The following is a 57671-nucleotide window of genomic DNA, read 5'->3' as shown; positions in this document are numbered from 1 at the left end:
GCGCGGGCCCGCCCGCCGCCACCGGTCCCCACAGGTCCGCGGCCAGCGCGGGCACCTGCGTGGCGGCGGCGCGGCCGTGCCCGCGCCCCTGCGCGGACGCCGTGAGGTAGAAGCCGCGCAGCAGGACGGCGCGCTCCGGCTCGTCGACGACCTGGGCGAGCAGGTCGCCGCGGTCCAGGACGCCGAAGCCGATGGGTTCCGCGTCCAGCAGGACGGCGAAGGGTGCCCGCCGCGGGTCGGCGTCGGCGGCCGGCAGCGTCTGCCGGGCGGAGGCCGAGGCGCCGAGCTGGTGCGGCGCCGGCTCCAGCTGCACCAGCGCGGCGCGCAGGGCGACGTCGTCGGGGGCCAGGGCCCGCAGGCGCACCCGCTGCGCCGGGGGGTCGTCGCGGCGTCGTCGCGTCGTCGGGTCCACCGACCCATCCTGCGCCCCTGGACCTGCGCGCCGTGGGCCGCGCTCGGAAAGCCGCCGGTCGGGTGGCCGCCCGGCAGCTCCGGCCGGAGGTGGGCCGGGTGGTCGCCCGGGGCCGTGGTCGGCGACCGCCCGGGGGGCGGGGGAGCATGGGGGAGTGAGCCCCGCCCTGCCCGTCGGAGACCCCGCGCCCGAGGACGGCGCCCTGCCGCCCTCCGCGGCCGTGGGCGCCGAGGAGCGCGCACTGGCCCTCTACCTGCACGTGCCCTTCTGCCGGGTCCGCTGCGGCTACTGCGACTTCACGACGTACACGGCCGAGGAGCTCGGCGGCGCCGGCAGCGGCTCGTCCCGCGCGGGCTACGCCGCCACGGCCGTCCGCGAGGTCGAGATGTCCGGCCGCGTCCTCGCGGCGGCCGGGCTGCCCGCGCGCCCCGTCTCGACGGTCTTCGTCGGCGGGGGGACGCCGACGCTGCTCCCTCCCGGGGACCTGCTGCGGATGCTCGAGGCCGTCCGCGACGTCCACGGCCTCGCGCCGGGGGCCGAGGTGACGACCGAGGCCAACCCCGACTCCGTGACGCCCGCGTCGCTCGCGGAGCTCGCCGCGGGCGGGGTGACCCGCGTGTCGTTCGGCATGCAGTCGGCCGTGCCCCACGTGCTCGCGACGCTCGACCGCACCCACGACCCGGCGCGGGTGCCCGACGTCGTCCGGTGGGCGCGCGAGGCCGGCCTGCAGGTGAGCCTGGACCTCATCTACGGCGCGCCCGGGGAGTCCCGCGACGACTGGCGGCGCAGCGTCGAGGCCGCGCTCGCCTGCCGCCCGGACCACGTGTCCGCCTACGCGCTCGTCGTCGAGGCCGGCACCAAGATGGCCGGGCAGGTGCGCCGGGGGGAGATCACGTCGCCCGACCCCGACGACCTCGCCGCCAAGTACGAGGACGCCGACGCGCTGCTCGGCGCGGCCGGCATGGCCTGGTACGAGGTGAGCAACTGGGCCGCGCGGCCCGAGGCCCGCTGCCGCCACAACCTGTCCTACTGGCGGGCCGACGACTGGTGGGGCGTCGGGCCCGGCGCCCACAGCCACGTCGGGGGCGTGCGCTGGTGGAACGTCAAGCACCCCGGCGCCTACAGCGCCCGCCTCCAGCGCGGTGCCTCGCCCGCCCACGGCCGGGAGGTGCTCGACGACGACGCGCGCCTCGTCGAGCGGGTCCTGCTCGGCGTCCGCCTGGCCGAGGGGCTGCCCGTCACGGCGCTCCCGCCGGAGGGCCGAGCGGAGGTGGCCGGCGTCGTCGCCGACGGCCTCGTCGAGCCCGGCTCGGGCGGGACCCCGCCGGAGCGCGTCGTGCTCACCGCCCGCGGGCGTCTGCTCGCCGACGGCGTCGTCCGCCGCCTGCTGGGCTGGTGACGGCGCCGCGGACGACCGTGGCCGGTGCCCCGGCCGTCCGCGGCGGGGGGTCAGCGCACGAAGCGGACCACGAGCGGGTAGCGGTAGCGCTCGCCCCGGTTGGACGCGACGGCGGCGAGGATGCCGAAGAGCACGAGCGGGAACCACAGCAGCGGCGGGAGCGCCAGAAGAGGCGAGAACAGCCCCAGAGTGATGAGGCTGAGGATGCCGAAGGCGATGTAGAGCCCCACGAAGTACAGCGCGAGGGAGATGTGCGCGTTGAGCGCCTCCTTCGTCTGGTCCTGCACGAACAAGCCCCGGTCCTTGAGGACGAGGTAGGCGACGAGCGGTCCGAGCACCGGCACGACGATGCCGGCGACGTGCGTGAGCGTCGCCCACATCCGCTGGTCGGCGGGACGCAGGTCGTCCGTCCCCGCCGGACGCGGGGCCTGCTGGCCGTAGCCGGAGCCGTAGGTGCCGGCGGTCCGCTGGTCGCCGCCGCCGTAGGGGCCCCCGGCGAAGGGGTCGCCCTGCGGTGCGCCGCCGCCGCGGGGGCCGGTGGAGGCGTCACCGCTCCCGGTGCCCGGTCCCTCGGACCCCGCCGGGGACGACGGCGGCTGCGGCGGGGGCGACCACCCGGTCGGGGGCTGCTCGGCGCGGGGCTCGTCGCCGCGGGGCTGCTGGTCGGACACCGGAGGCTCCTCACTCGGGCCGCGCGGGTCGCGCCCGGGTCCCCACGCTAGGGGTCGGGCGACCGCCGCGGCCCACCGGCGCGCGGTCGACCTCCCCCGGGAGGCGGCGTCGGCCGACCACCCGCGGGGCGGAGGCGCCCGGAGCACCGGCGGCTCAGGCGCCGGTGCCCCAGCCGTGGGGGGCTCAGCGCGCCGGGGGCCTCAGGCGCCGGGGGCGGTGACGAAGTCGATGAGCTCCTCGACGCGGCCCGACAGGGACGGCTCGAGGTCGGCGATCGTCGTCACCGCGCCGAGGATCCGCTTCCAGCCGTGGGCGACGTCGCGCTGGTCGGCGTGCGGCCACCCGAGCGCGGCGAGCACGCCGTGCTTCCACGAGGTGCCGCGCGGGACCTCGGGCCACGCGCGCAGCCCCAGCGACGCCGGCCGGACGGCGGCCCAGACGTCCACGTAGGGGTGCCCGACGACGTGCACGAGGCCCCGCCAGCGCGGGTCGGCGAGCGCCGCGTCCACGACGCGCGTCTCCTTGCTGCCCGCGACCAGGTGGTCGACGAGGACGCCGACGCGGCGGCCGGGCTCGGGGGCGAAGGCCGCGAGCGCGCCCGCGAGGTCGTCGACGCCGTCGAGCGGCTCGACGACGACCCCCTCCACGCGCAGGTCGTCGCCCCACACCTTCTCGACGAGCTCGGCGTCGTGGCGGCCCTCGACCCAGATGCGGCTGCCGCGGGCGACCCGGGCGCGCTGGCCGGTGACGGCTCTGGAGCCGCTGGCCGTGCGGCCCGGGCGCAGCCCCGTGGACGCCGACGACGAGCCCGGCCCGCCCGCTGCCGACGAGCCCGGTGCGCGGCGCGGCGGCACGAGGAGGACGGGGCGCCCCTCGACGAGGAAGCCCGGGCCCATGGGGAACCCGCGCGTGCGCCCGCGTCGGTCCTCGAGGTGGACGACGTGCGTGCCGCCGGCCTTCTCCACGCGGACCACGGCGCCCGTCCACCCCGTCTCGGCGTCCTCGACGACGAGGCCGCGCTCGGCCGCGAGCTCGGCGCTGCGCCCGCGGCGGGGGACCCTCCAGTCGCCGGACAGGACGTCGGAGCCGTACCGGTCGCCGGGGCGCGCGCCGGAGGTCGTGCTGCTCATGCGCACCGACGCTAGCCCGCGCGGGTGCGGCCGGGGCGACGCCGCGCCCGCGTGCGCCACCCCGGCGGCGCTCCTAGCGTGGAGGCGCGACCAGCCCCGCCGCCCCGCGACCGTGGGGGATCCGCACCGCGGGAGCCCACCGGACCAGCCCAGAGGACCACCGCGGAGGACCGCCATGCAGATCGGCTACAAGCTCGCGACCGAGGCCTTCGACCCGAAGGAGATCGTCCGGCAGGCCGTCGAGGCCGAGAAGGCCGGCTTCGACTTCGTCGAGATGAGCGACCACTTCCACCCCTGGCTCGACACCCAGGGGCACAGCGGCTTCACGTGGGCGCTGCTGGCCAACATCGCGGCGAGGACGTCGACGCTGCGCCTGGCGACGGGCGTGACGTGCCCGAGCGTCCGCTACCACCCGGCCGTCATCGCCCAGGCCGCGGCCACCATGCAGATCATCTCGGACGGGCGCTTCACGCTCGGCGTCGGCGCCGGCGAGCGCCTCAACGAGCACGTCGTCGGGGGCCAGCACTTCCCCAGCGTGCGCGGCCGCCACGCGCGCTTCCGCGAGGCCCTGGAGATCATCCGGTTGCTCTGGCAGGGCGGGTACCGCTCCTACGAGGGCAAGCACCTGCAGCTGGAGGACGCCCGCGTCTTCGACCTGCCCGACGAGCTGCCCGCCATCGCCGTCGCGGCCAGCGGCCCGGTGTCCGCGCGCATCGCCGCCGAGCTGGGCGACGGCCTGTTCGCCACGGAGCCGAAGGGCGACATGGTCGCCACGTGGAAGCGCCTCGGGGGCGAGGGGCCCGCCTACGCCGAGGTGCCGCTGGCCTGGGCGCCCGACGCGGAGAGCGCCGCCCAGGCGGTCTGGGAGAAGACGCGGTGGGCGCTGACGGGCTGGAAGGTCATGTCCGAGCTGCCGAACCCCGTCAACTTCGACGCCGCGACGCAGAGCGTGACCCTCGAGCAGATCCAGCAGCAGTTCGCGTGCGGGCCCGACGTCGCCCGCCACCTCGAGGTGGCCCAGCAGTTCGTCGACGCCGGCTTCGACCACGTCGTCACCATGAACGCGGGGCCGGACCCCGACGGCTTCATGGACTTCTTCCGGCGCGAGCTGGCCGAGCCGCTGCGCGCGCTCACGCCGAGCGAGGACGCGCAGGGCCCGGGGCTCGCCGACCGCGTGCTCGGCGCCGTCCGCGGCTGAGCCGGCTGCGCGGCCTCCGCCGTCCTCGTCGTCCGGCCCGGCGCGGCGCCTCCCGGGCGCCGTGCCGGGCCGCCCGCCGCGCGGGCGTAGGCTTGGCACTCACGACCGAGGAGTGCCAGGCGCGGGGCGAGCCGCGCCGGCCCGGCGGCGCGCAGCCGCGGCGGGCGGACGAGGGCGGAGGTGCACCGGTGAGCGACGAGCGGCGGCTGGCGGTCCTGCGGGCCATCGTCGAGGACTACGTCGCGACCCGGGAGCCGGTCGGCTCCAAGGTCCTCGTCGAGCGCCACAGCCTCGGGGTCTCGCCCGCCACCATCCGCAACGACATGGCCGTCCTCGAGGAGGAGGGCTACATCGCCCAGCCGCACACGAGCGCCGGCCGCGTCCCCACGGACAAGGGCTACCGCGCCTTCGTCGACCGGCTCTCCACGGTGAAGCCGCTGTCCCCGGCCGAGCGGCGGGCCATCTCGACCCTCCTCGACGACGCGACGGACCTCGACGACGTCCTCACGCGGACCGTGCGGGCGCTCGCCCAGCTCACGCGCCAGGTCGCCGTCGTCCAGTACCCGTCCCTCAGCCGGGCCACCGTCCGCCACGTGGAGCTCGTGCCGCTCGGCGGCCCGCGCCTGCTGCTCGTCCTCATCACCGACTCCGGGCGGGTCGAGCAGCGCACGGTCGAGGTCGGGCACGAGGTGCCCGAGACCCTCGTCGCCGAGATGCGCACGCGCCTCGGCGAGGCGTCCGCGGGCGCCCGGCTCTCCGACGTCGTCGCCCGCCTCCCGGCCCTGCCCGAGCGCTTCCGCCCGGAGGACCGCGACGTCGTGCGCGCCGTCCTGCGGGCGCTCGAGGACTCGCTGTCCGCCGAGCGGGAGGAGCGCGTCGTCCTCGCGGGCACGGCGAACCTCGCGCGCGCGGGCACCGACTTCCCCCAGTCGATCTCGCCGGTCCTCGAGGCCATCGAGGAGCAGGTCGTCCTCCTGCGGCTGCTCGGGGAGATGGCCGACGACGCGGCGGCGGCGGCGGGCGGCGTGTCCGTGCGCATCGGGCGCGAGCTCGAGCACGACCGCCTCCTCGACGCGTCGGTGGTGACGAGCGGCTACGGCTCGGGCGGCCAGGTGGTCGCCCACCTCGGCGTCCTCGGCCCCACGCGCATGGACTACCCGACGACCATGGCCGCCGTCCGCGCGGTGGCCCGCTACGTGTCCCGCATCATCGGCAGCTGACCCGGCGGGCGGGCGCCCGGTGGGCCCGCCGCCCGCGCGTCCCCGGCCCGACCCGGCGGCCGCCGTCCCGACCCACGGACCTGACCCCGACAGGAGCGAGCACCCCTGGTGAGCGACCACTACGAGGCCCTGGGCGTCCCGCGCGACGCCTCGACCGAGGACATCAAGAAGGCGTACCGGAAGCTGGCGCGCAAGCTCCACCCGGACGTCAACCCCGGCGAGGCCGACCGCTTCAAGGACGTGTCCGCGGCCTACGACGTGCTGTCCAACCCCGAGAAGCGCCGCGCCTACGACCGCGGCGAGAGCCTCGGCGGCTTCGGCGGCGGGGGAGCGGGCGGCGGCTTCGGCTTCAGCGACATCTTCGAGACCTTCTTCGGCGGCGCGGCCGGGGGCGGCGGGCGGGGCCCGGCCTCGCGCGCCCGCCGGGGCCAGGACGCGCTGGTGCGCGTCGAGGTCGACCTGCGCGACGCCGTCTTCGGCGCCGACCGCGAGCTGCAGGTGGACACGGCCGTCGTCTGCTCCACGTGCCAGGGCTCGTGCTGCCAGCCCGGCACCTCGCCGCGCACCTGCGAGGTCTGCGGCGGCCGCGGCCAGGTGCAGCGCCAGGTCCGCAGCTTCCTCGGCCAGGTCATGACGACCGCGCCGTGCCCGAACTGCGGCGGCTTCGGCACGACCATCCCCAACCCGTGCCCCGAGTGCGCGGGGGAGGGGCGCGTGCAGGAGCGCCGGACCCTCACGGTCCGCATCCCCCCGGGCGTCAGCACGGGCACCCGCATCCAGCTGGCGGGCCAGAGCGAGGTCGGCTTCGGCGGGGGCCCGCCCGGCGACCTCTTCGTCGAGGTCGTCGAGCGCGACCACGAGACCTTCACCCGCCGGGGCGACGACCTGCACTGCACGGTCCAGGTGCCCATGACCGCGGCGGCGCTGGGCACGACCCTGTCCGTCGACACCCTCGACGGCGCGCAGTCCGTCGACGTGCGCGCCGGCACCCAGTCCGGCGAGGTGCACACGCTGCGGGGCCTCGGCGTCGGGCACCTGCGCGGCGGTGGCCGCGGCGACCTGCTCGTCCACGTGGACGTGCAGACGCCGACCCGGCTCGACGAGCGCCAGGAGGAGCTGCTGCGCCAGCTCGCCGAGATGCGGGGCGAGGAGGCGGCCGAGGGCCGTCTGACGAGCGCCGGCGGCGGGGTGTTCGGACGGCTGCGGGACCTCATCTCGGGGCGCTGACCCGGCGCTCGACGCCGGTGCGAGCGCGGGGCCGCTCGGCGCGCGCTGTCGGACCGCGCGCCGGGCGGGCCTCCGGCCGTGGGGTCGGGGCGCCGTACGGCGGCCGCCTAGAGTCCCGGTGCATGACGGACAGCGATCAGGCCACGCCCCGGCGCGACGCTCCCGCCGGTGGCGCAGACCCCCGGCGGCAGGACGGCTGCGTCTTCTGCGGCATCGTCGCCGGGGAGGTGCCGGCCGAGCTGGTCGCGAGCACCGACGCCGTCGTCGCCTTCCGCGACCTCGCCCCGCAGGCCCCGCTGCACGTCCTCGTCGTGCCGCGCGACCACCACCCGGACGTCGTCGCGCTGGCGGCGGAGGCTCCCGGCGTCCTCGCGGACCTCGTCGCCACGGGCGCCCGGGTGGCCGCCGACGGGGGCGCCGCGGCGGGCGAGCACCGCCTCGTCTTCAACACGGGGGCGTCTGCGGGGCAGACCGTCCACCACGCGCACGGCCACGTCCTCGCAGCCCCGGGCGGGGAGCTCGCCGGGTCGCTCTGACCGGCTCGCCCCGCGGGGCGGCGCCACCCCGGTCGGCCCGGCGGCCGCGGGCTACCCTTCACCCGACGAGCGCGCCCGGCCCGGTGGTGCGCGAGCGCGAGGAGCCCTGGGCCCCGGCCCGCCCATGACGCAGCCCCACGAGACCTCCCCCCGCCGCCCCGGCGGCGCGCGCCCCGCGACCGGGCGGACCCGCCACACCGTCGTCGTGCCTCCCGAGGTGCCGATGCTGTCGCTGCTCGGCAGCGGGGACCAGCTGCTGCGCGTCGTCGAGCGCTCGTTCCCCGAGCTCGACGTGCACGTGCGCGGCGACGAGATCACCGCCTCCGGGCCGGCGCCCGAGGTGGCGCTGCTCGAGCGGCTCGTCGACGAGCTCTCCGCCGTCGTCGCCGCCGGCCAGGTGCTCACCCCCGACGCCGTCGAGCGGTCGGTCGCGATGCTGCGCCGGGCGACGAGCGAGCGGCCCGCCGACGTCCTCACGCTCGACGTCCTGTCCTCGCGCGGGCGCACCATCCGCCCCAAGACCCTGGGGCAGAAGCGGTACGTCGACGCCATCGAGGAGCAGACGGTCGTCTTCGGGATCGGCCCCGCCGGAACGGGCAAGACCTACCTCGCCATGGCCAAGGCCGTGCAGGCGCTGCAGGCCAAGCAGGTCACGCGCATCGTCCTCACGCGCCCGGCCGTCGAGGCGGGGGAGCGGCTCGGCTTCCTGCCGGGCACGCTCACCGAGAAGATCGACCCCTACCTGCGGCCGCTGTACGACGCCCTGGGCGACATGCTCGACCCGGAGCAGGTGCCGCGGCTGCTGGCCGCGGGGACGATCGAGGTGGCGCCGCTCGCCTACATGCGCGGACGCACCCTCAACGACGCCTTCATCATCCTCGACGAGGCGCAGAACACCTCGGCCGAGCAGATGAAGATGTTCCTCACGCGCCTGGGCTTCGGCTCGAAGATGGTCGTCACCGGCGACGTCACGCAGGTCGACCTCCCGAGCGGCACCGAGTCGGGCCTGCGCGTCGTCCAGGACATCCTCGACGGCGTCGACGGGGTCGCGTTCGCCCGCCTCGAGGCGGGCGACGTCGTCCGGCACAAGCTCGTCAGCGACATCGTCGAGGCCTACGGCCGGTGGGACGCGCGCCGGGGCGCCACCGCGCCCGACGGCCAGCGCCGCGACGTGAGGGGCCCGCGCCGGTCGGCGCCCGCCCGCAGCGGCGCGCACGAGGCGCCGGCCTCCGAGGACGCCGGCGCATGAGCGTCGAGGTCGCCAACGAGACGGCGCACGCCGTCGACGAGCGCGAGCTCGCCGACCTCGCCCGCCACGTCCTCGACGCCCTCCACGTCCACCCGCGCGCGGAGCTGTCGGTCCTCGTCGTCGACGAGGAGGCCATGGCGGCCCTGCACGTGCAGCACATGGGCGAGGAGGGGCCGACCGACGTCCTGTCCTTCCCCATGGACGAGCTCCGACCGGGCACCGACGCCGAGCCGAGCCCGCCGGGGCTGCTCGGCGACGTCGTCCTGTGCCCCGACGTCGCGGCCCGCCAGGCCCGGGCGGCCGGGCACTCCACGGCCGACGAGCTCCTGCTGCTGACGACGCACGGCGTCCTGCACCTGCTGGGCTACGACCACGCCGAGCCGGAGGAGGAGCGCGCCATGTTCGCCCTCCAGCGCCAGCTGCTCCTCGAGTTCCTCGGGCAGCGCCGGTGAGCCCGCGCCCGCCCGACGACCGCGCCGACGACCTCGACGACGACGACGTCCCCCCGCCCGGCGTCCCCGCCTCGGCCGTCGTCACCGGCACCTCGCTGCCGGCCGTCCCCGAGGGCTACCGCAGCGGCTTCGCCTGCTTCGTGGGGCGCCCGAACGCCGGCAAGTCGACGCTGACCAACGCGCTCGTCGGCACGAAGGTCGCCATCACCTCGAGCCGCCCGCAGACGACGCGGCACACCGTCCGCGGCATCCTCCACCGCCCGCAGGCGCAGCTGGTGCTCGTGGACACCCCCGGGCTGCACCGGCCCCGCACGCTGCTCGGCCAGCGGCTCAACGACCTCGTCCTGGCGACGCTCGCCGAGGTCGACGTCGTCGGCTTCTGCCTGCCCGCCGACCAGCCCGTGGGGCCGGGGGACCGCTGGATCGCCGCGCAGCTGCAGCCGCTGAGCGACGGCCGGCGCGGCACCCCCGTCGTCGCCGTCGTCACCAAGACCGACCTCGTGACCCGCGACCGGCTCGCCCAGCACCTCGTGGAGGTCGCCGAGCTCCTGCCGGGCGCCGACGTCGTGCCCGTCTCCGCCACCGGGGGCCAGCAGGTCGACGTCGTCGAGGAGGTCCTCCTCGGCCACCTGCCCGAGGGCCCGCCGATGTACCCCGACGGCGAGCTCACCGACGAGCCGGAGGCCGTCATGGTCGCCGAGCTCGTGCGCGAGGCCGCCCTCGAGGGCGTGCGCGACGAGCTGCCGCACAGCCTCGCCGTCGTCGTCGAGGAGATGGGCCCGCGGCCCGCGGCGGACGGCGGCGAGCGCGCCGACGGGATGCTCGACGTCCACGTGCAGCTCTTCGTCGAGCGCGACTCCCAGAAGGGCATCGTCATCGGCAAGGGCGGCTCCCGGCTGCGCGAGGTCGGCACGCAGGCGCGCGCCGGCATCGAGGCGCTGCTCGGCGTCCCGGTCTTCCTCGACCTGCGGGTCAAGGTCGCCAAGGACTGGCAGCGCGACCCGCGCAAGCTGCAGCGCCTGGGCTTCTAGGCCCCAGTGCCGGCGGGTGCCGGGGCGCCTCGGCACCCCGCCTACCGTGCTCGCATGGCGCAGCGTGCGGGGCGGGCCCCGCGGGGGACGGGTGGGGACGGCGCACCGCCCGAGCCGCGGGTGGGTCTGAGGACGCTCCTGCCGTACCTGCGCGACCACCGCCGGGTGCTCCTCGTCGTCGCGCTGGTGTCCCTCGTCGGCGCCGGGGCCTCGCTGGCGCAGCCGCTGCTCGTGGGCGGCCTCATCGCGGCGGTCGAGGCGGGGCGCCCGGTCGCCGTCTTCGCGGCGGCGCTCGTGGCCGTCCTGCTCGTGGCGTCCCTGCTCGGTGCCGTGCAGCAGTACCTGCTCCAGCGGACCGCCGAGGGCGTCGTCCTGTCGACGCGGCGCAGCCTCGTCGGACGGGTGCTGCGCCTGCCTCTCGCGGAGCTCGACCAGCGGCGCACGGGCGACCTCGTCTCCCGCGTCGGCTCAGACACGACGCTGCTGCGCGCGGTCGTCACGTCGGGGCTCGTCGAGGTCGTCAGCTCGGTCGTCGTCGTGGTCGGCGCCGTCGTGGCGATGGCGGTCGTGGACGTCGTCCTGCTCGCCGTCACGCTGACGGCCGTGGCCGTCGGCATGACGGCGGCGATCTCGGTCGCCCGGCGCCTGCGGGCGCTCGCGCTGGCCTCGCAGCAGCGCGTCGGGGAGATGAGCTCGGCCGTCGAGCGCGCCCTGTCCGCCGTGCGGACCATCCGCGCCAGCGGCGCGACCGACCGCGAGGTCGACGCCGTCGGCGCCAGCGCCCGCGCCGCCTACGACGCCGGGGTGCGCGCCGCGCGCACGGGCGCGGTCGTGTCGCCGGTGGTGGGGGTCGCGGTGCAGGGCTCCTTCATCGCCGTCCTCGGCGTGGGCGGCTACCGCGTGGCGAGCGGGGCCCTCACCGTCGCCGAGCTCGTCTCCTTCATCCTCTTCCTCTTCCTGCTCGTCATGCCGCTGGGACAGCTCGTCTCCGCCTTCGCCCAGCTCCAGCTGGGGCTCGGGGCGCTCACCCGCATCGAGGAGGTGCTGGGGCTGCCGGAGGAGGACCCGGGGCCGGCGACGGCGCCGCCCGGGCGGCCGGGCGCGCCCCTGCTCGAGCTGCGCGGCGCCTCCTTCGCCTACCCCGGCGGGGCGCCCGTCCTCCAGGGCGTCGACCTCGTCGTCCCCCGCGGCACGCGGACGGCGCTCGTCGGCCCGTCGGGCGCGGGCAAGTCCACGCTGCTGTCCCTCGTGGAGCGCTTCTCCGACGTCACGGGCGGGGCCGTGCTCGTCGACGGCGTCGACGTCCGCGAGCTGCCGCGGGCCGCCCTGCGCGCCCGGCTCGGCTACGTCGAGCAGGAGGCGCCGGTGCTCGCCGGGACGCTGCGCGAGAACCTCCTGCTCGCCGCGCCCGGCGCGACCGAGGACGAGCTCGCCGCCGTGCTCGCCGCCGTCGGCCTGTCCGGCGTCGCGCGCCGCGACGCCGCGGGCCTGGACGCCCAGGTCGGGGAGGGCGGGGTCCTCCTGTCCGGCGGGGAGCGCCAGCGGCTGGCCATCTGCCGATCGCTGCTCGCCCGGCCCGAGCTGCTCCTGCTCGACGAGCCGACGGCGAGCCTCGACGCCCGCAACGAGCGGGCCCTGCAGGACGCGCTCGACGCCGTCGCCGAGCGGACGACGCTGCTCGTCGTCGCCCACCGGCTCTCGACCGTCGTCGGCTCCGACCAGATCGTCGTCCTCGACGGCGGCCGCGTCGTCGGCGCCGGCACCCACGACGAGCTCCTCGCGACCACCCCGCTGTACCGGGAGCTGGCGGCGACGCAGCTGCTCGTCTGACCGGCGCGCGCCCGCGGGTGCCGGGGCGCGCTACCGTTCCCCCGTGCGCGCGAGCCTCCTCCTCGGCTGCCGCGGCGAGGGCCTCTAGTCATCGGCCCCCTCGTCGCGGAGTCCTGCGCACGCCGCAGCCGCCGCCGGTGACGACGCCCGGACCGCCCGGTCCGGCCCCAGCCACCGCCCCCAGACGAGGACGAGATGCGCGACACCCAGAAGCCCTCCGCCATGCCGGTCTCCCGGTACCGCCCCTTCCACGAGCAGATCCGCGTCGAGCTGCCCGACCGGACGTGGCCGACCAAGCGGCTCGAGCGGGCCCCGCAGTGGTGCGCCGTCGACCTGCGCGACGGCAACCAGGCGCTCATCGACCCCATGAGCCCGGCGCGCAAGCTGCGCATGTTCCAGCTGCTCGTGCGCATGGGCTACAAGGAGATCGAGGTCGGCTTCCCCTCGGCGAGCCAGGCCGACTTCGACTTCGTGCGCCAGCTCGTCGAGGGCGACCTCATCCCCGACGACGTGACGATCCAGGTGCTCACCCAGGCGCGCGACCACCTCGTCGAGCGCACCTACGAGGCCATCGCGGGCGCGCCGCGCGCCATCGTCCACCTCTACAACTCCACCTCCGTCCTCCAGCGCGAGGTCGTCTTCGGCCTCGACGAGGACGGCGTCCTCGACATCGCCCTGCAGGGCGCGCGGCTGTGCCGCAAGCTCGAGGACACCGTCCCGGAGACGCGGATCACCTACGAGTACTCGCCCGAGTCCTTCACCGGCACCGAGCTGGAGTACGCGGCGCGCGTCTGCAACGAGGTGCTCGCGGTCTTCGAGGCCTCCGCCGAGCGGCCGGTCATCATCAACCTGCCCGCCACCGTCGAGATGGCCTCGCCCAACGTCTACGCCGACGCGATCGAGTGGATGGGCCGCCACCTCGTGCCCCGCGAGGGCGTCATCCTCTCCCTGCACCCGCACAACGACCGCGGCACCGCCGTCGCGGCGGCCGAGCTGGGCCTGCTGGCCGGGGCGGACCGCGTCGAGGGCTGCCTCTTCGGCAACGGCGAGCGCACCGGCAACGTCTGCCTGGTCACCCTCGGGATGAACCTCGTCACGCAGGGTGTCGACGCGATGATCGACTTCTCGGACGTCGACGAGGTGCGGCGCACGGTCGAGTACTGCAACCAGCTGCCCGTGCCGGAGCGCCACCCGTACGGCGGCGACCTCGTCTACACGGCGTTCTCCGGCTCGCACCAGGACGCCATCAAGAAGGGGTTCGACGCCATGGCGCGCCGCGCCGCCGCCGAGGGCGTCGACGTCCGCGAGCTCACGTGGGCGGTGCCGTACCTGCCGGTCGACCCCAAGGACGTCGGCCGCTCCTACGAGGCGGTCGTCCGGGTCAACAGCCAGTCCGGCAAGGGCGGCGTGGCCTACCTCATGAAGACCGAGCACCAGCTCGACCTGCCCCGCCGCCTGCAGATCGAGCTCTCGGGCATCGTGCAGGCGCAGACCGACGCCTCCGGCGGGGAGGTGGACGCCGCCCGCCTCTGGGAGATCTTCGAGCACGCCTACCTCCCGGCCGGCGACCCCGGGCGGGCCTGGGGCCGCTACGCCCTGCGGGGGATGCGCCAGCAGAGCGAGGTCGACGGCGCCGCCCGCCTGTCGGTCGACGTCACCGACCGCGGCGAGCCGCGCGTCCTCGAGGGCCTGGGCAACGGCCCCATCGACGCCCTCGTCGAGGCGCTGCACGCGGACGGCGTCGACGTCCGCGTCCTCGACTACGCCGAGCACGCCCTGTCCGAGGGCGGCGACGCCCGCGCCGCCGCCTTCGTCGAGTGCGAGGTCGGCGACCGGGTGCTGTGGGGCGTCGGGATCGACGCCAACACCGTCGTCGCGTCCCTGCGCGCGGTGCTCTCGGCGGTCAACCGGGCGCTCTGAGCCCGCGGGCCCACGACGCCCGGCGAGGGCGTCGACCGGGGAGGCGGAGCCGTGCGGGCACGCCCCGCGCGCACGGCTCCGCGCCCCCGGTCCTCCCTCCGAGCCCGCTGCCGCCCGCCGTCGCCGCCGCCCCTCGTCGTCGGAGCACTGACCACGACGGGTGACGGCGCAACGGCCGTGTCGTCGGACCGCTCACCTAGTGTTGACGCGGCGTCGATGCAGGACGCGAGCGGTCGTGGGGCCGCGCCGGGGGCCTCGCGCCCCCGCGGCGGGCGGAGGAGGTGGCGTGGGCGAGCTGGTCGTGGCGGACGTCTTCGGCCCCTTCGACCTCATCAGCGACCGCGCCCACCAGCTCTACGTCGACGGCGACCCGGCCGCGGCGGTGAGGGCGTGCGACGAGGCCCTGCCGCTCGTGCGGGCGGCGGGCGACCTCGCCACCGAGCGCTTCCTCTGCTACTCGCGCGGCGTCAGCCTGCGCGAGCTCGGCCGGTACGCCGAGGTGGTCGCCCAGTCCCAGGAGCTGCTCGTCCTCGCGGCGGACGACCCGCTGTGGCGCGCCAAGGCCCTCGCCCTGCTCGCCGAGGCCAGCGCCGTGCTCGGCAGCACCTCGACCGCGCTCGACCACGTCGCTGAGGGCCTCGACCTCGTCGACGCCGGGCCGGGCGGCTACAACCGGCTGTCGGCCCGCATGGCCCTCGCCGTCACCCTGCAGGCCCTGAGCCTCCACGGCCCGGCCGAGGAGGTCGTCCTCGACCTCCTGGACCCCCGCGAGCCCTACCGCGACGCCGTCCTCGAGGAGGCCTGCGTGCTGCGCGCCGCGTGGGCCGAGGTGGCCTCCCTGCTCGGCGAGGACGCCGAGGCCGGCCGCCACCACCTCGCCGTCGCCGAGCGTGCCCTCGGCCTGCGCCGCGTCGCCGAGGCGGCGGGGGACGCCCACGCCGTCGTCCGTGCCGACGTCTACCTCGCGCTGGCGCTGCAGTCCTTCGGCGACGACGACGCCGCGTGGTCGCTCGTCGGCGACCCGGGTGTGCTCGAGGTCCTCAGCCCCGCGGGCACCGACCGGCTCGTCGCCCTCGTCGTCCGCGGCCGCGCCCTGCTCCAGCGGGGCGACACGGCCGGCGCCCGACCGCTGCTCGAGCGCGCCGTGGAGCTGGGGCGGCGCAGCCGGCGGGACGTGTGGCGGTGGGCGGCCGTCGAGGCGCTCGCGGACCTCGACGTGGTCGAGCACGGCGACCACCCGGCGGTGAGCCGCTACCGCGAGCACGTGCGGGGGCTGCTGCGCCGGCTGCGCCGCGACAGCGCCGGCCGCGCCGCCGAGCTCGTCTCGCGCCGCCGCGTCCGCCAGCTCGAGGACGAGCGCGACGGCGTCCACCGCGCCGCCCTCACCGACCCGCTCACCGGGCTGGGCAACCGCCGGGCGCTGCTCCAGGTGCTCGAGACGGCCCCAGAGCTCCTCGGCGCCGTCTTCGTCGACGTCGACCACTTCAAGGACGTCAACGACCGCTTCTCGCACGACGCCGGCGACCGGGTGCTCGTGCGCGTCGCGGAGATGCTCGTGACGGCGTGCCGCTCCTCCGAGCTCGTCGTCCGCTACGGCGGCGACGAGTTCGTCGTCCTCGTCGTCGACGAGCCGTCGGTGGCCGAGGCGATCGCCCACCGCGTCCTCGAGGCCGTGCGGGCCCACGACTGGGAGCAGGTGGCCCCGGGGCTGCGCGTCACGGTCTCGGTCGGCGTGGAGGCGGGCGCGGCCGTGGCCACCGCCCTGTCGTCGGCCGACTCCGCCCTCTACGCGGCCAAGCGCGGCGGCCGCGACCGCATCGTCGTGGCCGCCCCGGGCGGCGCACCGCCGCCCGACCGCGGCGAGGTGCCCGGGCCCCGCGGCGTCCGGCTGCCCGCGCCGACGGCGTCGACGGACGACGCGGCGCGCACGGGGCCCTGAGGGCCGCGGCAGCCGGACGGAGGGCGGGCGGCGGGCGGGGGACGCCGGTCGACGCCGGACCCGCGCTTCGCGCGGCGGGGCCGGACGGCGGGGCGCTGCGGGCGCACGGGCCGTCCGGGGGCACCATGGGGGTGTGGTGACCCGCCGGTGAAGCTGTACCGCGACGAGGCCGTCGTCCTGCGCACGCAGAAGATCGGCGAGGCCGACCGCGTCATCACCCTGCTCACGCGCACCTCGGGGCGGGTGCGGGCGGTGGCCAAGGGCGTGCGCCGCACGACCAGCCGCTTCGGCGCCCGGCTGGAGCCGTGCATGCTCGCCGACGTCCAGCTGCACCGCGGGCGCAGCCTCGACGTCGTCACCCAGGTGCTCACGCTCGCGCCCTACGCGCGCGCCGTCGCCGACGACTACCCCCGGTACACCGCCGCCGCGGCCATGCTCGAGACGGCGGAGCGGCTGACGCCGGAGGAGCGCGAGCCCGCCACGCAGCAGTTCCTCCTGCTCGTCGGCGGCCTGCGGGCGCTCGTGGGCCCGCCGCACGCGCCGGTCCGCCGCCCGCCGGGGCTCGTGCTCGACGCCTTCATCGTGCGGTCCATGGCCGTGGCCGGGTGGGGCGCCAGCTTCGACGCCTGCGCCCGGTGCGGCGAGCCCGGCCCGCACCGCGGCTTCGCCGTCGCCGCCGGGGGAGCGGTGTGCCGCTCCTGCCGCCCGCCGGGCGCCGCCGCGCCGGCCCCGGAGTCGCTGCAGCTGCTCGGGTCGCTGCTCGCCGGGGACTGGGACGGCGCCCTCGCGAGCACCGAGCGGGACCGCCGCGAGGCCAGCGGCCTGGCGGCGGCCTACCTGCAGTGGCACCTCGAGCGCGGGATCCGCTCGCTGCCCCTCGTGGACCGCACCCCCGAGGCGCCGCCCGCCCCCGACGGCCGTCAGCCCGACGGCGGCCACCACGACGGCGCTGCCCACCACGGTGCTCCCGAGGTGACGGAGCCCGAGGAGCTCGCGGCCGTCGCGCCCCTGCTCGACCGCCTGCCGCCGCAGCCGCCGCCCGCCCGGGCCGCCGAGGTCGTGCGGTCGGCGCAGGCCGCGGCCGCCGGGAGCGCCCCGTGAGGCGCCGTCGGTCCGAGGCCCCCGTGCTCGCCGCCCCCGTCGACCCGCCGCCGCACCCGAGCGGCGCGCAGCCGCCCGACCTGCCGCGCGAGGCCGTCCCGCGCCACGTCGCGGTCGTCATGGACGGCAACGGCCGCTGGGCCAACCAGCGCGGGCTGCCCCGCACGGCCGGCCACGAGGCCGGCGAGGCGGCGCTGCTCGACCTCGTCGCCGGGGCGCTGCAGATCGGCGTCGAGTACGTGTCCGTCTACGCCTTCTCCACCGAGAACTGGAAGCGCTCGCCCGAGGAGGTGCGCTTCCTCATGGGCTTCAACCGCGACGTCCTGCGCCGTCGCCGCGACCAGATGGCGTCCTGGGGGGTCCGCGTGCGCTGGGCCGGGCGCCGTCCGCGCCTGTGGCGGACCGTCGTCAGCGAGCTCGAGGAGGCCGAGCGCGTGACCGCGGGCTGCGACCGCCTGCAGCTGACGATGTGCGTCAACTACGGCGGGCGCGCCGAGATCGCCGACGCCGCCCGCGCCGTCGCCCGCGAGGTCGCGGCCGGCCGCCTCGACCCCGAGCGGGTCGACGAGCGCGTCCTCGCCCGCCACCTCGACGAGCCCGACCTGCCCGACGTCGACCTGTTCCTGCGGACCTCGGGGGAGCAGCGGACGTCGAACTTCCTGCTGTGGCAGTCGGCCTACGCCGAGATGGTCTTCCTCGACGTGCTCTGGCCCGACGTGGACCGCCGCACCCTCTGGGACGCCGTCCTGCTCTACTCCGGCCGCGAGCGCCGCTACGGCGGGGCCGTCGACAAGGCCGCCGGGAGCGCCTGAGCCGCCGGTCCTGACGGCACCACGCCGCCGGGCCGGTCCCGCACGGTGGGGCGGCCGCGGCGGTGCAGCACGCGGAGCCGCGCGACGACGCCGGAAGAGGCGAGGGCGGACGGGAGCGGGAGGTGCCGGGCGCGCGGAGAGCACATCAGGCCGGGCGCCCGGACCGCCGCTCGAGCCAGCCGCAGAGCGCCCGAGCCAGTGCCGGAGCGCGGCCGGCTCCTCCCGCGGGGGGTGCCCCCGGCGCCACCCCGGACCCGCTCGGTGCGCGTGGCCCGCGCGAGCGGGGTCAGGAGCGGCGCGCCGCCTCGGCGTCCTGCGCGGCGTGGCACTCGGCGCACGTGCCGAAGACCTCGACGACGTGGTCGGGGTCGGAGAAGCCGTGGGCGGCGGCGACGGAGGAGGCCCAGGCCTCGACGTCGGGGCCCTCGACCTCGACGGTGCGCCCGCAGCGGCGGCACACGAGGTGGTGGTGGTGGCTGGGGCTGCAGCGCCGGTAGACGGCCTCGCCGTCGTCGGTGCGCAGGACGTCGACCTCGGCGTCCTCGACCATGCCCTGCAGGGCTCGGTAGACGGTGGCGAGGCCGATGGGGTTGCCCTGCTCGCGCATCGACGCGTAGAGGTCCTGGGCGCTGACGAAGGCGTCGGTGCCGGCGAGCGAGGCCTGGACGGCGTCGCGCTGACGGCTCGAGCGGCGCACCCGCTGCTGCTGCGGCACGGCCACCACGCTCCTCCCGGTCCTGCGGGCGGGCACCGGACCGCCTCCCCGCGCAGGGACGATCATGCCTGCTCGCCGACGGGGGTCGCGAGGCGGTGGCGCCGCCGGTGGCCCCGGTGGCGGGCGGCGCGGACGAGGGCGGAGCCCGCGGCGGTGAGGACGAAGAGGGCGATGAGGTACAGCACGATCGTGCCGCCCGACGGCGTGTCGCCGTAGTAGGACGTGAGGACGCCGACGACCGCGGTGACGGTGCCGACGCCCATGGCCAGGAGCGTGGTGCTGCGGAAGCTCCGGCACACCTGCTGCGCCACGGCGACCGGCACGATCATCAGCGCGCTGATGAGGAGCAGGCCGACCACGCGCATCGAGAGCACGACGGTGACGGCGGTGAGGACGGCGAGCAGCAGGTTGAGGCCCATGACCGGCAGGCCGGAGGCGCGGGCGTGCTCCTCGTCGCTGCTGACGGCGGCCAGGCGCCGGCCGAGCCCGAAGGTGGCGACGAGCACGACGGCGGCCAGCACGGCGAAGACGCGGAGGTCCTCGGCGGTCGTCGTCGTGATGGCCCCGAAGAGGTAGGTGTTGAGGGTGGCGGCCGACCCGCCGGCCCGGGCGACGAGCACGACGCCGCCGGCGATGCCGCCGTAGAAGAGGACGGCGAGCACGACGTCGCCGCCCGTGCGCCCGTAGCGGCGCAGGAGCTCGACGGCGGCAGCCGCCACGACCGTGACGACGAGGGCGACGGGGACGGGGGCCGTGCCCGTGAGCAGGCCGAGGGCCACGCCCGTGAGCGCGACGTGGCCCATGCCGTCGCCGATGAGCGAGAGGCGGCGCTGGACGAGGAAGACGCCGACGGACGGCGCGGCGAGGCCGACGAGGAGGGCGGCGACGAGCGCGCGGACCATGAAGCCGTAGGTGAGGACCTCAGGCACGGTGGGTCTCCGGGTGGTGGGTGCCCGGGTGGTGGCACTCCGGGTGGTCGGCGGTCGGCTGCGGGCGGTGCTCGCGGTGGTCGGAGACCCAGCCCGGGGGTGGGGCGGTCTCGTGCTCGTGGTGGTGCACGTGCTGGTGGCGCAGCCGGGACTCCTCCTGCAGGCGCTCGAGCGCCTCGTCGGAGGCGCCGAGCAGCTCCGGCACGAGCGGCCCGTCGTGGACGACGCGCCCGTGCTGGAGGACGACGGCGCGGTCGACGACGTCGGCGAGGGGGCCGACCTCGTGGGTGACGACGAGCAGCGTCGTGTCGCGGGCCGCCAGGGCGGCGAGCGTCCGTGCGAGGCCCAGGGCGCTGGCGGCGTCGACGCCCGCGAGCGGCTCGTCGAGCACCAGGAGGTCGGGCTCGGCGGCGAGGGCCCGGGCGATGAGGACGCGCCGCTGCTGCCCGCCGGAGAGCTCGGTGACGTCCTCGTGGGCGTGCTCGGCCATGTCCACGGCCTCGAGCGCGGCGTCGACGGCCGCGCGGTCCTCGCGACGCGCGGGCACCCAGGGGCGACGCAGCGGCAGGCGGCCGGTGCTGACGACCTCGCGGACCGTCGTCGGGACGCCGCCGCCGACGGTCATGGCCTGCGGGACGTAGCCGGTGCGCCGCCGGCTGCGGCGCGAGGGCGCGGGCTCGCCGTCGACCTCGACCGTGCCGCCGGTGCGCGCCGCGAGGCCGAGGAGCCCCCGCAGCAGGGTGGTCTTGCCCGAGCCGTTGCTGCCGAGCACGGCGACCCGCTCGCCGCGATGCACCTCGAGGTCGACGTCGCGGACGACGACGCGCTCGCCGTAGCCGAAGCCGGCGCGCTGCAGGCGCAGCAGCGGGGGCGCCGCGCCCACGGCGCCCGCGCGGTCGGGGCGGGTCGTCACGAGCAGCCCTGGCCCTGGCGCAGGGTCTCGAGGTCGGCCCGCATGACCGAGGGGTAGTCGTCACCCGGGGACTCGTCCGTCAGGCCCTCGAGCGTGTCGAGGACGGCGGTCGTGGCCCCGGTCTCGGCGGCGACGGTCTCGGCGACGTCCGCCGGCAGCAGCGTCTCGGTGTAGATCGTGCGGACGTCGTTCGCCTCGGCGAACTGCGCGACCTCGGCGAGCCGGGCCGCCCCGGGCTCCTCCTCGCCGCCGATGCCGCTGACGCCGCGCTGGACGAGGTCGTAGCGCTCGGAGAGGTAGCCGAAGGCCTGGTGGGCGGTCACGAGGTCGCGGCTGTCGCAGGTGGCGAGGCCCTCGGAGAACTCCGCGTCGAGGTCGGCGAGCTCGGCCTGCACGTCCGCCAGGTTCGCGGCGTAGACGTCGGCGCCGTCGGGGTCGGCGTCCGCCAGGCCGTCCGCGACCGCCTCGGCGACCGACGACATGCGCACCGGGTCGAGCCAGAAGTGCGGGTCCTCCTCGAGGCCGTGGTCGTGGCCCTCCTCGCCCTCGTGCCCCTCGCCCTCCTGGTCGTGGGCCTCCTCGTGCTCGTGCCCCTCCTCGTGGTCGTCCTCCGCGGCGTCCTCGCCGGGGGGCGTGCCGGGGGAGGGCTCGAGGTCGGCGGCGGGCGCGACGTCGACGACGCCCTGGCCGCCGCGCTCGTCGGCCGCGGCGTCCACGGCGCCCTGGAAGCCTTGCAGGGTGACGAGGACGTCGGCGTCGACCGCCGCGGCCACCTCCCGCGGCGAGAGCTCGAGGTCGTGCGGCTCCGTGCCGGGCTGCGTGAGGGACGTGACGTCCGCGCGGTCCCCGGCGACGGCCAGCGTGACCCACTGGAGCGGGTAGAAGCTCGCGGCCACCTGCAGGGCGGCCCCCTCGACGTCGCCGTCCGTGGCCGCACCGCCGCCGGGGGCGTCGGAGGAGCCGCACGCGCCGAGGGCGAGGACGGCGGCGGCGGGCAGGGCCAGGAGCGCGGGGCGACGGGTGCAGGTCATCACGATGACGATTCTCACCCCGAGCAACGGCGACGTCAAAGCGCCGGGACGGCGACGTCGCGGCGCCGGGGCGGGACGGGCCCGCGTCCCCGATACCCTCGCCCGAGTCCCGGCGACCGCTGCCGCGACCGCCCCCGGTCGCAGCCCGTCCCGGCGGCGCGGGGCCCGGCACGCCGTCGGGTCCGCCCGGCACATCCTCGACACCCCACGGAGCTGACCAGCGTGGCCGCACCCTCCCGGATCGACACCGTCGTGAGCCTCTGCAAGCGCAGGGGGTTCGTCTTCCCCAGCGGGGAGATCTACGGCGGGACCCGCTCGGCGTGGGACTACGGGCCCCTCGGCGTCGAGCTGAAGGAGAACATCAAGCGGCAGTGGTGGAAGGCCGTCGTCACGGGCCGCGACGACGTCGTCGGGCTCGACAGCTCGGTCATCCTGCCGCGCGAGACGTGGGTCGCCTCCGGCCACGTCGGCGTGTTCACCGACCCGCTCACCGAGTGCCAGTCGTGCCACCGCCGCTTCCGGGCCGACCACCTCGAGGAGGCGTACGAGGAGAAGAAGGGCCGCGCGCCCGAGGGCCTCGGCGACATCACGTGCCCCAACTGCGGCACCCGCGGCGCGTGGACCGAGCCGCGCGACTTCAACATGATGCTGAAGACGCACCTCGGGCCCGTCGAGGACGAGTCGGGGCTGCACTACCTGCGCCCCGAGACGGCGCAGGGGATCTTCGTCAACTTCGCCAACGTCATGGGCTCGGCCCGCCGCAAGCCGCCCTTCGGCATCGGGCAGATCGGCAAGTCGTTCCGCAACGAGATCACGCCGGGCAACTTCATCTTCCGCACGCGCGAGTTCGAGCAGATGGAGATGGAGTTCTTCGTCGAGCCGGGCACCGACGCCGAGTGGCACCAGTACTGGATCGACGCGCGCACCGACTGGTACGTCGACCTGGGCATCGACCGCGCCAACCTGCGCCACTACGAGCACCCGGCGGAGAAGCTCTCGCACTACTCGACCCGTACGGTCGACATCGAGTACCGCTTCGGCTTCACCGGGTCCGAGTGGGGCGAGCTCGAGGGCGTCGCCAACCGCACGGACTTCGACCTGCGCACGCACTCGGAGCACTCGGGCGCCGACCTGTCGTTCTTCGACCAGGCCAAGGGCGAGCGCTGGACGCCGTACGTCATCGAGCCGGCGGCGGGCCTCACGCGCTCGCTCATGGCCTTCCTCGTGGACGCCTACTCCGAGGACGAGGCGCCCAACGCCAAGGGCGGCGTCGACAAGCGCGTCGTGCTGCGCCTCGACCCGCGGCTCGCGCCCGTCAAGGCCGCCGTCCTCCCCCTCTCGCGCGGCGAGGCCCTGTCGCCCAAGGCGCGCGACCTCGCGGCGGCCCTGCGCCGGCACTGGAACGTCGACTTCGACGACGCCGGCGCCATCGGGCGCCGCTACCGCCGCCAGGACGAGATCGGCACGCCGTTCTGCCTCACGGTGGACTTCGACACCCTCGAGGACCAGGCCGTCACCGTCCGCGACCGGGACGCCATGACGCAGACGCGCGTCGGCCTCGACCAGGTCGAGGGCTACCTGGCCGCCCGCCTCGTGGGGGCCTGAGCCCCTCAGCCCCCTCAGGGCTCGGCCGGGCCGGCACGACGAGGCCCCCTCCCGCCGCGGCGGGAGGGGGCCTCGTCGTGCTGCGGGGAGCGCGTCAGCTCGTCGCGGACCCCAGGGCGCGGGCCACGTCGTCGAGCATGCCGAGGGGGTGGACGCGGAAGGTCGGGTAGGTCCCGAACACCACCGCACGACCACTGCCCGCGCTCTCGCCGGAGACGACCGACGGCTGCCCCGCGGCCGACGAGGGGCCGCCGGTGCCGTCGCCCAGCGCCCGCCAGTGGCCGGCCACGAGCGGGCCGTCGCCGTAGGTCTGCTCCACGACGGTGCCGACGCCCAGGCCGGTGAAGTGCACCGGGGCGTAGACGAAGGCGCGGTCCTCGGCGTAGCCGTCGAGCAGCGAGCCGGCCGGCGTGCTGACGGCGACGACGCCGTTGCCCGAGCGGTTGCCCTGGACCGCCGTGGCCTCGAGGTAGCCCAGCGTCTGGGCGAGCGACGCCGCGGCGACGCCGGTGCCGACGAGGTCGCCGCCGTCGTCGACGAAGGCGCGCAGCGCGGCGAGCGCCTCCTCGGGCAGCGCGCCGCGCGAGAGCGCCGAGCCGACCCACAGGGCGTCGACGCCGGACAGGTCGGTCGTGCCGTCGGCGAGGCCCTGCGCGGTCACCCGCAGCGGGTCGGCGTAGCCGAGCTCCTCGAGCGAGAGGTAGTCCTCGCCCGCGTCGTCGACGGCCGACGACGTCGTGTAGGCCACCCGGAGCGGGCGCTGCAGCGGCACCGCGTCCGAGCCGGGCGTCACGTCGCGCGTGCGCTCGAAGACGACGCCCTCCTCGGCGGCGACGGCCACGGCGGCGGCCCGCTCGCGGCGGTCGAGGACGGCGGACCCGTCGGGCAGGAGCCCCACCGGGACGCCGTCCGCCAGCAGGCTGTTCAGCGCGCGCACCTCGGCCGAGCCGGTGAGGGCCAGGCGCAGGTCGGTGCCGCGGGGGACATCGCCCGTCGGCGCGGCCTCCTCGACCGGCCGGGCGAGCACGCTGGAGCCGCGCCCGGTCGAGGGCAGGTCCTCCACGCGGCGGACGTCGGCGCCCCACAGGTCGGTGAGGCTCCACGCCGACACGTCGTACATGCTCGGGACGCGGTCGGAGATGTCGCTGCCCTCGGCGAGCAGCACGTTCGCCATGCCGCGCAGGGGCTGTGCCATGTCGACGACGTAGGAGCCCCGGGGATAGGTGGTGCCGTCGGCGCGGAAGGCCCGCACCGCCTGGCCGACCTCGACGCCGTGGTCGACGAGGTGGTCGACGAGGCGCGCGGCGCTCGCCGCGGACCGCTGGTCCCCGGCGGGGATGACGTAGGCCTCGGGGAACTCGGCGCGGTACACGTCGGTCTCGTCCCAGACCTGGGCCCACTGGTCGGGGCCGGGGATGCTCGCCGGGTCGGGGTCGGCGCCGATCTCGCGCAGCGGCTCGCCCGCGGAGCCGCGGCGGAAGACCTCGACCTGGTTGGCGAGCAGCTCGTCGGCGTTCTCGAGCACGTACGAGGTCGTCGAGGTGATGACCTGCTCGGCCACGGCCGTGTTGACGCCCGCCCGGCGAGCGCTCTCGGCGAGGCCCTCCGGCGTCGAGGTGCTCACGCGCCCGAGCGGCAGCTCGACGGTGGAGGTGACGGCGCCCTGGAAGGCGACGTACTGGGCCGTGAAGATGGGCGGCCAGTCGTCCCAGCCGGAGCGGATGTCGCGGTAGGGGATGCGGATCTTGCCCGTGTTCTCCTCCGTCACCTCGCCCTCGTCGTCGAGGTAGGTGTTGCCCTCGATGTCGGCGGCGGCGACGTCGGCCTCGATGCGCAGCGCCGAGGCGTAGGCGTGGGGGATGAAGAGGTCGTAGTCGTAGTTCTCGCCGTGCGGCGGCCCGCAGGGCTCCACCTGGAGCACGCTCGTGTAGCCGTGGATGTCGCTGAAGAAGAGCGGCTGGAGGCGGCCGGCGAGCTCGCGGACGGCGACCGTCTCGGGCGTCTCGTTGGTGATGAAGTCGCGGTTCGGGTCGAGGTCCAGCGCGGTGCGCCGCTGGCCGGCCACCCGCCCGTCGGGGTTGTTGGTGACCGTGAAGTACAGGCGGCTGCCCGCCAGGGTCGCGACGGCGTCGGCGTCCCCGGCCTCGGCGCGGTCCACGAGCGCCTCCATCCACTGGAGGCTGGCGTCGGTGCCCTCCCACTCGTTGCCGTGGATGTTGTTGTTGAACCAGACCGGCGTCTTGTACCCGGCGGCCAGGGCGGCGTCGTCGGCGGCGGCCTCGGGGTCGTCCTTGATGGCGTCGCGCCACGCCGCCTGCTGCGCGGTCTCCGCCGGCGTCTCGGGCGCCGTGAGCGTGACGAGGAGCAGCTCGCGGCCCTGGGTCGACGTGCCGACGACCTCGGTGGACACGTAGTCGCTGCGGGCCATGAGCGCCTGGAGCCGAGGCGCGATCTCGTCGTAGGGCAGGGCCCCGCGGGCGATCGAGGCGTCGCCGGCGTCGTCGGGGTAGACCCGCAGCTGCGGCTGCTGGGGGTAGCTCGTGGGTCCCGCCTCCGCGGACGGCGCGGCGGCGCGCGACCGGGCGGCGGGGCCGAGAGCACCCGCCCCCAGCGCCGCGGCCGAGGCGGGCGCGTCCTGCGCGCGGGCGCTCTGACCGGGGGCCGACGACGGCGCCGCGCCGGGGGGTGCGGCCGTCGCGGCGGGGGCGGAGGTGACGGCGAGGGCGACGACGGCGCCGCCGACGGTCGCGCGCGCGGCTGCGCGCCGCAGGGGGGAGGGGTGCACGGGGGCTCCAGGCTCGGGGAGCACCGGGGGTGTCCGGTGTGCGCCGAACCGTGGCACAGGTCCGGTCCCCGCGGGGAGGAGCGGCCGGATCCCGCACGACGTCCGCGTGGAGGCCCCTGCGGGCGCCGAGCGGTGGACGGCCTCGGTGGACGGCCTCGGTGGACGGCCTCGGTGGACGGCCTCGGTGGACGGCCGGGGCCCCGCCGCGGGGATGGGGGACGATGGGGGCGTGACCGCCACCGCCACCGCTCCGACCGCGGGCCCGGCCACCGCCGGGGCCGGTCCGCTGCGCATCGGCCCCCACGAGGTGCGCACGCCCGTCGTGCTCGCCCCGATGGCCGGCATCACCGGCGAGGCCTACCGGACCCTGTGCCGCGAGCAGATGGAGGCCGCGGGCGGCGAGGGCGTCTTCGTCTCGGAGATGGTCACCTCGCGGGCGCTCGTGGAGCGCACGCCCGAGTCGCTGCGGCTCGTGCGCCACGGGCCCGGCGTGGCCCTGCGGAGCACCCAGCTGTACGGCGTCGAGCCGCGCACCGTGGGCGCCGCCGTCCGCGTGCTCGTCGAGGAGGACCTGGCCGACCACGTCGACCTCAACTTCGGCTGCCCCGTGGCCAAGGTGACGCGCCGGGGCGGCGGCGCCGCGCTGCCGTGGAAGAGCTCCCTGTTCGCCTCGGTCGTGCGCGAGGCGGTGCGGGCGGCCGAGCCCGCCGGCGTCCCCGTCACGGTGAAGATGCGCGTCGGCGTCGACGCCGAGCACCACACCTACCTCGACGCCGGTCGTGCGGCCGAGGGCGAGGGGGCGGCCGCCGTCGCGCTGCACGCCCGGACGGCCGAGCAGTACTACTCCGGCACCGCGGACTGGAGCCGCATCGCCCGCCTCAAGGAGGCCGTGACGAGCGTGCCGGTGCTCGGCAACGGCGACGTGTGGTCCGGTGAGGACGCGGTGCGCATGGTCGCCGAGACGGGCTGCGACGGCGTCGTCGTCGGGCGCGGCTGCCTGGGGCGCCCCTGGCTCTTCGCCGACCTCGCCGCCGCCTTCGCCGGCCGTCCCGAGCGGGTGCGCCCCTCCCTCGGCGAGGTCGCGGCGATGCTGCACCGGCACGCCGTCCTTCTCGCGGAGGAGTTCGGCACCGCGGAGGCGCCGGACGAGGACCGCGCCTGCCGCGACATCCGCAAGCACGTCGCCTGGTACCTCAAGGGCTTCCCCGTGGGCTCCTCGCTGCGGCAGCGCCTCGCCCTGGTGCCGACGCTCGACGCGCTCGCCGAGGTCCTCGCCGAGCTCGACGCCGACGCGCCGTGGCCGGGCGACGACGCGGAGGGGCCGCGCGGGCGCACCGCGGCGACGAAGCGGGTCGCCCTCCCCGAGGGCTGGCTCGACTCGCGGGAGCTCACCGGCTCCGCCGCGCGGATGGTGGCGGACGCCGAGGCGTCCGTCTCGGGCGGGTGAGCGAGCGCCCCGCCGCCGGGGTGGTGCGGCGCGACGACGCCCGGGTGCCCGGGTACGGGCCGCACGACCGGGAGCGCCGGCTGGCCGAGGCGCCCAAGAGCGCGGCCCGGGGCGACTTCGCCCGCGACCGGGCCCGGGTGCTGCACTCCTCGGCGCTGCGGCGTCTCGGCGGCAAGACGCAGGTCGTCGGGCCGGGCACGGACGACTTCGCCCGCACCCGCCTGACGCACAGCCTCGAGGTGGCGCAGGTGGGCCGCGAGCTCGCCGCGTCGCTCGGCTGCGACCCCGACGTCGTCGACACGGCCTGTCTGGCGCACGACCTCGGCCACCCGCCGTTCGGGCACAACGGCGAGCGGGCGCTCGCCACCGCCGCCGCCGCGATCGGCGGCTTCGAGGGCAACGCGCAGACCCTGCGCCTGCTCACGCGGCTCGAGCCCAAGGTCGTCGACCCGGCCACCGGGCGCAGCGGCGGGCTCAACCTCACCCGGGCGAGCCTGGACGCCGTCACGAAGTACCCGTGGCACGCCGGGGAGGCCCCCGGCGGGCCCGACGCGGCCGGCAGCGGCAAGTACGGCGTCTACGCGGGCCCCGACGGCGACGACGAGGTCTTCGCCTGGCTGCGCCGCGACGCCCCCGGGCGCCGGCGGTGCCTCGAGGCGCAGGTCATGGACCTGGCCGACGACATCGCCTACAGCGTCCACGACGTCGAGGACGCCGTGGTCGCGGGGAGGCTCGACCTCGGCGTCGTGGCCGACCGCGGGCAGCGCGCCCGGGTGGCCGAGCTCGCCGCGCGCTGGCACGGCCTCGAGGCGGCCGCCGTCGCCGACGGCCTGCAGCGGCTCGCCGCCTCCCCGGAGTGGGTCGGCCGCACCGACCTCGGGCGCGCCTCGCTGGCCGCGCTGAAGGACATGACGAGCCAGCTCGTCGGCCGCTTCGTCGACGCCGCCCGGCGCGCCACCCAGGAGGCGCACGGCGAGCAGCCGCTCGTGCGGTACGGCGCGGACGTCGTCGTCCCGACGGCGACGCAGGGGGAGATCGCCGCGCTCAAGGGCCTGGCGGCGCTCTTCGTCATGGAGGCGGGCGACCGCCAGCCCGAGTACGTGCGCCAGCGCGAGGTCGTCGCCGAGCTCGTCGAGGCCCTCTGCGCCCGGGGCCCCGAGGCCCTCGAGCCCGCCTACGCCGCCGACCTCGCGGCCGCGAGCGGCGACGACGCGCGGCTGCGGGTCGTCGTCGACCAGGTCGCCGCGCTCACCGACGCCGGCGCCCACGCCTGGCACGGCCGGCTCGTGCGCCAGGGGCGCTGAGACGGCGCGAGCCGGGCCTTCCGGCGCGTCCCGGCGAGGTCTAGCATCCGGCGCCACGAGGACCGGCGCGGACGTCGGTCCCCGGACCGACCTCCCCCACGCCGGGTCCGCTCCCGCCTGGCCTCGACGCGCGAGGACGCCGGCCACCACGCCGTCGCACCGCGAGCACCGTCGCCCGAGGAGGCACCCGTGAAGCTCCTGTCGCACCGCACGCCCCTGCTCGCCGCCGCGAGCGCCACCGCCCTCGTCGCGCTCACCGCGACGGGCCCGGCCGCCCTCGCCGCCCCGCCGCCCGGGGGACGGTGCTTCGGCCCGTGGTTCGAGAGCACCCAGATCACCAACCCCCAGAACCCGGGCTTCTTCGCCCGCATCGACAAGAACGGCGACGGCGTCATCTGCCTCAAGGACTGGACGGGGCCCGACCCCGACCCGGACATCGGCTTCCTCGCCATCGACAACACGGGCCAGCACCAGGGCTGAGGACCGACCGGGGCTGAGGCCCCGGGGGCTGGGGGACGACCGGGGCTGGGACGACCGGGGCTGGGGACGACCGCTCCGCCCGGCCGCGCCCGACCTAGACTCCGAACGTGCCAGGCCTGATCCGCAGCGAGGACGTCGACGCCGTCCGCGAGCAGGTCCGCCTCGACGAGGTCGTCGGGGAGTACGTCACGCTCAAGCCCGCCGGCGCGGGCTCGCTCAAGGGCCTGTGCCCCTTCCACGACGAGCGCTCGCCGTCCTTCCACGTGCGACCGGCCGTCGGGTTCTACAAGTGCTTCGGGTGCGGGGCCGGCGGCGACGTCTTCCGCTTCCTCCAGGAGGTCGACCACCTCACCTTCCCCGAGGCCGTCGAGCGCCTGGCCCAGCGCGCGGGCGTCCAGCTGCGCTACGAGGAGGGCTCCGGCGGCCCGCGGCGCCAGGACGTCGGCGCCCGGCAGCGGATGCTCGACGCCCACCGCGTCGCGGCCGAGTTCTTCGCCGAGCAGCTCGCCTCCCCGGGCGCGCGGGTGGCGCGGCGCTTCCTCGCCGAGCGGGGCTTCGACCGCGCCGCGGCCGAGCACTTCGGCGCCGGCTTCGCCCCCGAGGGCTGGGACGCGCTCACCAAGCACCTGCGCGGGCGCGGCTACCGCGACGACGAGCTCGCCACCGCCGGCCTCGTGAGCCGCGCCCAGTCCGGCGACCGGGTCTACGACCGGTTCCGCGGGCGCCTCGTCTGGCCGATCCGCGACGTCGCGGGGGCGACCATCGGCTTCGGCGCCCGCCGGCTCCTCGAGTCCGACCAGGGGCCCAAGTACCTCAACACCCCGCAGACGCCGCTCTACGACAAGTCGACCGTGCTCTACGGCCTCGACCTCGCCAAGCGGGAGATCGCCCGGCGCCGCCAGGTCGTCTTCGTCGAGGGCTACACCGACGTCATGGCGTGCCACCTCTCGGGCGTGCCGACGGCGGTGGCCACGTGCGGCACCGCCTTCGGGCCCGAGCACATCAGGGCCGTGCGCCGGCTGCTCGTGGACGACGACGCCTTCCGCGGCGAGGTCGTCTTCACCTTCGACGGCGACGAGGCCGGGCGGAAGGCGGCGCTGCGGGCCTTCGAGCAGGACCAGCGCTTCACGGCGTCGACGTTCGTCGCCGTGGAGGCGTCCGGCCTCGACCCGTGCGACCTGCGGCTCGAGCGCGGGCCCGAGGCCGTCGCCGAGCTCGTCGCCACCCGCGTGCCGCTCTTCGAGTTCGCCCTGCGCTCGACCCTCGAGCGGTTCGACCTCGACTCCGTGGAGGGCCGCGTGCAGGCCCTCCGCGCGGCCGCGCCCCTCGTGGCGGGCATCAAGGACCCGGCGCTGCGCCCGGAGTACGCGCGCCAGCTCTCCGGCTGGCTCGGCATGGACGTCGACGACGTCCGGCGCTCCGTGGCCGCCGCCGGCCGCTCGGGCTCCCCGGGGGGCCGGGCCGGCGAGCGGGGCGGCCGTCCCGGCCCCTCCCGCGACGGGGGAGCCGGCGGACGGCGCGAGCAGGGCGGGGACGGCGCCCCGCGGGACGGGCGCGGCCGCCGCGACGGCGGTGCGCCCCACGACGCGGACGCGCACCGCGAGGGGGCGCCGTCGGAGGTCCGCCCGCCGACGCCCGACCCGCGCGACCCCGTCGTCCGGCTCGAGCGCGAGCTGCTGCAGGCCGTGCTCCAGGCGCCGGCCGAGGTGGACGGCGCCCGCTTCGACGCCCTCGCCGACGACGCCTTCGCCGTCCCGGCCCACCGCGCCGTGCACGAGGTGCTGCGCGCGCTGGGCGGGGTCGCCGCCGCGGGGGACGGCAGCGGCTGGACCACGCGCGTGCGCGAGAGCGCCGGGGAGTCGCTGCAGCCCTACGTCGAGGAGCTCGCCGTCGCCCCGATGATGGTGCGGCCCGGGGAGGGCGTCGCCCGCCTGGCGACGGCGGCGCTGCGCGAGCTCGAGCTGCGGGGCCTGCTGCGGGCGTCGGCGGAGGTCACGGGCCGGGCGCAGCGCGCCGAGGCGGCGGGCGAGGCGGAGCGGGCGGGCGAGCTGTGGGCCCGGGCGGCGGCGCTCACGGCGGACCTCCAGCGGCTGCGCGCCGAGAGCGCCTGACGCCGCCGCCTCCACCGGTCCACGGCCCGCGGGGAGTCCGGTGCGCGGTGCGGGCGGGGCGACGGCGTGAGCCCCCGGCGCGTCCTGCTAATCTCGTCGCGCTCGGTCGCCGATGGTGGTCGTGCACGGTCCCGCGTAGCTCAACGGCAGAGCATTCGACTGTTAATCGAACGGTTGCTGGTTCGAATCCAGCCGCGGGAGCCTCGCGGTCGGCCCTCCGCAGCGTCGCGGGCGGGCGCCGTCCAGGACGCAGGGGAGCCCCAGCGCTCATGATCTCGGTCGCCCGTCGTCTCGACCTCCCTCCCGTGAGCGCCCCCTCGTGAGCGCTCCTGGGCGCGTCTCCGTGGTCGTCGCCGGCGCCCGGACGCCGATGGGCCGCCTCCAGGGCTCGCTGTCCTCGCTGCGCGCCGTCGACCTCGGCGCGGCCGCGATCCGTGCGGCCCTCGAGCGGGCCGGTGTCGCGGCGAGCGAGGTCGACCAGGTGCTCATGGGCCAGGTCCTCCAGGCCGGCCAGGGGCAGAACCCGGCGCGGCAGGCGGCCGCGGCCGCGGGCGTGCCGATGTCCGTGCCGGCCCTCACGGTCAACGCCGTCTGCCTGTCGGGGCTGCGCGCCGTCGCCCTGGCCGACCAGCTCGTCCGGGCGGGGGAGGCGGACGTCGTCGTCGCCGGGGGCATGGAGTCGATGAGCGGCGCGCCGCACCTGCTTCCCGGCGCGCGCGGCGGCTACCGCTTCGGCGACGCCGTCGTGCAGGACGCGACCTCGCACGACGGCCTCTGGGACGCCTTCACCGACGTCTCGATGGGCGCCCTCACCGAGGTGGAGGAGGCGGCCCGCGCGGCGGACGCCTCCGGCACTGCTCGGGGCGCCTCGACGCGCGAGGAGCAGGACGCCCTCGCCGCCCGCAGCCACCGCCTCGCCGCGGCCGCGACGGCCGACGGCCGCGCCGCCGAGGAGATCACCCCGGTCCTCGTGCCCCAGCGCCGCGGCGAGCCGGTCGAGGTGGTGGCCGACGAGGGCGTGCGACCGGGCACGACGCCGGAGGCCCTCGCCGCGCTGCCACCGGCCTTCCGGCCCGACGGCACCATCACCGCCGGCTCGGCGTCGCCGGTGTCCGACGGCGCGGCCGCGCTCGTCGTCATGCGCCGGGAGCGGGCGGAGGCCGCCGGGCTGCCCTGGCTCGCCGAGGTCGGCGCCCACGGCCTCGTGGCGGGGCCCGACTCGACCCTGCAGAGCCAGCCCGCGCGCGCGGTCGAGCGTGCCTGCGCCCGAGCCGGTCTCGCGCCGCGCGACCTCGACGTCCTCGAGATCAACGAGGCTTTCGCCGCCGTCGTCCTCGCCTCCGTGCGCGAGCTCGGCGTCGACCTCGACCGGGTCAACCCCCGCGGCGGGGCGATCGCCCTGGGGCACCCGATCGGCGCCTCGGGCGCCCGCCTGGCCCTGACCCTCGCGCTCGACCTGCGGGCGCGGGGCGGGGGGACGGGCGTCGCCGCGCTGTGCGGCGGGGGAGGGCAGGGCGAGGCGCTGCTGCTCCACGCCCCGACCCGCTGACGGCCCGACCCGCTGACGGCCCGACCCGCTGACGCCCCGACCCGCTGGCGCCGGGGGTGGCTGCACGAGGACGGCCTCTAGCCCGTCGTGCTGCCACCTCCGCGCCGTCCGGGCGACGCCGCGGGCGCGGCGGGCGCTGGGTAGGGTCGGCGCACCCGGGGCAGTAGCTCAGCCGGTCAGAGCAGCGGACTCATAATCCGCCGGTCGTGGGTTCGAGCCCCACCTGCCCTACCCGGCCGTGCGACGTCGGCCCGAAACGTGACGTCAGCCCCCCGCCATCAGCCCCGCCCGTCAGCCCTGGGAGCGCCCGCCGGGCAGGTCCTCACGGTCGTTGTCGTAGTCGGCGCGGTCGTGGCGGGCGGTCGAGTCGCTGCTCGTCTCGCTCGGGTCCGGGTCCTGCTCGGCCGCGTTGACCGACACGGTGGGGATGGCCGGACCGCGCCCGCGCTCAGGCTGCTCGGGGAGCGCCTCGTCGGTGCCTCGCCCGTCGGCGGTCTCGTTCTCGCTCATCGCGCCAGCATGGTCGCCGTCCTCCGGCGGGGCGAGCGGTGCCGCCGTCGTGGACCGCTCCGGGAGGGCGCGTGCGCCATGCTGGCGGCGTGACGGACGCGCCGCGGGTGGCCCTCGTCGTCGACGCCGCCAACGTCGTCGGCGCCCGTCCCGACGGGTGGTGGCGCGACCGCGCCGGTGCGGCCGAGCGCCTCCTGGCCCAGCTGGCGGGCTTCCCCGCTGCGGTGGTGCCCTCGCCGGACGGTGCGGTCCGCGTGGTCGCCGTTGCCGTCGTCCTCGAGGGGCGCGCCCGGTCCGCGGCGCTGCCGGCCGCCGCGAGGTCGCCCGCTGGAGGCCTGCAGGTGCTGCTCGCCGACGGCAGCGGCGACGACGCCGTCGTCGCGCTGGAGGGGGAGCTGGCGCGGGCCGTGGCGCCGCAGGAGGCGGAGGTCGTCGTCGTCACCGCCGACCGGGGGCTGCGGGCCCGGCTCGCGTCGCAGTGCTGGGGGCCGGGCTGGCTGCGCGACCTCCTCGACGCGCGCACCGCGACGGTGCGGGCGGTCGAGGTGCAGGGGGAGGAGTAGTGCGCCGGGCCGGGAGCGCCTCTCGGCGCGTGGCCGCTCGAAGCGGCTTCATGTGGAGCCCGGGGCTACCGCGGCCCGGCGCGCGACCACTGTAACCACGCGCGGCGGCGTGCGTCGCGCTCGGTGCACCGTCCCCCGGACGGCCCAGCGGCAGCGGCCCGTCGGTGCCCGACGGCGGGACGACGGCGGACGGCGCAGCAGGACGAGCCGCCGCGGTCAGCGGCGCGCCGTCACAGCAGCGAGCCGGAGCGCCAGCGCCCGGCGCACGCCTCGAGGTGCTCGGCCGTGCGCACGAGCCGGCCCGCCGACGTGGTCAGCGCGTCCTCGGCGGTCTCGTCGCCGCGCGCCTCGTCGTCCGCGAGGTCAGCGCGGCCCACCGCGACGACGCGGGCGAACGCGGCCGCGCGCTCGAGGGTGCCGGCGAAGTCGCCCGTCGCGACGCCGGCCAGGACGGCGTCCACCTGGGTGCGCACCTCGTCCGGCCCGGGCGGGTCGGCCACCCCCGCGACCGCCTCGAGGACGGGCGCGCGGCGCCGGCCCTCGTCGAACTGCCGCGAGGCCTCCGAGGGCGCCGCGTGGACCCACTGCCGCAGGACGTAGAGCCGCCACAGCGCCCCGGGCAGCGACTCGGGCGCGGCGTCCGCCCACAGCTGCGCGAGCAGCTCGAGGCCGTGCTCGTCCGCCAGGCCGACGAGGCGCGCGGCGACCTCGGCGTCGCCGGAGCTCTGCGCCCCCTCGACGAGGAGGCGCGCCGTCGCGTGGGCGGCCGCCTCCCGCCCGGCGGCGTCGCCGGGCGCCTCCAGGCTGTCCATCGCCCGCGGCCCGAGGAACGTCGGGCGGCGCGGCTGCTCGCGGGGGCTCACCCGCCCATCGTGCGCCCGTCGGCCGCCGTCGTCGCCCGGGCGCACCGGGGCGAGTCGTCACCGCTCCGCCCTCGGTGGCGGCGCGGGCGGCGGTCTGGCAGCATGCGCGCGACGGCGCTGCGCCGTCACGGCACGAGCACGTGAGCCACCTGGCCGGTCGGTCGAGGACGTTGGGGAAGACGCACCTCGCTCCACCGACACAGGAGGGTCTGACATGCCCGGAGCACTGACGCGCGGAGTCCTCTTCGTGCACTCCTCGCCCCGCGCGCTGCTGCCCCACGTCGAGTGGGCGGCGAGCGGGGTCCTCGGCGTGTCCGCGACCCTGGACTGGATCGAGCAGCCGGTCGCCCCGGGCGCCTACCGCACCGAGCTGTCGTGGCAGGCGGAGCAGGGCACGGGCGCCCGCCTGGCGTCGGCGCTGCGCGGCTGGGCGCACCTGCGCTACGAGGTCACCGAGGAGCCGAGCCCCGGCGTCGACGGCGGCCGCTGGAGCCACACGCCCGAGCTGGGCATCTTCCACGCCGTCACCGACGTCCACGGCAACGTCCTCGTCCCCGAGGACCGCGTCCGCGCGGCCCTCGAGGCGGCCGTCGACTCCGCGGCCGACGTGCGCGCCGAGCTCGACCTGGCCCTCGGGACGGCGTGGGACGACGAGCTCGAGCCCTTCCGCTACGCCGGCGACGGCGCGCCCGTCCGCTGGCTGCACCGCGTCGGCTGACCCCCGCGGCTCGGCGCCGCACGGCGGAGAGGTCGACGGCGTCGCGTGCCGGGCTCTCCTCGGCGGAGGAAGGCCACGAAGTCCCGTTCCGGGCTCCTCCTGGACGGAACAAGGCTACGAAGTCCCCTCCAGGGCGCCTCGTCGGCGGAAGAAGGCTACGAAGTCCGATCCCGGGGGCGTCCTCGGCGGCCGACGACGAAGGGGCGCCCCTCGGGGCGCCCCTTCGTCGTGCGGTACGGGTGGTACGGGCGGGTCAGAGCGGGATGTTGCCGTGCCCCCCGCGCCGCTGCGGCGCGGCGGCGATGGCGCCCGCGAGGGCCGTGCGGGTGGCCACCGGCTCGACGACCTCGTCGACGACGCCGATCTCGACCGCGCGCGCGAGACCGCCCGAGAGCTGCTCGTGCTCGGCGGCCAGCTCGGCCTCCACCTCCGCCTTCGCGTCGGCGGGCACCTCGGCGAGCCGGCGGCGGTGCAGGATCCGCACGGCGGCGACGGCGCCCATGACGGCGACCTCCGACGTCGGCCACGCGAAGACCCGCGTCGCGCCGAGCGACTTGGAGTTCATGGCGATGTAGGCCCCGCCGTAGGTCTTGCGCGTCACGAGGGTCACGCGCGGCACGACGGACTCGGCGAAGGCGTGCAGCAGCTTGGCGCCGCGGCGCACGACGCCGTCCCACTCCTGGCCGACGCCGGGCAGGTACCCCGGCACGTCGACGACGACGACGAGGGGCACGCCGAGGGAGTCGCACAGCCGCACGAAGCGGGCCGCCTTCTCCGCCGAGGAGGAGTCGAGGCAGCCGCCCAGGCGCAGCGGGTTGTTGGCGACGACGCCGACCGTCCGCCCGCCCATGCGCCCCAGCGTCGTCACGACGTTGGGCGCCCAGCGGGGGTGCAGCTCGAGGGAGCCGTCGTCCTCGCCGTGCCCGGCGGGGGAGTCGAGGAGGTCGTCGACGAGCGGGTGGACGTCGTACGCGCGCTTGACGTTGTCCGGCAGGTGCGCCGACAGGTCGCGCTCGCCGACGGAGGCGACGTCCATCGACCCCTGGGCGCCGAGCAGGTGCACCAGCTTGCGCGCCTGCGCGTAGGCGCCGTGCTGGGACTCGGCGACGACGTGCACGACGCCCGAGCGGCGCCCGTGGGGCTCCGGCCCGCCGAGGCGGGCGGCGTCGACGTCCTCGCCGGTGACGGACCGCACGACGTCGGGGCCGGTGACGAAGACGCGGCCCTCGGGCGCCAGCACGACGACGTCGGTCAGCGCGGGGCCGTAGGCGGCGCCGCCGGCGGCCGGGCCCACGACGACGGAGATCTGCGGCACGACGCCGGAGGCGCGGGTCATGACGGCGAACACGGCGCCGAAGGCGTCGAGCGACACGACGCCCTCCCGCAGCCGCGCGCCGCCGGAGTGCCAGACGCCGACGACCGGCACCCCGTCGGCCAGCGCTCGCTCGTAGGCGGTGAGGATGACGCGGCTGCCGGCGGAGCCCATGGCCCCGCCCTGCACCCGGGCGTCGCAGGCGAAGGCGACGGCGGGGGCGCCGTCGACCGTGCCCGTGGCGGCGAGCATGCCCGAGTCGTCGGCGGGCGTGATGGCCTCGACGCTGCCCTCGTCGAAGAGGAGACGCAGCCGGTGCAGCGGGTCCTTCGGGTCGACCTCGGCGGCGGCCGACGCCTCGGGCGCCGCGACGGCGCTCACGCCGCACCGCCGCGGGGGCCGGTGAGCGCGAGGGCGGCGTTGTGGCCGCCGAAGCCGAAGGCGTTGTCGAGGGCGACGACGTCGGGGCCGTTCGGGATCTTCCGCGGCTCGTCGAGGACGACGTCGAGGTCGATCTGCGGGTCGAGCTCGGTGACGTTGATCGTCGGCGGGGCGAGGCCGTCCTCGAGCGCCTTGAGGCAGAAGATCGCCTCGAGGGACCCGGCGCCGCCGAGGAGGTGGCCGGTCATCGACTTCGTGGCCGACACCGCCACGGCGTCGGTGGCGCCGCCCAGGGCCGCGCGCAGGGCGACGGCCTCGGCGACGTCGCCGACCGGGGTCGACGTCGCGTGCGCGTTGACGTGGACGACGTCGCTCGGCTGCGCCCCCGCCTGCTGGAGGGCGAGGCGCATGGCGCGCGTGGCGCCGAGGCCCTCGGGGTCCGGGGCGGCGATGTGGTGGGCGTCGGAGGTGATGCCGGCGCCGGCGACGGTGCCGAGCACGCGGGCGCCGCGGGCGGCGGCGTGCGCCTCGGACTCGAGGACGACGACCCCGGCGCCCTCGGCGAGGACGAAGCCGTCGCGCGTGACGTCGTAGGGGCGCGAGGCGGTCTCGGGGGTGTCGTTGCGCAGGGACAGCGCGTGCATGGACGCGAACGCGGCGATGGGCAGCGCGAGGATCGCGGCCTCGGTGCCGCCCGCGATGACGACGTCGGCGCGGCCCGTGCGGATCATCTCCGCGGCGTAGGCGATGGCCTCCGCGCCGGAGGCGCACGCCGAGGCGGGGCTGTGGGCGCCCGCCTGCGCGCCGAACTCGATGGCGAGGGCGCCGGCGGCGCCGTTGGGCATGAGCATCGGCACGGTGAGGGGCAGCACGCGCCGGGGGCCGCGCTCGCGCAGGACGTCGTAGGCGCCGATGAGCGTCGTCACGCCGCCGATGCCCGTGGCGACGACGACGCCGAGGCGCTCGCCCTCCACCTCGGGGGCGCCCGCCTGCGCCCAGGCCTCGCGGCCGGCGATGAGGGCGTACTGCGCCGAGGGGTCCAGGCGCTTGGACTCGTGCCGCGGGAGGACGTCGGTCGCCGGGACGGCCAGCGTGCCGCCGAAGGTCACCGGCAGGCCGAGCTCCTCGACGAAGGGCATCGTCAGCGGTCGGGCGCCGGAGCGGCCGGCCAGGGCCGCCTCCCAGGTGCTCGGCACGTCACCGCCGAGCGGGGTGGTGGCGCCCATCCCCGTCACGACGACGGCGCCGCTCGTGCCCGCGGCTGCGCTGCGGGGCGTCTGCTCGGACATGGGACGTCCTCCTGGTCCGGTGACCCGGGTCGTGGGTGGGGAGGTGCGGGGGGCGAGCGGGCCGGGCGGCGGTGCGCCGGCGTGCTCGGGGCGCGCGGTGGCGCCGGTGCTCACCGCACCGCCCCGGGCGGTGCCGGGGCGGTGCGGCGCGGCGGGCGTCTCAGCCCTGGGCCTGCTGGATGTAGGCGACGACGTCGCGCACCGTGCGCAGGTTCTTGCTGTCCTCGTCCGGGATCGTCACGCCGAACTTCTCCTCGGCGTGCACGACGATCGAGGTCATCGACAGCGAGTCGATGTCGAGGTCGTCCGTGAAGGACTTGTCCATCTCGACCGACTCCTTGGGCAGGCCGGTCTCCTCGTTGACGAGCTCGGCGATGCCGTCGAGGATCTCGTTCTCGCTCTGGGCCATGGGTGCGTGCTCCTCGTCTCTGGCGCGCCGGGTGCGCGCCGTCGGGGTCGTGCTGGTCGGCAGGTGGTGCTGGTCTGCGTGGTGCTGGTCTGCGGGTGGTGCGGTGGTGCGACCCGCCGGGGCGGGGGGACGGTGGCCGCTAGGGCAGGACGACGACCTGGGCGGCGTAGGACAGCCCGGCGCCGAAGCCGATGAGCAGCGCGAGGCCGCCGGAGGGCGCCTGGCCCTCGGCGAGCATCCGGTGCATGGCGAGGGGCACCGAGGCCGCCGAGGTGTTGCCGGTCGTGCGGATGTCACGGGCGATCGCCACGTGCTCCGGCAGCCCGACCTGGCTGGCCAGCTTGTCGATGATCCGCATGTTGGCCTGGTGGGGGATGAAGGCGGCGAGGTCGCCGGCCGTGATCCCGGCCGCGTCGATGGCCTGCTGCGCCAGGGGCGCCATGGCGAAGACCGCCCAGCGGAAGACCTTCTGGCCCTCCTGCTGCAGGGCCGGCCACGCCACGGCCTCCGCGACGGCGTCGCGGTGCTCGAGCCACGAGGTGCGGTTGCGGATGACGTCCCACTGCGAGCCGTCGGAGCCCCACACCGTCGGGCCGATGCCGGGCGTGCCCGACGGGCCGACGACGACGGCGCCCGCGCCGTCGGCGAAGAGGAACGCCGTCGAGCGGTCGCTGAGGTCGGTGAAGTCGGACAGCTTGTCGACGCCGACGACGAGCACGTGCTCCGACGTCCCCCCGCGCACGAGGTCGGCGGCCTGCGCGACGGCGTGGCAGAAGGCGGCGCACCCGGCCGAGACGTCCCACGCCGCAGCGGGTGTCGCGCCGAGCCGGTCCGCGACCTGCGTGGCGGCGGCGGGGGTCTGGTAGGGGTGCGACACCGTGGCGACGATGACGGCGCCGACCCGCGAGGGCTCGACGCCGGCCGCGGCCAGGGCCTCGGCGCCGGCGTGCACGGCCATGTCGACGACGGAGGTGCCCGCGTCGGCCCAGCCGCGCGCCTCGATGCCGGTGCGCTGGCGGATCCACTCGTCGGTCGAGTCGATGTGCTGGCACACCTCCTCGTTGGTGACGACGCGCTCGGGCCGCCAGGCGCCGACGCCCATGATCCGGGCGTGCTCGGGCCCGCGGCGCGTGCGCAGCACCGGCGCCGTCGTCGGGGCGCTCACGCGGCGCCGCCGGCGGGGTGCAGGCGCACGAGCGGCTGGCCGGGGGAGACCGGGTCGCCGTCCTCGACGAGCCACTCGACGACGCTGCCGCCGTGCGGCGCGCTGGCGTCGACGCCGTCGCGCAGGCCCTCCACGCGGGCGACGACGGCGCCGGCCTCGACCCGGGCGCCCTCCTCGCGGGGGCCCTGCACCCGGACGACGCCCTTGGCCGGGGCGACGACGAGCCGCCACGTGGGGGTCGTCGTCACGGTGCTGCGCTCGCCGTGGCGGGCGACGAACTCCCGGGCGGCGTCGAGCTGGTCGGGCGTCTTCAGCGCGAAGGTCTCGACGCCGGGCAGCGCGCGCTTGGCGAGGTTCGCCAGCGTGCCCGCGGGCGGGACCTCGAGGACGCCGGTGACGCCGAGGTCGGCGAAGGTCTCCATGCACCGGTCCCAGCGCACGGGCCGCGCGACCTGCGCGACGAGGCGGGAGAGCACCTCGCGCCCGTCGTGGACGACGGTGCCGTCGGCGTTGGAGGCCAGCAGCACGCGCGGGTCGTGCGTGGTGATCGCGCGGGCGAGGCGCTCGAGCACCGGCACGGCGGGCGCCATGTGCTCGGTGTGGAAGGCGCCGGCGACCTGGAGGGGGATGACGCGGGCCCGGGCCGGCGCGTCCCCGCGCAGGGCCTCGAGCTGCTCGCGCGTGCCGGCGGCCACGACCTGGCCGGCGCCGTTGGCGTTGGCGGCGACGAGCCCGTGGCGCTCGAGCACCGCGGCGACCTCCTCGGGGTCGCCGCCGACGACCGCGCTCATGCCCGTGGGCGCCTGCGCGCTCGCGTCGGCCATGGCCCGGCCGCGCTCGCGCACGAGCACCATGGCCTGCTCGGCCGACAGGACGCCGGACGCGGCGGCCGCGGTGATCTCCCCGACGCTGTGGCCGGCCCCGGCGCCGATGACGGTGAAGGCGTCGGCCGGCTGGGGGAAGAGGGCCAGCAGCGAGACGAGCCCGCTGGCGACGATGAGCGGCTGGGCGACGGCCGTGTCACGGATGGTCTCCGCGTCGGACGTGGTGCCGTGGGCCTCGAGGTCGAGCCCGGCCACGACGGAGAGCCAGTGCAGCCGGTCGGCGAAGCCGGGGACCTCCAGCCACGGGGTGAGGAAGCCGGGCGTCTGGGACCCCTGGCCGGGGCACGCGATGACGAGCACGCGTCGACTCTGGTGCGCGCGCGGGCGGCCGGGCGGTGCGGACGCCGACAGCGCCCGGGCGGCGACTTTGGAGCATTCCTACAACGGGCGGTGGCCAGCGGGTGGACGGGGTGTGACGGTGCGTCGACGGGCGGCTCCGCGCCGTGGCGAGCTGGGGCGGAGTGACGCGTGGGGCGCCTGCGACGCCGTCCGTCGTCGGCGTCCGGGGTCAGCTCGCGGCGTCGCCCGGCGGCGTCGGGCCCTCGGCGGTCTCGACCCCGGCGCCGGTCGGCCGCGGGGCCGCCGGGCCGTCGGCGAGGGCGCCGACGACGAGCGCCACCTGCAGCACGAGCGCGTCGCGCGGGGAGGTGGCGTCCCATCCCGTCGCGTCCGCGGCCTTGCGCAGCCGGTACCGGACGGTGTTGGGGTGGACGAAGAGCAGCCGGGCCGTGGCCTCCAGGGAGCGGCCCTGCTCGAGGTAGGTGGTGACGGTCTGCGCCAGGGCGCCGCCGGCGGCGACCAGCGGCCGGTACACGGCGTCGAGGAGCGCGCGCCGGGCGCGCACGTCGCCGGAGAGCACGCGCTCGGGCCACAGCTCGTCGGCGAGCACGGGGCGGGGCGCGGACGGCCAGGCGCGCGCCGAGGCCAGGCCCGACAGGGCGGCGCGGGTCGAGGCGCCCGCCGCGGCCAGGTCCGGCACCGCGGGGCCGACGACGACGGGGCCGGGCCCGAAGAGGCGGGCGAGGGCGGTGGTCGCGGCTCGCAGGTCCACGCGCCCGGCGGCGGTGCTCCGGGCCGCCGCGGAGCCGTCCTCCGGCGCGCCCCGGTCCGGACCCCGCCGCGGGCGGGAGGACAGGCCGAGCAGGACGACGAGGCGCTCGCCCTGGAGGCCGACGAGGGCGTCGTCCGCGGACGCGCGCGCCGCCCGCCGGAGCCGGGCGATGACGTCCTCCGGCGACCCGGCCGGCGCCGAGCCGACGACGACCGTGACGACGGCGGGGCGCCCCCACCCGAGCGCCGACAGCCGGGACCGGACGCCGTCGTCGACGTCGCCGCGCACGACGGCGTCGACGACGAGCGCCTCGAGGCGGGCGTCCCAGGCGCCCCGGGCCTCGGCGGCGCCGGCGTAGAGCCGCGCGGCCGCGAAGGCCACCTCGCGCGAGTAGCGCAGCACCGCCTCGCGCAGGTGCTGCTCGCGCCCGGGGGCGGCCACCTCGTCCACGTGGTCCTCGACGACGTCGACGGCGGCCCGCACGAGCTCGAGGGTCTGCGCCAGCGTGACGGCGCGGGTGAGCTCGCGGGGGGCGCTGCCGAAGACGTCCGCGGTGACGGCGAGCGGCGCCTCGGGGTCGGAGTACCAGGCGGTGAAGGCGCCGATCCCCGCCTGCGCCACGAGCCCGACCCAGGAGCGGTCCTCGGCGGACATCGAGCCGTACCAGGGCAGCACCTCGTCGAGGTGCCGCAGGGCCGCCGTCGACAGGAGGCCGGTGGCCGCGCGCAGGCGGGCGACGTCGTCGGCCGAGGGCTCGGCGCGCCGCGCGCGGCGGCGCTCGGGCGCTCCCTCGGTCACGGCCGCCGATCGTACGAGGCCCCGCGGAGGTCTCGGGAGGGCGCGGCGGCGTGCCGCGGGAGCGGCTGAGGGCTAGGGTCGAAGCCGTCCGGAGGTCCGGCGCACAGCTCGACGCGCGGTCCGCCACACCGACGGAAGGACCGCATGAGCCTGCTCGACAAGCTCCGCCGCCGTGTCGCGGGCAGCACCCCGTCGCGCCTCACGCCGGCGAGCAAGCGCGCCGACCCCACGGCCAAGCGGTCCGGTGGCCACGGGCACTCGGACGACCGTCGCGAGGACGCGCTGCGCGCGCGCCTGCACGACGACCCGAACGACGAGAGCGCCTTCACCGAGCTCGCGGGCATCGTCCGGCGGCGCGCGGCCGAGGGGCACACCGAGGACGACCCGCGCCGCGCCGAGGACGACGCCGTCTGGGCGCTCGCCGAGGAGATGGCCGGCAGCAGCCGCGCCTGGTACCCGCTGCTCGAGCTGGGCCGCCTCTCGATCCACGACGACCGCGAGGGCGCGATGCGCCGGCTGTCGACGGCGGCCGAGCGCGACCCGTCCGGCGGCGCCCTCGCCAGCGCGCTGGCGATCCTGCGCGAGGAGGGCCTGCCGGGCGACGCCCTGGGCCTCGGCGTCGGTCACTGGCGCCCCCGCGAGCACCGCATCGACGCCGGCAGCCAGCTCGTCCACGCGGCGGTCGAGGCCGGGCGCGTCGGCGAGGCCCGCCGCCACCTCGAGGCCCTCTCGGCGCACCCCGACTCCGCCCGCGTCGAGGTCGTCCGGGCCGAGCTCGAGCGCGTCATCGCCGGCGCGGAGGACCAGCGTCCCCACTGACGCCGCAGCGTCCGGCACGGACGAGAGGCCGCCACCCCACGGGGTGGCGGCCTCTCGTGCGTCCGGCGACGGAGCGACGCCGCACGGGTGCGAGGGCGAGTCGTCGCCGGTTCGCCCTGGAAAGGCCGCGTGAGGGCGAGTCGTCGCCCCTTCGCCCTGGACGGGCCCGCACGGGGGCGAGTCGTCGCCGGTTCGCCCCACCTGTGCACGACGACGGGCCCGCCACCCGAGGAGGGTGGCGGGCCCGTCGTCGGCGGTCAGCGGGTCAGGCGTCGCCGCCCGCGGTGCCGGAGGTGCCGGCGCTGGCGTCGTCGAGCTTCCACGCCCGGTACGCCTTCGCCGGCGCGTCCTTCGGCACCTCGCCCTGCGCGGCCAGGCGCACGAGCGCCTGGTAGGCCATCGACGGCCCGTCGATGCGGAAGTGGCGACGCGTCGCCGCCCGGGTGTCCGACAGGCCGAAGCCGTCGGCGCCCAGGACGGTGTAGTCGGCGGGGACCCAGGGGCGGATCTGCTCCTGCACCGAGCGCATGTAGTCGCTCACCGCGACCACCGGCCCGCGCCGCCCGGCGAGCTTCTGCGTGACGAAGGGGGTGGGGGCCTCCTCGTCCGTCCCGGGCCGCTCGAACGCCCAGGCGTCGCAGGCGAGCCCGTCGCGGCGCAGCTCGCCCCACGAGGTCACCGACCACACGTCGGCGTCGACCCCGAAGTCGGAGCCCAGCAGCTCCTGCGCCTCGAGCGCCCACGGCACCCCGACGCCCGACGCGAGCAGCTGCACGCGCGGCCGGTCGCCCTCGTGCCCGGGAGACAGGAGGTGCATGCCGCGGACGATCCCCTCGGCGTCGACGCCCTCGGGCTCGGCCGGCTGCACCATCGGCTCGTTGTAGACGGTGATGTAGTACATGACGTTCGGGTCGACGTCGTGCCCCGCGGCGTCCGTGCCCTTCGGGCCCTCGCCGTACATGCGCTCGAGGCCGACCCGGACGATGTGGCCGATCTCGTAGCCGTAGGCGGGGTCGTAGGAGACGACGGCCGGGTTGGTGGACGCCAGCAGCGGCGAGTGGCCGTCCGCGTGCTGCAGCCCCTCGCCGGTGAGCGTCGTCCGACCCGCCGTCGCGCCGAGGAGGAAGCCGCGCGCCATCTGGTCGCCCGCGGCCCACAGGCTGTCGCCCGTGCGCTGGAAGCCGAACATCGAGTAGAAGACGTAGACCGGGACGAGGGCCTCGCCGTGCGTGGCGTAGGCGGTGCCGGCAGCCGTGAAGGCGCCGACGGAACCGGCCTCGTTGATGCCCGCGTGGACGATCTGCCCGGACTCGGACTCCTTGTACGCGAGCATCAGCTCGCGGTCCACCGACTGGTACTTCTGCCCGTTGGGGTTGTAGATCTTCGCCGTCGGGAAGAACGAGTCCATGCCGAAGGTGCGGGCCTCGTCCGGGATGATGGGCACGACGCGCCGGCCGAGCTCCTTGTCCCGCATGAGGTCCTTGAGCAGGCGGACGAAGGCCATGGTCGTGGCGATCGTCTGCTTGCCCGAGCCCCGCTTGACCACCTTGTAGGCGTCGTCGCCGGGCAGCTCGAGCTTCGTGTGCGGCGTCGTCCGCCGCGCCGGGAGCGGCCCGCCGAGCTTCTGGCGCCGCTCGCGCAGGTACTGGATCTCCTCGGCGTCCTCGCCCGGGTGGTAGTACGGCGGGCGGTAGAGGTCCTCCTCCAGCGCCTTGTCGGAGATGGGGATGCGCAGGCTGTCGCGGAAGAGCTTGAGGTCCTCCATCGTCAGCTTCTTCATCTGGTGGGTCGCGTTGCGGCCCTCGAAGTGCGAGCCGAGGCCGTAGCCCTTGACCGTCTTGGCGAGGATCACGGTCGGCTGGCCGGTGTGCTCGGTGGCCGCCTTGTAGGCCGCGTACACCTTGCGGTAGTCGTGGCCGCCGCGCTTGAGGCCCCACAGCTGGTCGTCGCTGTAGCCCTCGACGAGCTTGCGGGTGCGCGGGTCCTGGCCGAAGAAGTGCTCGCGGACGTAGGCGCCCGACTCGGCCTTGAAGGTCTGGTAGTCCCCGTCGAGCGTCTGGTTCATGACGTTGACGAGGGCGCCGTCGCGGTCGGCCGCCAGCAGCGGGTCCCACTCGCGACCCCACAGCACCTTGATGACGTTCCAGCCGGCGCCGCGGAAGAAGGACTCGAGCTCCTGGACGATCTTGCCGTTGCCGCGCACCGGCCCGTCGAGGCGCTGGAGGTTGCAGTTGACGACGAAGGTGAGATTGTCGAGGCCCTCGTTGGCGGCCACCTGCAGCAGGCCGCGGCTCTCGGGCTCGTCCATCTCGCCGTCGCCCAGGAAGGCCCAGACGTGGCTCGAGGAGACGTCCTTGATGCCGCGCGCGGTGAGGTACTTGTTCGACTGCGCCTGGTAGATGGCGTTCATCGGGCCGAGGCCCATGGACACCGTGGGGAACTCCCAGAAGTCCTTCATGAGCCGCGGGTGCGGGTAGCTCGGCAGGCCGCGGCCCTTCGCCGTCAGCTCCTGCCGGAAGCCGTCCATGTCGGTCTCGGACAGCCGGCCCTCGAGGAAGGCGCGGGCGTAGACGCCGGGGGAGGCGTGGCCCTGGATGTAGACCTGGTCGGGCGTCCCGCCGTCGTGGCCCTTGAAGAAGTGGTTGAAGCCGACCTCGTACAGCGTGGCCGAGGAGGCGTAGCTGGAGATGTGCCCGCCGACGGAGATCTCGGGGCGCTGCGCGCGGTGCACCTGGATGGCGGCGTTCCACCGCAGCCAGGCGCGGTAGCGGCGCTCGACCTCCTCGTCACCCGGGAACCACGGCTCCTGCTCGGGGCCGATGGTGTTGACGTATTCGCTCGTCACGGGCGTCGGCACCCCGACGCCGCGCTCGCGGGCGCGCTGCAGCATCGACAGCATGAGGTAGCGGGCCCGCGTGCGACCCCGCTCGTCCACCGCCCCGTCGAGGGAGTCCAGCCACTCCTGGGTCTCCTCCGGGTCGATGTCCGGCACCTGGGAGGGCATGCCGCTCCGGGTGGGACCGGCGTCGTCGCGTCCTGCCACTGAAGCATCTCCGTCTCGTCCGCCGGCGCTCGCGGCACCAGCACGTCGACCGCGGCCCGCTCGGCCGCACACCGCGGTGCTGGGGTCGCCCGCGGCGGCTCCATCCTCGCGCGCCGCGGGCGGCCGCGTCACATCAGGTGCGCACCGGGACGTCGCGGGGTGGGGACGGCGGTCGAGCGGGCGTGCGGACGGGGCCCGGCTGCGCTCTCATCGACGGGTGGAGACGACGACGCTGGCGGTGCGCACGGGCGGCGACGAGCGCGTGGTGGACCTCACCGCGCGGGTCGAGGAGGCCCTCGACGACTGGGGAGCGGCGGAGGGCCTGCTGTCGGTCTTCGTGCCGCACGCGACCGCCGGCGTCGCGGTGCTCGAGACGGGCGCGGGCTCCGACGAGGACCTGCTGCGGGCCCTGCGCGACGTCCTGCCGCCGGAGGGCCCGCAGGGGCAGGGGTGGCGCCACGCGCACGGCTCGCCCGGGCACGGGCGCGACCACGTGCTGCCGGCGCTCGTGAGCCCCTCGCTCGTCCTGCCCGTGCTCGACGGCCGGCCGGCGCTCGGCACCTGGCAGAGCGTGTGCCTCGTCGACACCAACCGCGACAACGCCGACCGGACCGTCCGGCTGTCCTTCGTCCGCGGCTGAGCCACATGGCTCGCGCCTGAGGACTTCGCAGCCTTCTTCCCTCCTGGGGGCGCCCGATGGCGAACTTCGTAGCCTTCTTCCGTCGTGGAAGCGCCCAGTGGCGGACTTCGTAGCCTTCTTCCGTCGTGAAGGGCACCAGCGGCGGACTTCGTAGCCTTCTCCCGCTCGCGAGAGGGGGAAGGCGCCGCCGATGCGCGGTGTCCTCAGGCGCCGGTGCGGACGCGCTGCGCGCCGGTGTAGACGTTGAGCGTCGGGGGCCTCACGAACCCGGCGAGCGTCATGCCCGCCTCGCGGGCCAGCTGCACGGCGAGCGACGACGGCGCCGAGACGGCGGCCAGCACCGGCACCCCGGCCATCCAGGCCTTCTGCGCGAGCTCGAAGGACGCCCGGCCGCTGACGACGAGCACGTGGCCGCGCAGGGGCCAGCCGATGTCGCGGGCGGCTCGCCCGAGGACCTTGTCGACGGCGTTGTGCCGCCCGACGTCCTCGCGCACGACGAGCAGCTCGCCGTCGGCCGTCGCGAGCCCGGCGGCGTGCAGGCCGCCGGTCCGGTCGAAGACGCGCTGGGCCTCCCGCAGCCGGTCGGGCAGCGCGGCGAGCACGCGGGCGTCCACGACGACGTCGTCGCGGAAGAGGTTCGCCCCGGTGCGGGCGCGCACGGCGTCCACGCTCGCGGAGCCGCAGACCCCGCAGGCCGACGTCATGCCGAAGGTCCGACGGCCCTCGAGGTCGGGCGCGGGGACGCCGTCGGCGAGGGCCAGCTCGAGCGACCCGACGACGGGACGACCGTCCGCGTCGAGGTCGACGCACGCGGTGGTGCGCGCGACGGCCGCCGGTCCGGGCAGCAGCCCCTCCGTGAGCAGGAAGCCGAGGGCGAGGTCGTCGTCGTCACCGGGCGTGCGCATCGTCACGACGACCGGCGCCCCCGCGACGCGGACCTCGAGCGGCTCCTCGACGGCGACGACGTCGGGGCGCTCCTGCGCGGCGGGGCCCTCGCCGTCGACCCGCACGCGCAGGACCTCGACGCCGCCCGCGCCCGCGGGGGCGTCGCCGCCCGCCCGCCCCGGTCCGCGCCGCCCTGCTGCCACGCCCCGACCCTAGGCCGCGGCCGGTCGGCTACCCGCCGCCGGGCGAACGCCGCGGAGCGCGACCGACGCGCCGCGCCGCGACGCGCCCGGGCGGGGCGCGAACCGGCGCCGCGCGGGACCGCCGCGGGGGGCGTGCACTACGGTCGGCGGACGCGAGAGCGGGCACGTGACCACGGACGACGACGGAGAAGAGGACACGACGGTGGGTGCGACCGCGGACCCCGCGGCGAGTGGCGGAGCCGCCAAGCGGCTGTCCATCACGCCGGGGCAGGTGGTGCAGGAGCTCGGGTACGACTCGGACGTCGACCACGACCTGCGCGACGACGTCGAGGACGTCACCGGCGCCGAGATGCTGGACGAGGAGGCCGTCGAGGCGGTCGACGTCGTCCTTCTGTGGTGGCGCGAGGACGACGGCGACCTCGTGGACGCCCTCGTCGACTCGCTGACCTCGCTCGGCGACAACGGCGTGGTGTGGCTGCTGAGCCCCAAGAGCGGCCGTCCCGGCCACGTCGAGCCGGCCGACATCGACGACGCCGCGCCCACCGCGGGCCTGCACGCGACGTCGACCATCGCCGTGACGAGCGACTGGTCCGGCACGCGGCTCGTGGCGCGCGGGCGCAAGGGCTGACGACGCCGCTCGCGGCCCGGCTGCGGCGCCCGCGGGCCCGCGTCGGGTCCCGCGCGCCGCGCCCCACCCGGCACACGGCCTCGGACGGCTCGCACGTCCTCCTGGGCGGCTCCCTGCCGCCGGGCGCCCGGGGCCGGCTCGTCGTCTTCCTGCCCTTCGCGGCCTCGCCCGTCTGCACGGGCGAGGCCCGGGCGCTGCGCGACCGCGCCGACGAGCTCGCGGCGGCGGGCCTGGACGTCGTCGCCGTGACGTGCGACGCCGTCCCCGCGCTCGCCGCCTGGGCCCGGGCGGAGGGGCTCGGCTTCCCGCTCCTGTCGGACTTCTGGCCCCACGGCGCGGCCGCGCGGGCCCACGGGGCGCTCGACCGGGCGACCGGGGCGCCGCGGCGCACCAGCGTCCTCGTCGGCGCCGACGGGCGGGTGGCGTGGCGCGACGAGGCCCCGCCCGGGCGGGCGCGCTCCCTCGACGCCGCGCTGGCCGCGGCGCGCCGGCTCCCCGCGTCCTGGTAGAGCCGGCTCTCCCGGACGGCGCTCCCCGGGCGGTCCGCGTGAGCCGGTCCGCGCCGTCCGGTCCTCGGGAGGCCGGTCCTCGGGAGGTCCGTCCACCGCAGCCGTCCGGCGGGGGCACCATGGCCCCGGCCGGCCCGCCCCCGCGGGCGCCGGCCCCGGGCCCGTAGCTCAGCTGGTAGAGCGCCGCGCTTACACCGCGGACGTCGTCGGTTCGACCCCGGCCGGGCCCACCCGCGCGTCCTCCGTGCGCTGGCCCGGCGTCAGCCGGCCTCGCGCAGCACGACGCCGCCGGCGGTGACCGCCACGTCGACCCGGCGCGGCGCCGTGGGCGAGTCCCGCAGCAGGCTGTCCAGGCCGCCGCCGGTGACCGTCGAGCGCACGTCGTAGTCCTCGGGCGGCAGCGCCAGGTCGAGGGTCCCCGCGCTGACGTCGACGTCCACGGCCTCCGGGGCGTCCCCGGTGAGCGCCGCGGTGACCTGGCCGGCCGTCAGCGAGAGCACCGCCGTCCGCGCCCCGTCGACCTCCAGGTCCGCCGTCCCGCCCGTCACGTCGAGCGCGAGGGCGGTGGCGGAGCCCGCGAGGTCAAGGGCCCCGCCGGTGAGCTCGGCGTCGACGTCGCCGAAGGCGCCGGAGGCGCGCAGCTCCCCGCCCGAGAGCTCGAGGTCGGCGTCCAGGGCGCCGTCGGCGACGTCCTCGGGGAGCACGAGCACCGCGCGGCCGCCGTCGTCACGCGACCAGCCCGCGGCCCATCCTCCGGGCCAGCCCTCGGCGCCCGGCGACGCGACGCGCAGCACGTCGCCGTCGCGCTCGAGGCGCCACCGGCCCCGGCTGTCGCGCACGTCGAGGCGGGCCTGGTCGACGTCGCCCGTGACGACCTCGAGGCGGGCGCCGACGACGTCGGCCTCGAGGGAGGCCACGCCGCCGGAGGTCGCGGTGAGGAGGTCGTCGCCGCGCAGGGCGGTGGAGACGACCGAGCCCGCCCCGTCGACGGCGGTGCCGGCGAGGAGGAGCCCGCCGAGGACGACGGCGACGGTCGAGACGGCGCGGGCCCCGGGGCGGGCGCCGCCCGGTCCGGGAGGCGGCGCGTCGGCGGGGTCCCGCCGGTCGTCGCGGGGGAGCGGGGTGGTGGGCGTGCTCATCGCGGGGCTCCTGCCTGCGGGGGAGCCGGGCGCCGCCCGGCCTGAGGGGTGAGGGTCTGGTCGGGGAGGGCCCGGTCGGTGGAGGCGTGGTGGGAGAGGTGCACGAGCGCCGCGAGCACCCGCCGGTTGCCGTGCTCGTCGCGCTCGAGGCCGAGCTTGGTGAAGATCGCGGTGATGTTCTTCTCCACGCTGGCCTCGGAGAGGACGAGCAGGGCGGCGATGGCCTGGTTCGAGCGGCCCTCGGCGATGAGCGCGAGCACGGTGCGCTCGCGGTCGGTGAGCGCGGCGAGCCGCTCGTCCCGGGCCCGCCGCGCGAGCAGCTGGGCCACCACCTCGGGGTCGAGCACGGTCGCGCCGCCGCGGATGCGGTCGAGGGCGTCGAGGAAGTCGGCGACGTCGACGACGCGGTCCTTGAGCAGGTAGCCCAGCGCACCGCCCTGGCCGCCGAAGAGCTCGCCGGCGTAGCGCTCCTCGACGTACTGGGACAGCACGAGCACCGGCAGCCCGGGCCGCTCGGCCCGCAGCGCGACGGCGGCGCGCACGCCCTCGTCGGTCCACGTCGGGGGCAGCCGGACGTCGAGGACGCACAGCTCGGGCGCGCTCGCGTCGACCGCCGCCCCGAGGCCCTCGGCGTCGGCCAGGGCCGCGACGACCTCGTGCCCGGCGTCCTCCAGCAGGCGGACGAGGCCCTCGCGCAGGAGGACGGAGTCCTCGCAGATCAGGACGCGCACGGCACCGACACCTCCAGCGCGGTCGGGCCGCCGCGGGGGCTGTCGAGGCGGCAGGTGCCACCCGCGGCGGCGACGCGGTGCCCCACGCCGTCCAGCCCGCCGCCGGGCAGCACGGCGGCGCCGCCGACGCCGTCGTCCTCCACGCGGGCCCACAGGAGGCCGCCGTCGCGGTGGCGGACGACGACCCGGCACCGGGAGGCGCGCGCGTGCTTGGCGGCGTTGGTGAGGGCCTCGCTGACGGCGAAGTAGACGGCGGCCTCCGCCGTGCGGCCGCAGCGGCCGTCCACCCGGACGTCGAGGTCGACCGGCACGACCGACCGCGCGACGACGGCGGACAGGGCCGCGTCGAGGCCCCGGTCGTCGAGCACGGAGGCGTGCACGCCGCGGGCGAGCTGGCGCAGCTCGGTGATGGCGGCCTTGGTGCTCGTCCGGGCCTCCGCCACGAGGGCCCGGGCGGCGTCGGCGTCCGGCTCCGGCCCGGCGAGCTTCTGCTCGGCGAGGCCGAGGGTCATCCCGACGGAGACGAGGCGCGGCTGCACCCCGTCGTGGAGGTCGCGCTCGATGCGGGTCCGCTCGACCTCCGCGGCGCGGACGGCGCCGGCGCGCCGGGTGTCCGACGCCCGGGCCTGCTCGACGAGCTGCGCCTCGCGGGAGGAGCGCAGGAGCGCGCGGGTGACGACGCCGTGCAGGAGCGCCAGGCCGACGGCGCCCGCGAGCGCCAGCAGGAGGCCGCCCGCGCCGACGAGCGGGGCCCAGGCCACCGGCACGTCGACGCCCGGGAGCCCGACGACGTCGTCCCGCGCGTAGAGCGGGGCGAACGCGAGGGCGGCGGCGCTCGCCCCGGCGCCGGCGAGAGGCAGCAGCACCAGGCCGAGGACGCTGGCGAGGGCGGCGCTGGCGACGGCGCGCCAGGCGGTGGCGTCGACGGCCTGGCGCCCCCCGGCCGCGAGGACGCCGCCGAGGCCGGGGCGCGGGCGCCGGTGCAGCGGCGGCAGGACCAGCCCCAGCCCGTACAACCCGTCGACGCGGGCCGTCTCGACGCGCGCGAGGGCGAGGACGCCGTAGGGGAGGGCCAGCAGGAGCAGCGCGCCCAGCCCGAGGAGGGGCAGCAGCCCCACGCCCACGCCGACCCAGGTGACGAGGACGACGAGGGCGACGGGCCCGACGACGGCCATGACGGCGAGGTGCGCGAGCGCGGCACCGGTGCGCCCGGCGGTCGCGGCCCACGGGCGGGCGCGGCCGGCCGTCCCGGGGCGGGCGGGGCCCCCGGGCGGGCCGGACGGCGGCGGCGCGGAGCTGTCCGGGGCGGCCGGGTCGCGGCCCGGGGCGGTGGTCGTGGTCATGCCGAGGACGGTAGGAGCGCGGCGGGGCCCCGGTCTGCCGAGCCAGCCGGAGACGTGGGGTCGGGAAAACCGGAAGGTGGGCGGCACTACGTCGTCGGACCGCCGCCCTCCGGCCGCCTCCTCACCGGGCCCCCCGGCGAGCCGTGGCCGCGCTCCTCCTGGCGGGCGCCCCCGGCGGCGGGCGCCTAGCGTCGAGGCGCAGCCGGGCCGGCCCTGCACCCGCCGCCCGCGCCCCGCCCAGCGGGCACGACCGGCGCCGCGCACGCGGGCCCGTCGTCGCCCACCCTTCACCGCGCGAGCCCGGCGCGGCACCCGCCCACCAGGAGGACCCATGGACCTGTCCCTGTCCGGCAAGACCGCCCTCGTCACCGGCGCCGACTCCGGCATCGGCTGGCACACCGCCCGCATGCTCCTCGAGGAGGGCGTGCGCGTGGCGGTGAGCGACCTCGACGCCGACTCGCTCGCGGAGTCGGCCGGTCGTCTGCCCGGGGAGGTCACGACCGTCGCGGCGGACCTCACGTCGCTCGAGGACGTCGCGCGCCTCAAGAGCGAGGTCGAGGCCGGGCTCGGCGGTGCGCCCGACATCATCGTGGCGGCCGCGGGGATCACCGGCGCCCAGGGGATGTTCCACGAGATCGACGACGAGGGCTGGACGAAGACCCTCGAGACCGACCTCATGTCGCAGGTGCGCACCGTCAAGGCCTTCATCGACGGCATGCGCCCCAAGGGTTGGGGCCGCATCGTCCTGCTGACGAGCGAGGACGCCTTCCAGCCGTACGCCGACGAGATCCCCTACTGCGCCGCGAAGGCGGGCTCGCTCGCGCTCATGAAGGGCCTGTCGAAGACCTACGCCTCGGAGGGGATCCTCGTGAACTCCGTCGCGCCGGCCTTCATCGCGACCCCGATGACCGACGCGATGATGAGCAAGCGCGCCGACCAGCTCGGCACCGACGTCGACGAGGCGATCTCGAGCTTCCTGTCCGAGGAGCGGCCGGGGATGCAGCTGGGGCGCCGCGGGGAGCCCGAGGAGGTGGCCTCGGCCATCGTCTTCCTCTGCTCGGAGCGGGCCAGCTTCATCAACGGCGCGACGCTGCGCGTGGACTCCGGCTCGGTGCAGACGATCTGAGGACGCCCGTCGCGGGAGGCCGGGCGCGCGTCGGCCCGGCCTCTCTCGCCCGTCCCGTCGCCCGCCGCCACTCGGTCACAGGACGGTCACGGCATCACCCGGCAGAGTGAGTTGAGGTGACTCTGCGTCGTCGGCGGCTACGGTGGCGGGGTGATGGGAACGGACGGCGACGGCGTCGCGCTCGCGGACCTGCTCGCCGTCCTGGAGCGCCGGTACCCGGCGGCCACGGCCGAGGAGTGGGACGCCGTCGGCCTGGTGTGCGGGGACCCGACCCAGCGCGTGCGCCGCGTGCTCCTGGCGGTCGACCCGGTCGCCGAGGTGGTCGACGAGGCCGTCGAGCTCGGGGTGGACCTGCTGCTGGTCCACCACCCCCTGCTGCTGCGGCCGGTCCGCTCGGTGCGGGCCGACGAGCCGAAGGGCGCTGTGGTGCACCGGCTCGTGCGCGCCGGCATCGCGCTGCACGTCCTGCACACCAACGCCGACTCGGCGCGGCCCGGCGTCTCCGACGCCCTCGCCCGCAGCATCGGGCTCGACGACCTGCAGCCGCTGTCCGCCGCGCCCGCCGACCCCCTCGACAAGCACGTCGTCTTCGCGCCGCGGGAGGACGCCGAGCGCCTCGTCGACGCGATGGCGGCCGCCGGCGCCGGGGAGATCGGCGAGTACGCCCGCTGCGCCTTCACGGGCGAGGGCGTGCAGACCTTCACACCGGGTGAGCGGGCCCGCCCGGCGGTGGGGACCCCCGGGCAGCGCCACACCGGCCCGGAGGCGCGCGTCGAGATGGTCGCGCCCCGTGCGCTGCGCTCCCGCGTCCTCGCCGCCGTGCGCGCGGTGCACCCCTACGAGGAGCCGGCGGTCGACGTCCTCGAGCTGGCGGCCTGGTCCTCCCCGCGCGGCCTCGGCCGCGTGGGCGTCCTCGAGCGGCCGATCACCCTCGAGGCGCTCGCGGGCGTCGTCGCCCAGGCCTTGCCCTTCACCCACCACGGCGTGCGCATCGCGGGCGACCTGTCCGCACCCGTGCACCGGGTGGCCGTGTGCGGCGGCAGCGGGGACAGCCTGCTCGACGCGGTCCGCGCGAGCGGAGCCGACGCCTACGTCACGGCGGACCTGCGCCACCACCCCGCCTCGGAGCTGCGCGAGCGCGCCCGGGGCGGAGCACCGCACCTGCTCGACGTCTCCCACTGGGCCAGCGAGTGGCCCTGGCTGCAGGGGGCCGGGGACCGCCTGCGCGCCGACCTCGCGGAGGTCGGCGGCGCGGTCGAGGTGACGATCAGCACGCGGCGCACCGACCCGTGGACCTCCCGCATCGCGAGCCCCGGCGGCCCCGTCCGCTGAGGCCCGCGTCCCGGGGCCCTCGTGCGGGGCGCCGCCGCGCCGAGGGTCGACCGGCGAGGTCGGGAGGCTCTGTCCCCGGTCGGCGCCAGCCGCTAGCGTCCGCGGATGGACGCCGCCGCCCGCGACCGGCTGCTCGACCAGCTGGGCCGTGAGGCCTACGTCAGCCTCGCCACGCGCCGCCGCGACGGCACCGAGCGGGCGACGCCCGTGTGGGTCGTGCGCGACGGCGACGTCCTGCTCGTGACGACCGGTGCGACGACGGCGAAGGTGCGGCGCGCCCGCCGCGACCCGGCCGCGACGCTCACGCCGTGCGACGCGCGCGGACGGGTCCGGCCCGGGGCGCCGACGACGCCTGTCGTCGTCGAGGTCACCGACGCGCCGGCGGTGGTGGCGCGCGTGGACCAGCTGCTGCGGCGCAAGCACCCCGTGGGCCACCGCGCCCTCGCCGTCGCCCACGCCGCCGCGCGCCTGCGGTCGCGGCTCCCGGGCGGCGGCGGCGGTGGCCTGGCGGACGAGCAGGTCGTGCTGCGCCTGCGGCTGCGCGACGCCTGAGGTCCGCGCACGGGGCCGCGGCCGACGGCGGTAGCGTGACGGAACCGCACCACCCCGGCGCCCCGCCCTCCGGCGCGGCGGCGCCGCCGACCGGGAGGACAGGTCCGCTGACCACCACCGCGCCCGCCCGCGACCAGCTCCGGCTGCTCGACGTCCAGGCCCTCGACACCCGGCTGTCGCAGCTGGCCCACCGCCGCCGCACGCTCCCCGAGCGCGCCGCCCTGGCCGAGCGCGAGCAGCGCGCCGCCGGGCTGCGCGACGACGTCGTCCGCGCCCGCACGGCGGCGTCCGACGTCGAGCGCGAGGTCGCCCGCGCCGAGAAGGACGTCGACCTCGTGCGCCAGCGCGCCGCGCGCAACCAGCAGCGCCTCGACTCGGGTGCCGTCAGCGCGAAGGACGCCGCCGCCCTGGTCTCCGAGCTGGAGTCGCTGGCCCGCCGGCAGTCCGACCTCGAGGAGCTCGAGCTCGAGGTGATGGAGCGCCAGGAGGTGGCGCAGACGTCGCTCGTCGGGCTCGAGCAGCTCCTGGCGGAGGTCGACGCCGAGGCCGAGCAGGCTCGCGAGGCGCTGCGGACGGCGGTGACGGAGATCGACCGCGACGTCGAGTCGGTGCGCGCCGACCGTGAGCGCGTGGCCGGCGGGGTCAGCGACGAGCTGCTCGCCCTCTACGAGGAGTCCCGGCGCGAGCACGGCGGCATGGGCGCGGCGCCCCTGCGCGCCCGCCGCTGCGAGGGCTGCCGCATGGAGCAGAACACGGTGGCCATCGGTCGCCTGCGCTCGGCGCCGGAGGACGCGGTGCTGCGCTGCGAGGAGTGCGACCGCATCCTCGTCCGCACGCCGGAGTCGGGGCTGTGAGCGGGCGCCGGCTCGTCGTCGAGGCCGACGGCGGCTCGCGCGGCAACCCCGGGCCTGCCGGGTACGGCGCGCTGGTCAAGGACGGCGGCCCGTCGGGACCCGTGCTCGCCGAGGTCGCCGAGGCCATCGGGCGGGCCACGAACAACGTCGCCGAGTACGGCGGGCTCCTCGCCGGCCTGAGGGCGGCGCGGGAGATCGACCCGGGCGCCAGCGTGCTCGTGCGGATGGACTCCAAGCTCGTCGTCGAGCAGATGTCGGGGCGCTGGAAGGTCAAGCACGCCGACATGCAGCGCCTGTGGCAGGAGGCGCGGGAGGTGTGGCCGCGCGACCAGGTGCGCTACGAGTGGATCCCGCGCGCGCAGAACAGCCACGCCGACCGCCTCGCCAACGAGGCGATGGACGCCGCCGCGGCGGGCCGGACCTGGGCGCCCAAGCGCGTCGCCACCGGGGTGGCGGCGGGGCAGCCGACGTCGGACCGGCCGGACCCCTCGGGTGACGACGGCGACCTCCTGCTCGACCTGTCCGGCACCGCCGACGACGCCCCGCCCGCCCGCGCGGTGGACGACGTCGTCGCCGAGCACGAGGACCCGCAGGAGCTGCGGGCCGCCGACCTCGAGGAGGACGTCCTGAGCGCGACGACGACCACCAGCCCCGCCGCCGAGGGCGACGCGGGCGCGACGCCCGCGCGGCGCAAGTCCTACAAGCTGCTCACCGGCCCGGACACCCCCGCCTTCTGCCAGAAGGTCTCCGACCACCTCGACGACGGCTACGTGCTGCACGGCCCGCCGGTCATCACCGTCGTGGGCGGCGAGCTGCACTGCGCCCAGGCGGTCCTGCTGCCGGAGGACCAGCGATGAGTTGCCCTGTGTCAAGCCGCCGTGTGGTGGGGCTGGTTGAGGAGGCGTTGCAGGGCTCGGTGCTGGGTGG

At 77.1% G+C, this 57671-nt stretch carries 50 protein-coding genes, 3 tRNA genes and 2 pseudogenes (1 of these 55 running past the window's edge); 34 read left to right on the top strand and 21 right to left on the bottom strand.

Annotated elements, in window-relative coordinates:
* Positions 1-412 carry the 5' portion of a GNAT family N-acetyltransferase gene (locus tag Q0789_RS13320; RefSeq protein ID WP_298805988.1) on the bottom strand. Its footprint begins 230 nt before the window's first position, so only the first 412 of its 642 coding nucleotides appear in the window; its start codon is at positions 410-412; its stop codon lies off the left edge, out of view.
* 154 nt (positions 413-566) lie between these two features.
* On the opposite strand from Q0789_RS13320, the gene hemW reads away from it, so the two are divergent.
* Entirely contained in the window at positions 567-1811 is a 1245-nt protein-coding gene (gene hemW, locus Q0789_RS13315; RefSeq protein WP_298805986.1) for a radical SAM family heme chaperone HemW, read from the top strand.
* Positions 1812-1861: 50 nt separating this feature from the next.
* Here the strand turns inward: hemW and Q0789_RS13310 are convergent, their stop codons facing one another.
* Both Q0789_RS13310 and Q0789_RS13305 read right to left on the bottom strand, forming a co-directional pair.
* Entirely contained in the window at positions 1862-2482 is a 621-nt protein-coding gene (locus tag Q0789_RS13310; protein ID WP_298805984.1) for a DUF4870 domain-containing protein, read from the bottom strand.
* A 201-nt stretch (positions 2483-2683) separates the two neighbouring features.
* Positions 2684-3613 carry a DUF3097 domain-containing protein gene (locus tag Q0789_RS13305; RefSeq protein WP_298805982.1) on the bottom strand — a complete coding sequence of 310 codons (930 nt, stop codon included), beginning with the start codon at positions 3611-3613 and terminating at the stop codon, positions 2684-2686.
* Positions 3614-3788: 175 nt separating this feature from the next.
* Here Q0789_RS13305 and Q0789_RS13300 point away from each other — a divergent pair, with 175 nt between their 5' ends.
* From Q0789_RS13300 to Q0789_RS13245, 12 genes and pseudogenes are all read left to right on the top strand, one after another.
* A complete protein-coding gene (locus tag Q0789_RS13300) occupies positions 3789-4811 on the top strand; it encodes a TIGR03557 family F420-dependent LLM class oxidoreductase (protein WP_298805980.1) in 1023 nt (340 codons plus the stop codon).
* 188 nt (positions 4812-4999) lie between these two features.
* Positions 5000-6031, top strand: coding sequence for a heat-inducible transcriptional repressor HrcA (gene hrcA / locus Q0789_RS13295; RefSeq protein WP_298805978.1), 1032 nt, complete (start codon positions 5000-5002; stop codon positions 6029-6031).
* A 108-nt stretch (positions 6032-6139) separates the two neighbouring features.
* Positions 6140-7258 carry a molecular chaperone DnaJ gene (dnaJ, locus tag Q0789_RS13290; RefSeq protein WP_298805976.1) on the top strand — a complete coding sequence of 373 codons (1119 nt, stop codon included), beginning with the start codon at positions 6140-6142 and terminating at the stop codon, positions 7256-7258.
* A gap of 122 nt (positions 7259-7380) precedes the next feature.
* A complete protein-coding gene (locus tag Q0789_RS13285; RefSeq protein ID WP_298805974.1) occupies positions 7381-7794 on the top strand; it encodes an HIT domain-containing protein in 414 nt (137 codons plus the stop codon).
* 124 nt (positions 7795-7918) lie between these two features.
* Positions 7919-9043 carry a PhoH family protein gene (locus Q0789_RS13280; protein WP_298805972.1) on the top strand — a complete coding sequence of 375 codons (1125 nt, stop codon included), beginning with the start codon at positions 7919-7921 and terminating at the stop codon, positions 9041-9043.
* Positions 9040-9495 carry an rRNA maturation RNase YbeY gene (ybeY, locus tag Q0789_RS13275; RefSeq protein WP_212770705.1) on the top strand — a complete coding sequence of 152 codons (456 nt, stop codon included), beginning with the start codon at positions 9040-9042 and terminating at the stop codon, positions 9493-9495. Before Q0789_RS13280 ends, ybeY begins: the two co-directional genes overlap by 4 nt.
* A 95-nt stretch (positions 9496-9590) precedes the next feature.
* Complete coding sequence (gene era / locus Q0789_RS13270) at positions 9591-10526, top strand: GTPase Era (RefSeq protein ID WP_363326164.1); 936 nt, start codon at positions 9591-9593, stop codon at positions 10524-10526.
* A gap of 54 nt (positions 10527-10580) precedes the next feature.
* Positions 10581-12356, top strand: coding sequence for an ABC transporter ATP-binding protein (locus Q0789_RS13265; protein WP_298805968.1), 1776 nt, complete (start codon positions 10581-10583; stop codon positions 12354-12356).
* Positions 12357-12551: 195 nt separating this feature from the next.
* Positions 12552-14276 carry a 2-isopropylmalate synthase gene (gene leuA / locus Q0789_RS13260; RefSeq protein WP_298805967.1) on the top strand — a complete coding sequence of 575 codons (1725 nt, stop codon included), beginning with the start codon at positions 12552-12554 and terminating at the stop codon, positions 14274-14276.
* A 286-nt stretch (positions 14277-14562) separates the two neighbouring features.
* Positions 14563-16215 carry a GGDEF domain-containing protein gene (locus Q0789_RS13255; RefSeq protein ID WP_298805966.1) on the top strand — a complete coding sequence of 551 codons (1653 nt, stop codon included), beginning with the start codon at positions 14563-14565 and terminating at the stop codon, positions 16213-16215.
* Positions 16216-16362: 147 nt separating this feature from the next.
* A pseudogene (gene recO / locus Q0789_RS13250) lies at positions 16363-17103 on the top strand (DNA repair protein RecO); the annotation flags it as partial.
* A gap of 209 nt (positions 17104-17312) precedes the next feature.
* The gene (locus Q0789_RS13245; protein WP_298805962.1) at positions 17313-18128 is read left to right on the top strand and encodes an isoprenyl transferase; all 816 of its coding nucleotides are present in this window, start codon (positions 17313-17315) and stop codon (positions 18126-18128) included.
* A gap of 286 nt (positions 18129-18414) precedes the next feature.
* Here the strand turns inward: Q0789_RS13245 and Q0789_RS13240 are convergent, their stop codons facing one another.
* From Q0789_RS13240 to Q0789_RS13225, 4 genes are all read right to left on the bottom strand, one after another.
* Positions 18415-18843, bottom strand: coding sequence for a Fur family transcriptional regulator (locus Q0789_RS13240; protein ID WP_298805960.1), 429 nt, complete (start codon positions 18841-18843; stop codon positions 18415-18417).
* A 62-nt stretch (positions 18844-18905) separates the two neighbouring features.
* Complete coding sequence (locus Q0789_RS13235; RefSeq protein ID WP_298805958.1) at positions 18906-19772, bottom strand: metal ABC transporter permease; 867 nt, start codon at positions 19770-19772, stop codon at positions 18906-18908.
* Positions 19765-20685 (bottom strand): metal ABC transporter ATP-binding protein, encoded by a 921-nt coding sequence (locus Q0789_RS13230; RefSeq protein WP_298805956.1) that lies wholly within the window; start codon positions 20683-20685, stop codon positions 19765-19767. The genes Q0789_RS13235 and Q0789_RS13230 overlap by 8 nt, the downstream gene beginning before the upstream one ends.
* Positions 20682-21716, bottom strand: a complete 1035-nt coding sequence (locus tag Q0789_RS13225; protein ID WP_298806010.1) for a metal ABC transporter substrate-binding protein — start codon at positions 21714-21716, stop codon at positions 20682-20684. Before Q0789_RS13225 ends, Q0789_RS13230 begins: the two co-directional genes overlap by 4 nt.
* A gap of 222 nt (positions 21717-21938) precedes the next feature.
* Here Q0789_RS13225 and Q0789_RS13220 point away from each other — a divergent pair, with 222 nt between their 5' ends.
* Complete coding sequence (locus Q0789_RS13220; RefSeq protein ID WP_298805954.1) at positions 21939-23321, top strand: glycine--tRNA ligase; 1383 nt, start codon at positions 21939-21941, stop codon at positions 23319-23321.
* A gap of 94 nt (positions 23322-23415) precedes the next feature.
* Here Q0789_RS13220 and Q0789_RS13215 read toward each other — a convergent pair whose 3' ends face one another.
* Entirely contained in the window at positions 23416-26106 is a 2691-nt protein-coding gene (locus Q0789_RS13215) for a M14 family zinc carboxypeptidase (protein ID WP_298805952.1), read from the bottom strand.
* 229 nt (positions 26107-26335) lie between these two features.
* On the opposite strand from Q0789_RS13215, the gene dusB reads away from it, so the two are divergent.
* The 7 genes from dusB (at position 26336) to Q0789_RS13180 (ending at position 33228) form a co-directional block, all read left to right on the top strand.
* Positions 26336-27553, top strand: coding sequence for a tRNA dihydrouridine synthase DusB (gene dusB, locus Q0789_RS13210; RefSeq protein WP_298805950.1), 1218 nt, complete (start codon positions 26336-26338; stop codon positions 27551-27553).
* The gene (locus Q0789_RS13205; RefSeq protein WP_298805949.1) at positions 27550-28857 is read left to right on the top strand and encodes a deoxyguanosinetriphosphate triphosphohydrolase; all 1308 of its coding nucleotides are present in this window, start codon (positions 27550-27552) and stop codon (positions 28855-28857) included. The genes dusB and Q0789_RS13205 overlap by 4 nt, the downstream gene beginning before the upstream one ends.
* 189 nt (positions 28858-29046) lie before the next feature.
* Positions 29047-29337 carry a hypothetical protein gene (locus Q0789_RS13200; protein WP_298805947.1) on the top strand — a complete coding sequence of 97 codons (291 nt, stop codon included), beginning with the start codon at positions 29047-29049 and terminating at the stop codon, positions 29335-29337.
* Positions 29338-29444: 107 nt separating this feature from the next.
* On the top strand, positions 29445-31448 hold the full coding sequence (gene dnaG / locus Q0789_RS13195; RefSeq protein WP_298805945.1) for a DNA primase: 2004 nt from the start codon (positions 29445-29447) through the stop codon (positions 31446-31448).
* A gap of 129 nt (positions 31449-31577) precedes the next feature.
* Positions 31578-31649: transfer RNA gene (locus tag Q0789_RS13190), tRNA-Asn, on the top strand.
* Positions 31650-31767: 118 nt separating this feature from the next.
* A complete protein-coding gene (locus Q0789_RS13185) occupies positions 31768-32997 on the top strand; it encodes an acetyl-CoA C-acetyltransferase (RefSeq protein ID WP_298805943.1) in 1230 nt (409 codons plus the stop codon).
* Positions 32998-33154: 157 nt separating this feature from the next.
* A tRNA-Ile gene (locus tag Q0789_RS13180) sits at positions 33155-33228 on the top strand.
* 60 nt (positions 33229-33288) lie between these two features.
* Here Q0789_RS13180 and Q0789_RS13175 read toward each other — a convergent pair.
* Positions 33289-33507 (bottom strand): hypothetical protein, encoded by a 219-nt coding sequence (locus Q0789_RS13175; protein WP_298805941.1) that lies wholly within the window; start codon positions 33505-33507, stop codon positions 33289-33291.
* Positions 33508-33596: 89 nt separating this feature from the next.
* Between Q0789_RS13175 and Q0789_RS13170 the strand changes: the two genes are divergently transcribed.
* The gene (locus Q0789_RS13170; protein WP_298805939.1) at positions 33597-34070 is read left to right on the top strand and encodes a hypothetical protein; all 474 of its coding nucleotides are present in this window, start codon (positions 33597-33599) and stop codon (positions 34068-34070) included.
* Between the two features lie 230 nt (positions 34071-34300).
* Here Q0789_RS13170 and Q0789_RS13165 read toward each other — a convergent pair whose 3' ends face one another.
* Positions 34301-34933, bottom strand: coding sequence for a hypothetical protein (locus Q0789_RS13165; protein WP_298805938.1), 633 nt, complete (start codon positions 34931-34933; stop codon positions 34301-34303).
* A 214-nt stretch (positions 34934-35147) separates the two neighbouring features.
* On the opposite strand from Q0789_RS13165, the gene Q0789_RS13160 reads away from it, so the two are divergent.
* Positions 35148-35651, top strand: coding sequence for a DUF3145 domain-containing protein (locus Q0789_RS13160; RefSeq protein ID WP_171202806.1), 504 nt, complete (start codon positions 35148-35150; stop codon positions 35649-35651).
* A gap of 253 nt (positions 35652-35904) precedes the next feature.
* Here Q0789_RS13160 and Q0789_RS13155 read toward each other — a convergent pair whose 3' ends face one another.
* The 6 genes from Q0789_RS13155 to Q0789_RS13130 all read right to left on the bottom strand — a co-directional run bounded on the left by Q0789_RS13155 (position 35905) and on the right by Q0789_RS13130 (position 42940).
* Complete coding sequence (locus Q0789_RS13155; RefSeq protein WP_298805935.1) at positions 35905-37344, bottom strand: carboxyl transferase domain-containing protein; 1440 nt, start codon at positions 37342-37344, stop codon at positions 35905-35907.
* Complete coding sequence (locus Q0789_RS13150; RefSeq protein WP_298805933.1) at positions 37341-38633, bottom strand: beta-ketoacyl-ACP synthase II; 1293 nt, start codon at positions 38631-38633, stop codon at positions 37341-37343. Before Q0789_RS13150 ends, Q0789_RS13155 begins: the two co-directional genes overlap by 4 nt.
* 160 nt (positions 38634-38793) lie before the next feature.
* Positions 38794-39042: an acyl carrier protein gene (locus Q0789_RS13145; protein WP_123378484.1), complete on the bottom strand. Its 249-nt coding sequence runs from the start codon at positions 39040-39042 to the stop codon at positions 38794-38796.
* A gap of 139 nt (positions 39043-39181) precedes the next feature.
* Positions 39182-40144 carry a beta-ketoacyl-ACP synthase III gene (locus Q0789_RS13140; protein WP_366917739.1) on the bottom strand — a complete coding sequence of 321 codons (963 nt, stop codon included), beginning with the start codon at positions 40142-40144 and terminating at the stop codon, positions 39182-39184.
* 59 nt (positions 40145-40203) lie between these two features.
* Complete coding sequence (locus Q0789_RS13135) at positions 40204-41391, bottom strand: acyltransferase domain-containing protein (protein WP_298805923.1); 1188 nt, start codon at positions 41389-41391, stop codon at positions 40204-40206.
* 208 nt (positions 41392-41599) lie between these two features.
* Entirely contained in the window at positions 41600-42940 is a 1341-nt protein-coding gene (locus Q0789_RS13130; protein ID WP_298805921.1) for a CdaR family transcriptional regulator, read from the bottom strand.
* 144 nt (positions 42941-43084) lie between these two features.
* On the opposite strand from Q0789_RS13130, the gene Q0789_RS13125 reads away from it, so the two are divergent.
* Positions 43085-43759 (top strand): hypothetical protein, encoded by a 675-nt coding sequence (locus tag Q0789_RS13125; protein ID WP_298805919.1) that lies wholly within the window; start codon positions 43085-43087, stop codon positions 43757-43759.
* Between the two features lie 265 nt (positions 43760-44024).
* On the opposite strand, the gene aceE is transcribed toward Q0789_RS13125, so the two are convergent.
* Positions 44025-46763, bottom strand: coding sequence for a pyruvate dehydrogenase (acetyl-transferring), homodimeric type (gene aceE / locus Q0789_RS13120; protein ID WP_298805917.1), 2739 nt, complete (start codon positions 46761-46763; stop codon positions 44025-44027).
* Positions 46764-47019: 256 nt separating this feature from the next.
* On the opposite strand from aceE, the gene Q0789_RS13115 reads away from it, so the two are divergent.
* Entirely contained in the window at positions 47020-47442 is a 423-nt protein-coding gene (locus Q0789_RS13115; RefSeq protein WP_298805915.1) for a YjbQ family protein, read from the top strand.
* A 203-nt stretch (positions 47443-47645) separates the two neighbouring features.
* Here Q0789_RS13115 and fdhD read toward each other — a convergent pair whose 3' ends face one another.
* On the bottom strand, positions 47646-48458 hold the full coding sequence (fdhD, locus tag Q0789_RS13110; protein ID WP_363326148.1) for a formate dehydrogenase accessory sulfurtransferase FdhD: 813 nt from the start codon (positions 48456-48458) through the stop codon (positions 47646-47648).
* A gap of 274 nt (positions 48459-48732) precedes the next feature.
* On the opposite strand from fdhD, the gene Q0789_RS13105 reads away from it, so the two are divergent.
* The 3 genes from Q0789_RS13105 to Q0789_RS13095 all read left to right on the top strand — a co-directional run bounded on the left by Q0789_RS13105 (position 48733) and on the right by Q0789_RS13095 (position 49897).
* Positions 48733-49158 (top strand): DUF3052 domain-containing protein, encoded by a 426-nt coding sequence (locus Q0789_RS13105; protein ID WP_171204551.1) that lies wholly within the window; start codon positions 48733-48735, stop codon positions 49156-49158.
* Positions 49116-49667, top strand: coding sequence for a redoxin domain-containing protein (locus Q0789_RS13100; protein ID WP_298806008.1), 552 nt, complete (start codon positions 49116-49118; stop codon positions 49665-49667). Before Q0789_RS13105 ends, Q0789_RS13100 begins: the two co-directional genes overlap by 43 nt.
* A 157-nt stretch (positions 49668-49824) precedes the next feature.
* Positions 49825-49897 (top strand) — tRNA-Val (locus tag Q0789_RS13095).
* Between the two features lie 30 nt (positions 49898-49927).
* Here the strand turns inward: Q0789_RS13095 and Q0789_RS13090 are convergent.
* The 3 genes from Q0789_RS13090 to Q0789_RS13080 are packed head-to-tail and all read right to left on the bottom strand — an operon-like array spanning position 49928 to position 52880.
* Complete coding sequence (locus Q0789_RS13090; protein ID WP_298805911.1) at positions 49928-50806, bottom strand: hypothetical protein; 879 nt, start codon at positions 50804-50806, stop codon at positions 49928-49930.
* On the bottom strand, positions 50803-51537 hold the full coding sequence (locus Q0789_RS13085) for a response regulator transcription factor (protein ID WP_298805909.1): 735 nt from the start codon (positions 51535-51537) through the stop codon (positions 50803-50805). Before Q0789_RS13085 ends, Q0789_RS13090 begins: the two co-directional genes overlap by 4 nt.
* The gene (locus Q0789_RS13080) at positions 51525-52880 is read right to left on the bottom strand and encodes a histidine kinase (protein ID WP_298805906.1); all 1356 of its coding nucleotides are present in this window, start codon (positions 52878-52880) and stop codon (positions 51525-51527) included. Before Q0789_RS13080 ends, Q0789_RS13085 begins: the two co-directional genes overlap by 13 nt.
* 331 nt (positions 52881-53211) lie before the next feature.
* Here Q0789_RS13080 and Q0789_RS13075 point away from each other — a divergent pair, with 331 nt between their 5' ends.
* From Q0789_RS13075 to Q0789_RS16755, 6 genes and pseudogenes are all read left to right on the top strand, one after another.
* Positions 53212-54006, top strand: a complete 795-nt coding sequence (locus Q0789_RS13075; protein WP_298805905.1) for an SDR family oxidoreductase — start codon at positions 53212-53214, stop codon at positions 54004-54006.
* A gap of 153 nt (positions 54007-54159) precedes the next feature.
* Positions 54160-55338 (top strand): Nif3-like dinuclear metal center hexameric protein, encoded by a 1179-nt coding sequence (locus Q0789_RS13070; RefSeq protein ID WP_298806006.1) that lies wholly within the window; start codon positions 54160-54162, stop codon positions 55336-55338.
* Positions 55339-55443: 105 nt separating this feature from the next.
* Positions 55444-55890, top strand: a complete 447-nt coding sequence (locus Q0789_RS13065) for a PPOX class F420-dependent oxidoreductase (RefSeq protein WP_298805904.1) — start codon at positions 55444-55446, stop codon at positions 55888-55890.
* 35 nt (positions 55891-55925) lie between these two features.
* Positions 55926-56744 (top strand): C4-type zinc ribbon domain-containing protein, encoded by an 819-nt coding sequence (locus Q0789_RS13060; protein WP_298805902.1) that lies wholly within the window; start codon positions 55926-55928, stop codon positions 56742-56744.
* A pseudogene (locus tag Q0789_RS16760) lies at positions 56741-57175 on the top strand (reverse transcriptase-like protein); the annotation flags it as partial. The gene Q0789_RS13060 and the pseudogene Q0789_RS16760, both read left to right, overlap by 4 nt.
* Before the next feature lie 18 nt (positions 57176-57193).
* The gene (locus Q0789_RS16755) at positions 57194-57601 is read left to right on the top strand and encodes a DUF1737 domain-containing protein (RefSeq protein WP_363326147.1); all 408 of its coding nucleotides are present in this window, start codon (positions 57194-57196) and stop codon (positions 57599-57601) included.
* The last annotated feature ends 70 nt before the right edge of the window (positions 57602-57671 follow it).

Source organism: uncultured Pseudokineococcus sp. (assembly GCF_947499845.1).
GTDB lineage: Bacteria > Actinomycetota > Actinomycetes > Actinomycetales > Quadrisphaeraceae > Pseudokineococcus.
This window is presented reverse-complemented; position numbering and strand designations above follow the sequence as displayed.

Coding starts and splice junctions, on each gene's coding strand:
- Q0789_RS13160 (WP_171202806.1), top strand. CDS start 35,148: ATGCCCGGAGCACTGACGCGCGGAGTCCTCTTCGTGCACTCCTCGCCC.
- Q0789_RS13075 (WP_298805905.1), top strand. CDS start 53,212: ATGGACCTGTCCCTGTCCGGCAAGACCGCCCTCGTCACCGGCGCCGAC.
- Q0789_RS13305 (WP_298805982.1), bottom strand. CDS start 3,613: ATGAGCAGCACGACCTCCGGCGCGCGCCCCGGCGACCGGTACGGCTCC.
- Q0789_RS13285 (WP_298805974.1), top strand. CDS start 7,381: ATGACGGACAGCGATCAGGCCACGCCCCGGCGCGACGCTCCCGCCGGT.
- Q0789_RS13145 (WP_123378484.1), bottom strand. CDS start 39,042: ATGGCCCAGAGCGAGAACGAGATCCTCGACGGCATCGCCGAGCTCGTC.
- leuA (WP_298805967.1), top strand. CDS start 12,552: ATGCGCGACACCCAGAAGCCCTCCGCCATGCCGGTCTCCCGGTACCGC.
- Q0789_RS13070 (WP_298806006.1), top strand. CDS start 54,160: ATGGGAACGGACGGCGACGGCGTCGCGCTCGCGGACCTGCTCGCCGTC.
- Q0789_RS13150 (WP_298805933.1), bottom strand. CDS start 38,633: ATGTCCGAGCAGACGCCCCGCAGCGCAGCCGCGGGCACGAGCGGCGCC.
- Q0789_RS13280 (WP_298805972.1), top strand. CDS start 7,919: ATGACGCAGCCCCACGAGACCTCCCCCCGCCGCCCCGGCGGCGCGCGC.
- Q0789_RS13300 (WP_298805980.1), top strand. CDS start 3,789: ATGCAGATCGGCTACAAGCTCGCGACCGAGGCCTTCGACCCGAAGGAG.
- Q0789_RS13125 (WP_298805919.1), top strand. CDS start 43,085: ATGAGCCTGCTCGACAAGCTCCGCCGCCGTGTCGCGGGCAGCACCCCG.
- aceE (WP_298805917.1), bottom strand. CDS start 46,763: ATGCCCTCCCAGGTGCCGGACATCGACCCGGAGGAGACCCAGGAGTGG.
- Q0789_RS13090 (WP_298805911.1), bottom strand. CDS start 50,806: ATGAGCACGCCCACCACCCCGCTCCCCCGCGACGACCGGCGGGACCCC.
- Q0789_RS13265 (WP_298805968.1), top strand. CDS start 10,581: ATGGCGCAGCGTGCGGGGCGGGCCCCGCGGGGGACGGGTGGGGACGGC.
- Q0789_RS13175 (WP_298805941.1), bottom strand. CDS start 33,507: ATGAGCGAGAACGAGACCGCCGACGGGCGAGGCACCGACGAGGCGCTC.
- ybeY (WP_212770705.1), top strand. CDS start 9,040: ATGAGCGTCGAGGTCGCCAACGAGACGGCGCACGCCGTCGACGAGCGC.
- Q0789_RS13225 (WP_298806010.1), bottom strand. CDS start 21,716: ATGACCTGCACCCGTCGCCCCGCGCTCCTGGCCCTGCCCGCCGCCGCC.
- Q0789_RS13080 (WP_298805906.1), bottom strand. CDS start 52,880: ATGACCACGACCACCGCCCCGGGCCGCGACCCGGCCGCCCCGGACAGC.
- Q0789_RS13065 (WP_298805904.1), top strand. CDS start 55,444: ATGGACGCCGCCGCCCGCGACCGGCTGCTCGACCAGCTGGGCCGTGAG.
- Q0789_RS13140 (WP_366917739.1), bottom strand. CDS start 40,144: ATGGGCGTCGGCGCCTGGCGGCCCGAGCGCGTCGTCACCAACGAGGAG.